The sequence below is a fragment of the Streptomonospora sp. PA3 genome (assembly GCF_009728995.1).
Lineage (GTDB): Bacteria > Actinomycetota > Actinomycetes > Streptosporangiales > Streptosporangiaceae > Streptomonospora.
In genome coordinates this window covers 518,729-572,676 of sequence record NZ_VTZW01000010.1, presented here as the reverse complement: position 1 = coordinate 572,676, position 53,948 = coordinate 518,729, and the positions used below count along the sequence as shown (strand labels likewise).

Annotated in this window: 59 protein-coding genes and 1 pseudogene (1 of these 60 cut by a window edge); 43 read left to right on the top strand and 17 right to left on the bottom strand. The window is 72.8% G+C overall.

The annotated features are described in order from the left end of the window. From rpsQ to truA, 22 genes are all read left to right on the top strand, one after another. Positions 1 to 128 carry the final stretch of a 30S ribosomal protein S17 gene (gene rpsQ / locus FZ103_RS14750; protein WP_156001694.1) on the top strand. The gene continues 148 nt to the left of window position 1, outside the view, so the window shows 128 of its 276 coding nt (coding positions 149-276); its start codon lies off the left edge, out of view; its stop codon occupies positions 126 to 128. 102 nt (positions 129 to 230) lie between these two features. After that, entirely contained in the window at positions 231 to 599 is a 369-nt protein-coding gene (gene rplN / locus FZ103_RS14745) for a 50S ribosomal protein L14 (RefSeq protein ID WP_186356312.1), read from the top strand. Between the two features lie 3 nt (positions 600 to 602). Next, a complete protein-coding gene (rplX, locus tag FZ103_RS14740) occupies positions 603 to 908 on the top strand; it encodes a 50S ribosomal protein L24 (RefSeq protein WP_156001693.1) in 306 nt (101 codons plus the stop codon). Further along, a complete protein-coding gene (rplE, locus tag FZ103_RS14735) occupies positions 908 to 1,492 on the top strand; it encodes a 50S ribosomal protein L5 (RefSeq protein ID WP_156001692.1) in 585 nt (194 codons plus the stop codon). Before rplX ends, rplE begins: the two co-directional genes overlap by 1 nt. Before the next feature lie 8 nt (positions 1,493 to 1,500). Beyond that, positions 1,501 to 1,686 (top strand): type Z 30S ribosomal protein S14, encoded by a 186-nt coding sequence (locus FZ103_RS14730; protein WP_156001691.1) that lies wholly within the window; start codon positions 1,501 to 1,503, stop codon positions 1,684 to 1,686. A 291-nt stretch (positions 1,687 to 1,977) separates the two neighbouring features. Continuing rightward, the gene (gene rpsH / locus FZ103_RS14725; RefSeq protein WP_156001690.1) at positions 1,978 to 2,376 is read left to right on the top strand and encodes a 30S ribosomal protein S8; all 399 of its coding nucleotides are present in this window, start codon (positions 1,978 to 1,980) and stop codon (positions 2,374 to 2,376) included. A 16-nt stretch (positions 2,377 to 2,392) separates the two neighbouring features. Continuing rightward, positions 2,393 to 2,938, top strand: coding sequence for a 50S ribosomal protein L6 (gene rplF / locus FZ103_RS14720; protein WP_156001689.1), 546 nt, complete (start codon positions 2,393 to 2,395; stop codon positions 2,936 to 2,938). Positions 2,939 to 2,940: 2 nt separating this feature from the next. After that, positions 2,941 to 3,330 (top strand): 50S ribosomal protein L18, encoded by a 390-nt coding sequence (gene rplR, locus FZ103_RS14715; protein ID WP_156001688.1) that lies wholly within the window; start codon positions 2,941 to 2,943, stop codon positions 3,328 to 3,330. Positions 3,331 to 3,376: 46 nt separating this feature from the next. Further along, entirely contained in the window at positions 3,377 to 3,979 is a 603-nt protein-coding gene (gene rpsE / locus FZ103_RS14710; RefSeq protein ID WP_156001687.1) for a 30S ribosomal protein S5, read from the top strand. A 2-nt stretch (positions 3,980 to 3,981) separates the two neighbouring features. After that, the gene (gene rpmD, locus FZ103_RS14705; RefSeq protein WP_156001686.1) at positions 3,982 to 4,170 is read left to right on the top strand and encodes a 50S ribosomal protein L30; all 189 of its coding nucleotides are present in this window, start codon (positions 3,982 to 3,984) and stop codon (positions 4,168 to 4,170) included. Next, complete coding sequence (gene rplO / locus FZ103_RS14700) at positions 4,167 to 4,631, top strand: 50S ribosomal protein L15 (protein ID WP_156001685.1); 465 nt, start codon at positions 4,167 to 4,169, stop codon at positions 4,629 to 4,631. Before rpmD ends, rplO begins: the two co-directional genes overlap by 4 nt. 321 nt (positions 4,632 to 4,952) lie before the next feature. Then, positions 4,953 to 6,266, top strand: coding sequence for a preprotein translocase subunit SecY (secY, locus tag FZ103_RS14695; RefSeq protein ID WP_186356311.1), 1,314 nt, complete (start codon positions 4,953 to 4,955; stop codon positions 6,264 to 6,266). Further along, complete coding sequence (locus FZ103_RS14690) at positions 6,266 to 6,916, top strand: adenylate kinase (protein ID WP_186356310.1); 651 nt, start codon at positions 6,266 to 6,268, stop codon at positions 6,914 to 6,916. Before secY ends, FZ103_RS14690 begins: the two co-directional genes overlap by 1 nt. After that, complete coding sequence (map, locus tag FZ103_RS14685) at positions 6,916 to 7,740, top strand: type I methionyl aminopeptidase (protein ID WP_156001684.1); 825 nt, start codon at positions 6,916 to 6,918, stop codon at positions 7,738 to 7,740. Before FZ103_RS14690 ends, map begins: the two co-directional genes overlap by 1 nt. Positions 7,741 to 7,839: 99 nt before the next feature. After that, entirely contained in the window at positions 7,840 to 8,304 is a 465-nt protein-coding gene (locus FZ103_RS14680) for a DUF1707 domain-containing protein (RefSeq protein ID WP_156001683.1), read from the top strand. Positions 8,305 to 8,588: 284 nt separating this feature from the next. Next, positions 8,589 to 8,810 carry a translation initiation factor IF-1 gene (gene infA / locus FZ103_RS14675; protein WP_017593374.1) on the top strand — a complete coding sequence of 74 codons (222 nt, stop codon included), beginning with the start codon at positions 8,589 to 8,591 and terminating at the stop codon, positions 8,808 to 8,810. 67 nt (positions 8,811 to 8,877) lie between these two features. After that, the gene (gene rpmJ, locus FZ103_RS14670) at positions 8,878 to 8,991 is read left to right on the top strand and encodes a 50S ribosomal protein L36 (RefSeq protein ID WP_040274893.1); all 114 of its coding nucleotides are present in this window, start codon (positions 8,878 to 8,880) and stop codon (positions 8,989 to 8,991) included. Positions 8,992 to 9,210: 219 nt separating this feature from the next. Further along, positions 9,211 to 9,591, top strand: coding sequence for a 30S ribosomal protein S13 (rpsM, locus tag FZ103_RS14665; protein ID WP_156001681.1), 381 nt, complete (start codon positions 9,211 to 9,213; stop codon positions 9,589 to 9,591). Between the two features lie 85 nt (positions 9,592 to 9,676). Beyond that, the gene (gene rpsK, locus FZ103_RS14660; RefSeq protein WP_156001680.1) at positions 9,677 to 10,081 is read left to right on the top strand and encodes a 30S ribosomal protein S11; all 405 of its coding nucleotides are present in this window, start codon (positions 9,677 to 9,679) and stop codon (positions 10,079 to 10,081) included. A 130-nt stretch (positions 10,082 to 10,211) separates the two neighbouring features. Beyond that, positions 10,212 to 11,231, top strand: coding sequence for a DNA-directed RNA polymerase subunit alpha (locus tag FZ103_RS14655; RefSeq protein WP_156001679.1), 1,020 nt, complete (start codon positions 10,212 to 10,214; stop codon positions 11,229 to 11,231). Positions 11,232 to 11,377: 146 nt separating this feature from the next. Then, positions 11,378 to 11,926: a 50S ribosomal protein L17 gene (rplQ, locus tag FZ103_RS14650; protein ID WP_156001678.1), complete on the top strand. Its 549-nt coding sequence runs from the start codon at positions 11,378 to 11,380 to the stop codon at positions 11,924 to 11,926. A gap of 106 nt (positions 11,927 to 12,032) precedes the next feature. After that, positions 12,033 to 12,887 (top strand): tRNA pseudouridine(38-40) synthase TruA, encoded by an 855-nt coding sequence (gene truA / locus FZ103_RS14645; protein ID WP_186356309.1) that lies wholly within the window; start codon positions 12,033 to 12,035, stop codon positions 12,885 to 12,887. A gap of 79 nt (positions 12,888 to 12,966) precedes the next feature. On the opposite strand, the gene FZ103_RS14640 is transcribed toward truA, so the two are convergent. Continuing rightward, positions 12,967 to 13,137, bottom strand: a complete 171-nt coding sequence (locus FZ103_RS14640) for a hypothetical protein (protein WP_156001676.1) — start codon at positions 13,135 to 13,137, stop codon at positions 12,967 to 12,969. Between the two features lie 25 nt (positions 13,138 to 13,162). Between FZ103_RS14640 and FZ103_RS14635 the strand changes: the two are divergent. Then, positions 13,163 to 13,387 (top strand): annotated as a pseudogene (locus tag FZ103_RS14635) (tRNA pseudouridine(38-40) synthase TruA); the annotation flags it as partial. Between the two features lie 122 nt (positions 13,388 to 13,509). On the opposite strand, the gene FZ103_RS14630 reads toward FZ103_RS14635, so the two are convergent. Together FZ103_RS14630 and FZ103_RS14625 are read right to left on the bottom strand one after the other, a co-directional pair. Beyond that, positions 13,510 to 13,791, bottom strand: coding sequence for a hypothetical protein (locus FZ103_RS14630; protein ID WP_156001675.1), 282 nt, complete (start codon positions 13,789 to 13,791; stop codon positions 13,510 to 13,512). 18 nt (positions 13,792 to 13,809) lie between these two features. Next, entirely contained in the window at positions 13,810 to 14,805 is a 996-nt protein-coding gene (locus tag FZ103_RS14625; RefSeq protein ID WP_255429978.1) for a hypothetical protein, read from the bottom strand. Positions 14,806 to 16,866: 2,061 nt separating this feature from the next. Here FZ103_RS14625 and rplM point away from each other — a divergent pair. The 3 genes from rplM (at position 16,867) to glmM (ending at position 19,467) form a co-directional block, all read left to right on the top strand. Then, positions 16,867 to 17,316: a 50S ribosomal protein L13 gene (gene rplM, locus FZ103_RS14620; protein WP_186356308.1), complete on the top strand. Its 450-nt coding sequence runs from the start codon at positions 16,867 to 16,869 to the stop codon at positions 17,314 to 17,316. Between the two features lie 35 nt (positions 17,317 to 17,351). Then, positions 17,352 to 17,867 carry a 30S ribosomal protein S9 gene (gene rpsI, locus FZ103_RS14615; protein ID WP_186356307.1) on the top strand — a complete coding sequence of 172 codons (516 nt, stop codon included), beginning with the start codon at positions 17,352 to 17,354 and terminating at the stop codon, positions 17,865 to 17,867. Between the two features lie 253 nt (positions 17,868 to 18,120). Beyond that, the gene (gene glmM, locus FZ103_RS14610; RefSeq protein ID WP_186356306.1) at positions 18,121 to 19,467 is read left to right on the top strand and encodes a phosphoglucosamine mutase; all 1,347 of its coding nucleotides are present in this window, start codon (positions 18,121 to 18,123) and stop codon (positions 19,465 to 19,467) included. A gap of 113 nt (positions 19,468 to 19,580) precedes the next feature. Here the strand turns inward: glmM and FZ103_RS14605 are convergent, their stop codons facing one another. From FZ103_RS14605 to FZ103_RS14595, 3 genes are read right to left on the bottom strand one after another with little or no spacing between them, the layout of a single operon-like run. Beyond that, the gene (locus FZ103_RS14605; protein WP_156001672.1) at positions 19,581 to 20,441 is read right to left on the bottom strand and encodes an ABC transporter ATP-binding protein; all 861 of its coding nucleotides are present in this window, start codon (positions 20,439 to 20,441) and stop codon (positions 19,581 to 19,583) included. After that, the gene (locus tag FZ103_RS14600) at positions 20,438 to 21,556 is read right to left on the bottom strand and encodes an iron chelate uptake ABC transporter family permease subunit (protein WP_343233535.1); all 1,119 of its coding nucleotides are present in this window, start codon (positions 21,554 to 21,556) and stop codon (positions 20,438 to 20,440) included. The genes FZ103_RS14605 and FZ103_RS14600 overlap by 4 nt, the downstream gene beginning before the upstream one ends. Next, the gene (locus FZ103_RS14595; RefSeq protein WP_186356305.1) at positions 21,553 to 22,617 is read right to left on the bottom strand and encodes an iron ABC transporter permease; all 1,065 of its coding nucleotides are present in this window, start codon (positions 22,615 to 22,617) and stop codon (positions 21,553 to 21,555) included. The genes FZ103_RS14600 and FZ103_RS14595 overlap by 4 nt, the downstream gene beginning before the upstream one ends. A gap of 166 nt (positions 22,618 to 22,783) precedes the next feature. On the opposite strand from FZ103_RS14595, the gene FZ103_RS14590 reads away from it, so the two are divergent. Further along, the gene (locus FZ103_RS14590) at positions 22,784 to 23,803 is read left to right on the top strand and encodes an ABC transporter substrate-binding protein (RefSeq protein ID WP_156001670.1); all 1,020 of its coding nucleotides are present in this window, start codon (positions 22,784 to 22,786) and stop codon (positions 23,801 to 23,803) included. A gap of 76 nt (positions 23,804 to 23,879) precedes the next feature. Here the strand turns inward: FZ103_RS14590 and glmS are convergent, their stop codons facing one another. After that, on the bottom strand, positions 23,880 to 25,730 hold the full coding sequence (gene glmS, locus FZ103_RS14585; RefSeq protein ID WP_156001669.1) for a glutamine--fructose-6-phosphate transaminase (isomerizing): 1,851 nt from the start codon (positions 25,728 to 25,730) through the stop codon (positions 23,880 to 23,882). A gap of 565 nt (positions 25,731 to 26,295) precedes the next feature. Between glmS and coaA the strand changes: the two genes are divergently transcribed. Next, complete coding sequence (gene coaA / locus FZ103_RS14580) at positions 26,296 to 27,201, top strand: type I pantothenate kinase (protein ID WP_343233540.1); 906 nt, start codon at positions 26,296 to 26,298, stop codon at positions 27,199 to 27,201. Positions 27,202 to 27,321: 120 nt separating this feature from the next. Here coaA and FZ103_RS14575 read toward each other — a convergent pair whose 3' ends face one another. Next, a complete protein-coding gene (locus FZ103_RS14575; protein WP_156001668.1) occupies positions 27,322 to 27,879 on the bottom strand; it encodes a DUF4913 domain-containing protein in 558 nt (185 codons plus the stop codon). Positions 27,880 to 28,241: 362 nt separating this feature from the next. On the opposite strand from FZ103_RS14575, the gene FZ103_RS14570 reads away from it, so the two are divergent. The 3 genes from FZ103_RS14570 to FZ103_RS14560 all read left to right on the top strand — a co-directional run bounded on the left by FZ103_RS14570 (position 28,242) and on the right by FZ103_RS14560 (position 31,444). Further along, on the top strand, positions 28,242 to 28,961 hold the full coding sequence (locus tag FZ103_RS14570) for an alpha/beta hydrolase (protein WP_156001667.1): 720 nt from the start codon (positions 28,242 to 28,244) through the stop codon (positions 28,959 to 28,961). 145 nt (positions 28,962 to 29,106) lie between these two features. Beyond that, positions 29,107 to 29,790 (top strand): Uma2 family endonuclease, encoded by a 684-nt coding sequence (locus tag FZ103_RS14565; RefSeq protein WP_156001666.1) that lies wholly within the window; start codon positions 29,107 to 29,109, stop codon positions 29,788 to 29,790. A gap of 163 nt (positions 29,791 to 29,953) precedes the next feature. Continuing rightward, complete coding sequence (locus tag FZ103_RS14560) at positions 29,954 to 31,444, top strand: NAD(P)H-hydrate dehydratase (protein ID WP_186356303.1); 1,491 nt, start codon at positions 29,954 to 29,956, stop codon at positions 31,442 to 31,444. A 130-nt stretch (positions 31,445 to 31,574) separates the two neighbouring features. Here FZ103_RS14560 and FZ103_RS14555 read toward each other — a convergent pair whose 3' ends face one another. Together FZ103_RS14555 and FZ103_RS14550 are read right to left on the bottom strand one after the other, a co-directional pair. After that, on the bottom strand, positions 31,575 to 31,826 hold the full coding sequence (locus FZ103_RS14555) for a type II toxin-antitoxin system Phd/YefM family antitoxin (RefSeq protein WP_156001665.1): 252 nt from the start codon (positions 31,824 to 31,826) through the stop codon (positions 31,575 to 31,577). A gap of 75 nt (positions 31,827 to 31,901) precedes the next feature. Further along, the gene (locus tag FZ103_RS14550) at positions 31,902 to 32,375 is read right to left on the bottom strand and encodes an NUDIX domain-containing protein (protein WP_343233534.1); all 474 of its coding nucleotides are present in this window, start codon (positions 32,373 to 32,375) and stop codon (positions 31,902 to 31,904) included. 167 nt (positions 32,376 to 32,542) lie between these two features. Between FZ103_RS14550 and FZ103_RS14545 the strand changes: the two genes are divergently transcribed. Together FZ103_RS14545 and FZ103_RS14540 are read left to right on the top strand one after the other, a co-directional pair. After that, positions 32,543 to 33,610, top strand: a complete 1,068-nt coding sequence (locus FZ103_RS14545) for an endonuclease/exonuclease/phosphatase family protein (protein ID WP_222936761.1) — start codon at positions 32,543 to 32,545, stop codon at positions 33,608 to 33,610. A gap of 171 nt (positions 33,611 to 33,781) precedes the next feature. Then, complete coding sequence (locus FZ103_RS14540; RefSeq protein ID WP_156001664.1) at positions 33,782 to 35,950, top strand: PrsW family glutamic-type intramembrane protease; 2,169 nt, start codon at positions 33,782 to 33,784, stop codon at positions 35,948 to 35,950. Between the two features lie 31 nt (positions 35,951 to 35,981). Here the strand turns inward: FZ103_RS14540 and FZ103_RS14535 are convergent, their stop codons facing one another. From FZ103_RS14535 to FZ103_RS14520, 4 genes are read right to left on the bottom strand one after another with little or no spacing between them, the layout of a single operon-like run. Continuing rightward, positions 35,982 to 37,082, bottom strand: coding sequence for an ABC transporter ATP-binding protein (locus FZ103_RS14535; protein ID WP_156001663.1), 1,101 nt, complete (start codon positions 37,080 to 37,082; stop codon positions 35,982 to 35,984). Beyond that, the gene (locus FZ103_RS14530; RefSeq protein WP_156001662.1) at positions 37,079 to 37,912 is read right to left on the bottom strand and encodes an ABC transporter permease; all 834 of its coding nucleotides are present in this window, start codon (positions 37,910 to 37,912) and stop codon (positions 37,079 to 37,081) included. Before FZ103_RS14530 ends, FZ103_RS14535 begins: the two co-directional genes overlap by 4 nt. Further along, entirely contained in the window at positions 37,887 to 38,681 is a 795-nt protein-coding gene (modA, locus tag FZ103_RS14525; protein ID WP_156001661.1) for a molybdate ABC transporter substrate-binding protein, read from the bottom strand. The genes FZ103_RS14530 and modA overlap by 26 nt, the downstream gene beginning before the upstream one ends. Then, a complete protein-coding gene (locus FZ103_RS14520; RefSeq protein WP_186356301.1) occupies positions 38,674 to 39,084 on the bottom strand; it encodes a helix-turn-helix transcriptional regulator in 411 nt (136 codons plus the stop codon). Before FZ103_RS14520 ends, modA begins: the two co-directional genes overlap by 8 nt. Before the next feature lie 234 nt (positions 39,085 to 39,318). Here FZ103_RS14520 and FZ103_RS25885 point away from each other — a divergent pair, with 234 nt between their 5' ends. From FZ103_RS25885 to FZ103_RS14500, 4 genes are all read left to right on the top strand, one after another. Further along, positions 39,319 to 40,689 carry a histidine kinase gene (locus FZ103_RS25885; protein ID WP_343233533.1) on the top strand — a complete coding sequence of 457 codons (1,371 nt, stop codon included), beginning with the start codon at positions 39,319 to 39,321 and terminating at the stop codon, positions 40,687 to 40,689. 3 nt (positions 40,690 to 40,692) lie between these two features. After that, entirely contained in the window at positions 40,693 to 41,361 is a 669-nt protein-coding gene (locus tag FZ103_RS14510) for a response regulator transcription factor (protein WP_186356300.1), read from the top strand. Between the two features lie 67 nt (positions 41,362 to 41,428). Then, complete coding sequence (locus FZ103_RS14505) at positions 41,429 to 42,403, top strand: DUF4097 family beta strand repeat-containing protein (protein WP_156001658.1); 975 nt, start codon at positions 41,429 to 41,431, stop codon at positions 42,401 to 42,403. Positions 42,404 to 42,527: 124 nt separating this feature from the next. Next, a complete protein-coding gene (locus tag FZ103_RS14500; protein ID WP_156001657.1) occupies positions 42,528 to 43,238 on the top strand; it encodes a M50 family metallopeptidase in 711 nt (236 codons plus the stop codon). A gap of 94 nt (positions 43,239 to 43,332) precedes the next feature. Here FZ103_RS14500 and FZ103_RS14495 read toward each other — a convergent pair whose 3' ends face one another. Continuing rightward, positions 43,333 to 43,698, bottom strand: a complete 366-nt coding sequence (locus tag FZ103_RS14495; RefSeq protein ID WP_156001656.1) for an STAS domain-containing protein — start codon at positions 43,696 to 43,698, stop codon at positions 43,333 to 43,335. A gap of 682 nt (positions 43,699 to 44,380) precedes the next feature. Here FZ103_RS14495 and paaC point away from each other — a divergent pair. After that, complete coding sequence (gene paaC / locus FZ103_RS14490) at positions 44,381 to 45,193, top strand: 1,2-phenylacetyl-CoA epoxidase subunit PaaC (RefSeq protein WP_156001655.1); 813 nt, start codon at positions 44,381 to 44,383, stop codon at positions 45,191 to 45,193. Positions 45,194 to 45,312: 119 nt separating this feature from the next. On the opposite strand, the gene FZ103_RS14485 is transcribed toward paaC, so the two are convergent. Together FZ103_RS14485 and FZ103_RS14480 are read right to left on the bottom strand one after the other, a co-directional pair. Further along, positions 45,313 to 45,948 carry a DUF6069 family protein gene (locus FZ103_RS14485; protein ID WP_222936760.1) on the bottom strand — a complete coding sequence of 212 codons (636 nt, stop codon included), beginning with the start codon at positions 45,946 to 45,948 and terminating at the stop codon, positions 45,313 to 45,315. Positions 45,949 to 46,035: 87 nt separating this feature from the next. Continuing rightward, positions 46,036 to 47,349: an aminotransferase class I/II-fold pyridoxal phosphate-dependent enzyme gene (locus tag FZ103_RS14480; RefSeq protein WP_156001654.1), complete on the bottom strand. Its 1,314-nt coding sequence runs from the start codon at positions 47,347 to 47,349 to the stop codon at positions 46,036 to 46,038. A 415-nt stretch (positions 47,350 to 47,764) separates the two neighbouring features. On the opposite strand from FZ103_RS14480, the gene FZ103_RS14475 reads away from it, so the two are divergent. From FZ103_RS14475 to FZ103_RS14455, 5 genes are all read left to right on the top strand, one after another. Beyond that, positions 47,765 to 49,420, top strand: a complete 1,656-nt coding sequence (locus FZ103_RS14475; protein WP_186356299.1) for a methyltransferase domain-containing protein — start codon at positions 47,765 to 47,767, stop codon at positions 49,418 to 49,420. Positions 49,421 to 49,679: 259 nt separating this feature from the next. Continuing rightward, positions 49,680 to 50,588: a universal stress protein gene (locus FZ103_RS14470; protein WP_156001653.1), complete on the top strand. Its 909-nt coding sequence runs from the start codon at positions 49,680 to 49,682 to the stop codon at positions 50,586 to 50,588. A 178-nt stretch (positions 50,589 to 50,766) separates the two neighbouring features. Then, positions 50,767 to 51,750, top strand: a complete 984-nt coding sequence (locus FZ103_RS14465) for an NADPH:quinone oxidoreductase family protein (RefSeq protein ID WP_186356298.1) — start codon at positions 50,767 to 50,769, stop codon at positions 51,748 to 51,750. Between the two features lie 123 nt (positions 51,751 to 51,873). Next, positions 51,874 to 52,680 carry an SDR family oxidoreductase gene (locus FZ103_RS14460; RefSeq protein ID WP_156001651.1) on the top strand — a complete coding sequence of 269 codons (807 nt, stop codon included), beginning with the start codon at positions 51,874 to 51,876 and terminating at the stop codon, positions 52,678 to 52,680. An 11-nt stretch (positions 52,681 to 52,691) separates the two neighbouring features. After that, positions 52,692 to 53,927, top strand: coding sequence for an acyl-CoA dehydrogenase family protein (locus tag FZ103_RS14455; RefSeq protein ID WP_156001650.1), 1,236 nt, complete (start codon positions 52,692 to 52,694; stop codon positions 53,925 to 53,927). Positions 53,928 to 53,948: the final 21 nt, after the last annotated feature.

The window sequence follows — 53,948 nt, the reverse complement described above, 5'->3', positions numbered from 1 at the left end:
CCAAGTACAAGGCCCACGACGAGGGCGAGATCTGCGGCGTCGGCGACCGGGTGCGCATGATGGAGACCCGTCCGATGTCCGCGACCAAGCGCTGGCGCGTCGTGGAGATCCTGGAGAAGGCCAAGTAACCCCTGAACCTGGCGGCGGATTCGTGGAGATCGGCCGCTCCAGGGGTGTGACCACCTAGCAGCGCGAGCCCGGCGGGCCGCGCGCATATATCAGGAGAAGACGTGATTCAGCAGGAGTCGCGACTCAAGGTCGCCGACAACACGGGGGCCAAGGAGATCTTGACCATCCGTGTCCTCGGCGGCTCGGGTCGGCGCTACGCGGGCATCGGCGACACCATCGTGGCGACGGTGAAGGACGCCCTTCCCGCCGCGGGCGTGAAGAAGGGCGATGTCGTCAAGGCCGTTATCGTGCGCACCTCCAAGGAGCGCCGCCGGCCCGACGGCTCCTACATCCGCTTCGATGAGAACGCCGCCGTGCTCATCAAGGACGGTGGGGACCCCCGCGGCACCCGTATCTTCGGCCCGGTCGGGCGCGAGCTGCGGGACAAGAGGTACATGCGCATCATCTCGCTAGCGCCGGAGGTGCTCTAGGCGATGAAGATCAAGAAGGACGACGAGGTCGTCGTCATCGCCGGCAAGGACAAGGGTGCCACCGGGAAGGTCATCAGGGCCCTTCCCCGGGAGCAGCGTGTCGTCGTCGAGGGCGTCAACCTCATCAAGAAGCACAAGCGGGCGAACCCGGCGGGCGGCCAGCAGGGCGAGGTCGTCACCAAGGAGGCGCCGATCCACGTGAGCAACGTCGCGATCGTGGAGGACGGCAAGCCCACCCGCGTCGGCTACCGCTTCGAGGAAGACGGAACCAAGGTTCGGATCTCCCGCCGTACCGGTAAGGACATCTGATGACGGTCGACACTGAGACCTCCGCTCCCCAGGCCCCGGCCATGCCGCGGCTGAAGGAGAAGTACCGCTCGGAGATCATCCCGGCCCTCCGCGAGGAGTTCGGGATCGGCAACATCATGCAGATCCCCGGTCTGACCAAGATCGTGGTGAACATGGGTGTGGGCGACGCCGCGCGCGACGCCAAGCTGATCCAGGGCGCGGTGAACGACCTCTCGGCGATCACCGGCCAGAAGCCGCGCATCAACCGCGCGAAGAACTCCATCGCGCAGTTCAAGCTGCGCGAGGGCATGCCGATCGGCGCCAGCGTCACGCTGCGCGGCGACCGGATGTGGGAGTTCCTCGACCGGCTGCTCTCGCTGGCCCTGCCCCGCATCCGCGACTTCCGGGGGCTCTCGCCCAAGCAGTTCGACGGGCGGGGGAACTACACCTTCGGGCTGACCGAGCAGGTCATGTTCCACGAGATCGACCCCGACCGGGTCGACCGCCAGCGGGGCATGGACATCACGGTCGTCACCTCGGCGACCACCGACGACGAGGGGCGCAGCCTGCTGAAGCGGCTCGGCTTCCCCTTCAAGGAGTCCTAGGGGAGACCATGGCTAAGAAGGCACTGATCGCCAAGGCGAACCGCAAGCAGAAGTTCGGCGTCCGCGCATATACTCGGTGCTCGCGGTGCGGTCGGCCGCGCGCCGTCTTCAGGAAGTTCGGCCTCTGCCGCATCTGCTTCCGCGAGATGGCCCACCGCGGCGAACTCCCCGGCATCTCCAAGGCGAGCTGGTAGTCCTCCTGCGCCTGTGCCCGGGGATCGGCACCGCCGAAGGTGCGTGCCCCGCCCCGGGCACAGGCGCGGCCGCCGGCCCGCGAAGCGGACCGTAGGAACCGCGGCCCCGGCACGTCCGGTGGCCGCACCACGCGAGAAACGACAACGAACCGACAGGGCACGGTGCCGACCCGGCACGGTGCCCACGACCACGCCGTAGGTCCTAGAGGACCCGCGCCCGGCGCGGGAACAGGCCCGCAAAGGGAAGGGCCTGTCCTTGGGGAAACCGCGGCGAGGAAGGGCCTATCGGCCATGACGATGACCGACCCGATCGCAGACATGCTTACTCGTCTGCGCAACGCGAATTCGGCGTACCACGACACCGTGGTCATGCCGTATTCCAAGATCAAGGCGCACATCGCCGAGATCCTCCAGCAGGAGGGCTTCGTGCAGGGCTGGCGCACCGAGGACGCGGCCGTGGGCAAGAGCCTGGTGGTCGACCTCAAGTACGGGCCCACGCGCGAGCGCTCCATCGCCGGCGTGCGCCGGGTCTCCAAGCCCGGACTGCGCGTCTACGCGAAGAAGGACAACCTTCCGCGTGTGCTGGGCGGCCTCGGTGTCGCCATCATTTCGACGTCCGGTGGCCTGATGACCGACAAGCAGGCCAAAAAGCGCGGCGTGGGCGGCGAAGTCCTCGCCTACGTCTGGTAGAGGGAGGGATTTCGCCATGTCGCGTATTGGTCGACGGCCTATCTCGGTTCCCAAGGGCGTCGAGGTCTCCATCGACGGGCAGGACGTCAAGGTCAAGGGGCCGAAGGGCGAGCTGAGCCACCGGGTGGCCGAGCCGATCACCATCGGCTGGGACGAGGAGGACGACAGCCTCCTGCGCGTGTACCGGCCCGACGACAAGCCGGACAACCGCTCGCTGCACGGGCTCACCCGTGCGCTCATCGCCAACCTCATCGAAGGCGTCTCCAACGGCTACACCAAGACGCTGGAGATCCACGGTGTCGGTTACCGCGTCCAGGCCCGGGGCTCCAACCTGGAGTTCTCGCTGGGCTACAGCCACCCGGTCGTGGTGGAGCCGCCCGAAGGCATCAGCTTCCGCGTCGAGAAGCCGACCCTGCTGCACGTCGAGGGCATCGACAAGCAGCTCGTGGGCCAGGTCGCCTCGAACATCCGCAATCTGCGCAGGCCCGACCCTTACAAGGCCAAGGGTGTGCGCTACCAGGGTGAGCGCATCCGCCGCAAGGCCGGAAAGGCTGGTAAGTAGTCATGGGTAAGACCACGACGCTGACCCGCAACAAGGGGATGGCCAAGCGCGCAAGCTCCCGTGCGCGGCGCCACCTGCGGGTCCGCAAGAAGATCTCGGGCACTCCGGCGCGTCCGCGCCTGGTGGTGTTCCGCTCCTCCAAGCACATCGTCGCGCAGATCGTGGACGACACCCGGCACCACACGCTGGTGGCGGCCTCCACGCTCGACCGCGACATCCGCGACGGCGAGGGCACCAAGACGGAGAAGTCGCGCAAGGTCGGCGAGCTGCTCGCGCAGCGCGCCCAGGCCGCCGACATCTCGTCGGTGGTCTTCGACCGCGGCGGCTACCGCTACCACGGCCGCGTCGCAGCGCTGGCCGACGGCGCGCGGTCCGGCGGGCTGGAGTTCTGATGAACCCGGTCGCAAGCATTTTCACCAACGGGAAGAGGAACCACTGATGGCTGCAGCTCCGCGGCGCGGCGCCGGTGGCGAGCGGCGTGACCGCCGTGACGATCGCCGCGGCGGCGCCGCAGACAAGGGTGTCTCCTACATCGAGAAAGTCGTGACCATCAACCGGGTCGCCAAGGTGGTCAAGGGCGGTCGGCGCTTCAGCTTCACCGCTCTGGTCGTCGTGGGCGACGGCAACGGGATGGTCGGCGTCGGCTACGGGAAGGCCAAAGAGGTCCCCGCGGCCATCGCCAAGGGCGTCGAGACGGCTAAGAAGAACTTCTTCCGCGTCCCGCGCGTCCAGGGCACGATCACGCACCGGGTCCAGGGCGAGGACGCCGCCGGCGTCGTGCTCCTGCGCCCGGCCGCGCCCGGTACCGGTGTTATCGCCGGCGGTCCGGTCCGCGCGGTGCTGGAGTGCGCCGGGATCCACGACGTGCTGAGCAAGTCGCTGGGCTCGTCGAACCCGCTGAACATCGTGCACGCCACCGTTGCGGCGCTCAAGGACCTCAACCAGCCCGAGGAGATCGCCGCCCGGCGGGGCCTGCCGCTTGAGGACGTGGCTCCGGCCGCCATGCTGCGCGCCCGTGCTGAGGCGAAGGCGGGTGCCTGACCATGGCCAACAAGCTGAAGATCACCCAGGTCCGGTCCAAGATCGGCGGCAATCAGAAGCAGCGCGACAGCCTGCGGTCGCTCGGACTGCGCAAGATCGGCTCGTCGGTGGTGCGTGAGGACAACCCCTCCGTCCGCGGGCAGATCACCGTCGTCGCGCACCTCGTGAGTGTCGAGGAGGTCGACGCATGAGCGACTACACGCCCGACGAGCCGCTGAAGCTGCATCACCTGCGGCCCGCTCCGGGCTCCAACAAGGCCAAGATCCGCAAGGGCCGCGGCGAGGCGTCCAAGGGCAAGACCGCGGGCCGCGGCACCAAGGGCACCAAGGCCCGCTCGACCGTCCCGGTCGGGTTCGAGGGCGGCCAGATGCCGCTGATCCGGCGGGTGCCCAAGCTAAAGGGCTTCAGCAACGCCCGGTTCAAGACCACCTACCAGGTGGTCAACCTGGACAAGCTGACCGAGCTGTACCCGCAGGGCGGCGAGGTCACCGTCGAGGACCTGGTCGCCAAGGGCGCGGTTCGCAAGAACCAGCCCGTCAAGGTGCTGGGCGAAGGCGAGATCTCGGTCGCCGTGCAGGTGACGGCGGACGCGTTCTCCGCCTCGGCCCGGGACAAGATCACCGCGGCCGGTGGCAGTGCCACCGAGCGGTAGGAATGACCGTCGCTTCGCGCCAGGGGCGCCCGCCGGCCGATCCCACGCAGTGGGAACCGGCGGGCGCCCCTGCGCGTTCAGCGGTGGGTTGAGGTAGGTTCGGGGGCACTGCCCGCGTGCCATGCTCCGGGCACAGGGCGTGACTTGACACTGTGCCTCGGCGCTCCTAATCCCCCCGCGATTGGCTGTTACAGTGCGATACTGCTTGACCGATGACCTCAGGGTTCCGGGAGCACTCCCGGTGCCGACGTGCAACGACGATTCAGGATCGGCCGCGATGTCTGGAACCGGTTCCGCCGCCGAAACCTCGCAGGAGGAGACGTGCTAGGTGCGTTCATCCGTGCGTTCCGCACGCCTGACCTGCGCAACAAGCTGCTGTTCACGCTCTTCATCCTGACCGTCTTCCGGTTGGGAGCGGTGATCCCGGCGCCGGGCATCAACTCGGCGGCCATCCGCGAGCAGCTCGAAGCGGTCCAGGCGCAGGACTCCACCGGAGTCTTCACGCTGCTGAACCTCTTCAGCGGCGGCGCACTGTTCCAGCTGGCGGTGTTCGCGCTGGGCATCATGCCCTACATCACCGCGAGCATCATCATCAACCTGCTGACGGTGGTCGTGCCGCGCCTGGAGGCCCTCAAGAAGGAGGGGCAGGCCGGCCAGGGCAAGATCACCCAGTACACGCGGTATCTGACCCTGCTGCTGGCCGTCCTGCAGTCGTCGAGCATCGTGGCGATGGCGCGCACCGGGCAGCTGTTCCAGGGCCAGATCCCGGTGAGCAGCTACATGCCCAACCAGGACCCGCTGACGCTGGTGACCATCGTCGTCACGATGACCGCCGGCACCGGCGTGATCATGTGGTTCGGCGAGCTGATCACCGAGCGCGGCGTCGGCAACGGCATGTCGCTGCTGATCTTCACCACCGTCGTGGCGGGCTTCCCCTCGGCGATGACCACCATGTTCCAGGAGCAGGAGACCTGGGTCTTCGCGATCATCTGCGTCGCGGGCGTCGTGCTCATCACCGGTGTGGTCTTCATCGAGCAGGCGCAGCGCCGCATCCCGGTGCAGTACGCCAAGCGCATGGTGGGCCGGCGGATGTACGGCGGCAGCTCCACCTACATCCCGCTGAAGGTCAACCAGGCCGGCATCATCCCGGTGATCTTCGCCTCGTCGCTGCTCTACCTCCCGCAGCTGGCCATCGGACTGATGGGGCAGGACGCCGACAACCCGGTCGCCGACTTCATCAACACCTACTTCATCACGGGCACGCATCCGGTCTACATGGCCACCTTCTTCCTGATGATCATCGGCTTCGCGTTCTTCTACGTGGCGATCACGTTCAACCCCGCTGAAGTCGCCGACAACATGAAGAAGTACGGTGGGTTCATCCCGGGTATCCGTCCGGGGCGTCCGACCGCCGAGTACCTCGACTACGTGCTGACCCGGCTGACGACTCCCGGTTCGCTTTACCTCGGGCTGATCGCTCTGCTGCCGATGGTTGCGCTGGGAGCCTCCGGTGCTTCGCAGAACTTCCCGTTCGGCGGCACGAGCATCCTGATCATGGTCGGTGTCGGGCTGGACACGGTGAAGCAGATCGAGAGTCACCTCCAGCAGCGGAACTACGAAGGTTTCTTGCGATAGTGCGTGCCGTATTGGTGGGACCCCCGGGAGCCGGAAAAGGCACCCAGGCCCAGATCTTGGCGTCCGAATTGTCGATTCCGAAGGTGTCCACAGGCGACATCTTCCGTGCCAACGTCAGCGGTGGCACCGAGCTGGGAAAGCAGGCCAAGGCCTACATGGACCGGGGTGACCTCGTCCCCGACGAGGTCACCAACGCGATGGTGCGCGACCGGCTCAAGGAGCAGGACGCCAAGCAGGGCTTCCTGCTCGACGGCTTCCCGCGCAACGTCGCCCAGGCCGAGGCGCTGAACAAGATCCTCGACGACCTGGGCGAGCGGCTGGACGCCGTGCTGGAGCTCAAGGTCGACGAGGAGGAGGTCGTCAGGCGGCTCTCGGGGCGGCGGCAGTGCCGCAACTGCAACCACGTCCACCACGTCGAGTTCGACCCTCCGCGGAGCGAGGGCGTCTGCGACAACTGCGGCGGCGAGCTGTTCCAGCGCGAGGACGACAGCGAGCACGTCGTCCGGCACCGCCTGGAGGTCTACCGCGAGCAGACCGAGCCGCTGGTGTCGTTCTACGCGAACGAGGGCATCCTGGTCGCCATCGAGGCCACCGGAAGCGTCGACGAGGTCACTGAGCGGGCGAAGTCCGCGTTGCGAAGCAGAGCCTGATGTTCCGCAAGGCAGACCCGGCGGTGCAGCTGAAGACGGCCGCCGAGATCGCCATGATGCGCGAGGCGGGCAAGGTGGTGGCGCGCACGCTCGATCGGCTGCGCGCCGCCGTCGAGCCCGGCATGAGCACCCTGGACCTCGACGAGATCGCCGAGCGCAGCATCCGCGAGGCGGGGGCGGTGCCCTCCTTCAAGGGCTACTACGGGTTCACCGGCTCCATCTGCGCATCGGTGAACGAGGAGGTCGTCCACGGCATCCCGCGCGCCGACAAGGTGCTGCGCCGGGGCGACCTCATCTCCATCGACTGCGGCGCCATCCTGGACGGCTGGCACGGCGACTCCGCGATCACCGTCGCGGTAGGCGAGACCCGCGCGCAGGACGCTCGGCTGATGGAGGTCTGCGAGGAGGCCATGTGGCGCGGGATCGCCGAGCTGCGACCCGGTAACCGGCTGGGCGACATCGGCGCGGCCATCGACGGCTACATGCGCACCCAGGGGCGCTTCGGCAACGTCCAGGAGTACGGCGGGCACGGCATCGGCACCGAGATGCACATGGACCCGCACGTGCTCAACTACGGCAGGCGGGGCAAGGGGCAGCAGCTTGTCGAGGGCATGTGCCTGGCGATCGAGCCCATGGCCAACGCCGGCACCCGCCACGTGGAGCAGCTGGACGACGGCTGGACCGTCGTCACCCGCGACGGAGAGCGCTCGGCGCACTTCGAGCACTCTGTGGCGATCACCGCGGACGGGCCGCTGGTGCTGACCGCGCGCGAGGACAACCGCGAGTACATCGCCCGGCTGGGCTTTCCCGACCCGGGCTTCTAGGCACGCTCCTTCGCCGCTGCCGGGGGAGTGGACGCCGTCGCCTAGGATGGGCGCTGCGGGCGCGCGGTTCCGCGGTCGACACTGAAAGGGAGTGGCGCGATGTCGGAGTCCTCGCCGGAGGTCCGGGCTTCCGACGCCGACCGCGACCGGGTCGCCAAGCTGCTGCAGCGGCACTTCGCCGACGGCCGCCTGGACGGCGACGAGTTCAACTCCCGGCTGGAGACCGCCTACAGCGCCCGCACCCGCGGCGAGCTGGAGCCGCTCACCGCCGACCTGCCCGAGCGCGACCTCGCCGAGCTGGCGGCCGAGTCGGTCAAGCCGCCCCCGCCGCTGGGCGCCGAGGGCGGATTGCTGCGCGACCCCGTGCTGGCGATCCCGTGGGCGCTGTGGGGCGGGGTGAACCTGCTCTGCTTCACCATCTGGCTGATCCTCTTCCTCACCGGGGTCGGCGACGGCTATCCGTGGTTCCTGTGGGTCGCGGTCCCGTGGGGTATGGTGATGGCGTTCATCACCCTGGCACTGGCGGCGATGAACCGCGCCGGATCGCAGAACGGCGGCCGGTAGCCGCCCGCCGCCGCGGGCGCGCGCCGGGCCGCTCGCCGCCGCCGCGCAGGACGCGTCGGCCTGGTCGGCAGCACCCGCGCAGACGGGGTAGAATGGTCATGCCCACACTCGGGCTGTTGGGTCGGGCTGCCCGCCACGGCGCGCGTCCGCCGGCCGCACGTGCGTTGCTGTCGCAGTCGACCTGATTTCTCAGTGTTCGCTATCGCTTCAGCAGTGCCCGGGCGAAGTGCTCGGGTCATTCCGTATGTTCCCCGTTTCCGACGGGGATGGTCCCGGTGGAGGATATGGCTAAGAAAGACGGCGCCATCGAAATCGAGGGCTCCGTTATCGAGTCCCTACCCAACGCAATGTTCCGAGTGGAGCTCGACAACGGGCACAAGGTCCTTGCCCACATCAGCGGCAAGATGCGCATGCACTACATCCGCATCCTTCCCGACGACCGCGTCGTCGTGGAGCTGAGCCCGTACGACCTCACGCGCGGGCGCATCGTTTACCGATACAAGTAGTCCGCCACCGTCGCCGGGGTATCCGGCGGTCGCGGTGACGTACGAGTTCCATGAGTTCGGAGCCACCATGAAGGTCAAGCCGAGCGTCAAGAAGATCTGCGCGAAGTGCCGGGTGATCCGCCGCCACGGCACGATCATGGTCATCTGCTCGGACCCGCGCCACAAGCAGCGCCAGGGCTGAGCGGCCGCACCGCTTCGCGCCCGCTCTTGAGCGCAGTGCACTGACGACATAACCGAAGAAGCCCCCGCGGCCAGCCGCGGCGGCCGAACCGCCAGTCCTGTCCCGATCCCCTCGAACGGAGGGGACAACCCCCGGTCGGAGGCCGGGGCCTCGTCGATTGGGCGACGAGAGGGTGGGACGGGAACCACCTCCGCATTTCGAATCGAGGAGTTCGCCCATATGGCACGCATCGCCGGCGTCGACCTCCCCCGCGACAAGCGGGTGGAGATCGCTCTCACCTACGTCTACGGGATCGGGCGCACCCGCGCCGTCGAGACCCTCTCCAACACCGGCGTCAACGCCGACACCCGGGTCCACCAGCTGAGCGACGACGAGCTCGTCAAGCTGCGCGACTGGATCGACGCCAACTACCAGGTCGAGGGCGATCTGCGGCGCGAGGTCCAGGGCGACATCCGCCGCAAGATGGAGATCGGCAGCTACCAGGGCCTCCGCCACCGCCGCGGCCTGCCGGTGCACGGGCAGCGCACGCAGACCAACGCGCGCACCCGCAAGGGCAAGAAGAAGACCGTGGCCGGCAAGAAGAAGGTCGGCAAGAAGTAAGTAGTCCGTCCACGCCGCCGGGCCGCAGCGACGACGAAGCGCCCGGTCTCCGCCAACGGACCGATGATCTTGGGAGTTTTCAGGTATGCCGCCTAAGGGCCGTCAGAGCACTGCACGCAAGGTGCGCCGCAAGGAAAAGAAGAATATTTCCCATGGGCATGCTCACATCAAGAGCACGTTCAACAACACGATCGTGAGCATCACCGACCCCAACGGCGCGGTGATCTCGTGGGCCAGCTCCGGCCAGGTCGGGTTCAAGGGGTCCCGCAAGTCCACCCCCTTCGCCGCGCAGATGGCCGCCGAGGCCGCGGCGCGCCGCGCGCAGGAGCACGGGGTGCGCAAGGTCGACGTCTTCGTCAAGGGTCCCGGCTCCGGCCGCGAGACCGCCATCCGCTCCCTCACGGCCACGGGCCTTGAGGTCGGCTCCATCCAGGACGTCACGCCGGTGCCGCACAACGGCTGCCGTCCGCCCAAGCGCCGCCGGGTCTGACACCGGCGGACAGCCGCACTGCTCCCGCGCCGGCGGGCGCCGAGGGGGCAGGGCAGATCGGGTCCCGCGACCGCGGGGCCGTCCAGTGGCCGTCATATAGCGGGCGGCCCGGGGAAAGGAACCATCCACCATGTTGATCGCTCAGCGTCCGACGCTCTCCGAGGAGTCCCTCGGCGATTTCCGGTCCAAGTTCGTGGTCGAACCGCTGGAGCCGGGCTTCGGTTACACGATCGGCAACTCGCTTCGCCGCACTCTGCTGTCCTCCATTCCGGGGGCGGCGGTCACCAGCATCCGCATCGAGGGGGTCGAGCACGAGTTCACCACCGTGCCCGGCGTCAAGGAGGATGTCACCGAGCTCATCCTCAACCTCAAGGGCCTGGTGATCAGCTCCGAGCACGACGAGCCGGTGCTGATGTACCTGCGCAAGCAGGGCCCCGGTGTGGTCACCGCCGCGGACATCGCGCCGCCGGCGGGGGTCGAGGTGCACAACCCCGACCTGCACATCGCGACCCTCAACGGCAAGGGCAAGCTGGAGATGGAGCTGACGGTCGAGCGCGGCCGCGGCTACGTCTCGGCGACGCAGAACAAGCAGCCGGGCCAGGAGATCGGGCGCATCCCGATCGACTCGATCTACTCGCCGGTGCTGCGCGTCACCTACAAGGTCGAGGCCACCCGCGTCGAGCAGCGCACCGACTTCGACCGGCTGATCGTGGACATCGAGACCAAGCCCAGCATCCGGCCGCGCGACGCCGTGGCCAGCGCGGGCAAGACCCTGGTCGAGCTGTTCGGCCTGGCGCGCGAGCTCAACGTCGACGCCGAGGGCATCGACATGGGCCCTTCGCCCACGGACGCGGCCCTGGCCGCCGACCTGGCCCTGCCCATCGAGGACCTCAACCTCACGGTGCGGTCCTACAACTGCCTCAAGCGCGAGGGCATCCACACGGTGGGGGAGCTGGTGGCCCGCTCCGAGCAGGACCTCCTCGACATAAGGAACTTCGGTGCGAAGTCCATCGAAGAGGTCAAGCAGAAGCTCATCGACATGGGCCTGTCCTTGAAGGACTCCCCGCCCGGGTTCGACCCGAGCAGCGCGGCCGACTCCTACGGCTCGGAGGACGAGGACGAGGCCTTCGTCGAGACCGAGCAGTACTGAGCCCAGCCGTCGGCCACCGCCACCCGCACAGGTGGCGCTGCGCGCCGCAGACCTGGGCGCCGCAGTATCAGCCAAGCCGAGACGCAATGGTCCCCGCCGCACCGCTCGCGGCGCGGCGGGGACCGCACCCCTAGGAGAACGAGACCATGCCCACGCCGACCAAGGGGCCCCGCCTGGGGGCCGGCCCGGCACACGAGCGGCACATGCTGGCGAATCTGGCGACCTCGCTGTTCCAGCACGGCCGGATCAAGACCACCGAGACCAAGGCCAAGCGGCTGCGCCCCTACGCCGAGAAGCTCATCACCCTGGGCAAGCGCGGGGATCTGCACGCCCGGCGCCAGGTGCTGGCCAAGATCACCGACAAGGCCGTCGTGCACGAGCTGTTCACCGAGATCGGCCCGCGCTATGAGAACCGGCCCGGCGGCTACACCCGCATCACCAAGATCGGTCCGCGCAAGGGCGACAACGCCCCCATGGCCGTGATCGAGCTGGTCGAGGCGGGCCCGTCGACCCCGCCGGCGACCCGGCGCTCCCAGCCGGAGCAGGCTGAGAGCGGCACGCAGGTCGAGCAGGCCGAGGGCGCTCCGCAGGAGACCGCCCCCACCTCGGAGCCGGCGCAGTCCGAGCAGGCGGGCCAGGCCGAGCAGGCCGAGGGCGGCCCGGAGGCCGCCGAGGGCGGCTCCGAGCAGAAGTAGCGGCCCGCAGGCGAGCGGCCCCGGCCGTTCGCGGTGCGCAAGGGCGGCGAGGTGCCCGGTCCCCGAGGGGATCGGGCACCTGCGTGTTTCAGGAGGGGCGACCCGGGTGGAGACGAGCGATTCGGCGCACGTCCGGCTGCGGTTGGACATCGCCTACGACGGCACCGACTTCTCCGGCTGGGCCGAGCAGCCGGGGCGGCGGACTGTGCAGGGCGAGCTGCAGGCGGCGCTGAGCCGGGTGCTGCGGCTCCCGCAGGACGCGGCGCGGCTGACCGTCGCCGGGCGCACCGACGCGGGCGTGCACGCCCGCGGCCAGGTCGCCCACCTCGACGTGCCCGGGGAGGTGTGGGCGGCCGAGGGCGCCGAGCGGCTGCTGCGCCGCCTGGCGGGCGTGCTGCCGCCCGACGTCCGCGTGCACGGCGCGGCGCCCGCCCCCGCGGGCTTCGACGCGCGCTTCTCCCCGCTGTTCCGCCGCTACGCCTACCGCGTCAGCGACGCGCCCGGCGGCGTCGACCCGCTGCGGCGCCGCGACGTGCTGTGGAACCGCCGCCCGCTGGATACGGCGGCGATGAACCTGGCCGCCGCCGGGCTGGTGGGCGAGCACGACTTCGCCGCCTTCTGCCGCAAGCGCGAGGGTGCCACCACGGTCCGGGAGCTGCTGCGCCTGGAGTGGCGCACCGAGGGCGAACGCCTCTACGCCGCCACGGTGCAGGCCGACGCGTTCTGCCACAACATGGTGCGCGCGCTGGTCGGGGCCCTGCTGGCGGTAGGCGAGGGCCGCCGGGACACCGGTTGGCCCGCCCGGGTCCTCGCCGCCGGCGTCCGGGACTCCGCCGTCCACGTCGTCGCCCCGCACGGCCTCACCTTGGAGGAGGTCGCCTACCCGCCGCCGGAGGAGCTGGGGGCCAGGGCCGCCGTTACCCGGCGGGTCCGCACGCTGCCCTGCTCGGCGGCCGACTGAGGCGGCGCCCCGGCCGCGGTTCGCCGGGGGCGGCGCCCGGCCCTCTCCGGCTTACCGAGTGCGCTCCCGCATGCCGGTGTCACTCTCCGACGATCTCTCCCAGCGAGTTCAGCGGGAGGTCCAGGAAGCCCTCGCTGATCTCGGCCAGCTCCTCGGTGCGGCTGTCGTTGACGCGGCCGTCGCTGGCCGCGGCCAGCGAGAAGACCAGGTAGGGGCCCCAGCGTGCGCCCGATCCGTGTCCTCCGGCCACATCCATACGCTCTGCGCCGCTGCCGGTGCGCGCGCTGGTCGGGGCCCTGCTGGCGGTAGGCGAGGGCCGCCGGGACACCGGTTGGCCCGCCCGGGTCCTCGCCGCCGGCGTCCGGGACTCCGCCGTCCACGTCGTCGCCCCGCACGGCCTCACCTTGGAGGAGGTCGCCTACCCGCCGCCGGAGGAGCTGGGGGCCAGGGCCGCCGTTACCCGGCGGGTCCGCACGCTGCCCTGCTCGGCGGCCGACTGAGGCGGCGCCCCGGCCGCGGTTCGCCGGGGGCGGCGCCCGGCCCTCTCCGGCTTACCGAGTGCGCTCCCGCATGCGAACGGGCCGGCGGCGGGGCGCCCCCGCCGCCGGCCCGCATGCCGGTGTCACTCTCCGACGATCTCTCCCAGCGAGTTCAGCGGGAGGTCCAGGAAGCCCTCGCTGATCTCGGCCAGCTCCTCGGTGCGGCTGTCGTTGACGCGGCCGTCGCTGGCCGCGGCCAGCGAGAAGACCAGGTAGGGGCCCCAGCGTGCGCCCGATCCGTGTCCTCCGGCCACATCCATACGCTCTGCGCCGCTGCCGTCTTCGCCCTGCAGGCCCGCGAACCACTTCGCGGAGCCGAGGTCCTGGGCCCGCTCGGCGGCCTGGGCCTCCTCGGGACTGCCCATGGCTCCCGCATGCCGGTGTCACTCTCCGACGATCTCTCCCAGCGAGTTCAGCGGGAGGTCCAGGAAGCCCTCGCTGATCTCGGCCAGCTCCTCGGTGCGGCTGTCGTTGACGCGGCCGTCGCTGGCCGCGGCCAGCGAGAAGACCAGGTAGGGGCCCCAGCGTGCGCCCGATCCGTGTCCTCCGGCCACATCCATACGCTCTGCGCCGCTGCCGTCTTCGCCCTGCAGGCCCGCGAACCACTTCGCGGAGCCGAGGTCCTGGGCCCGCTCGGCGGCCTGGGCCTCCTCGGGACTGCCCATGGCCGCGATCCCGACCGTGACCGCGGTGGAGCTCTCCTCGTTGACGTAGGTCGCCCGGACGATCTGCTGGCAGTTGTTCTCGGTCAGCACTCCGCCGTAGCCGCCGTGGGCGGCGGTCTGGCACTCGTCGGTGTCGTCGGTCGTGCTCAGGGTGTAGGAGCGGCCGGCGACGTCGATCGAGTCGGGGAACAGGTCGCCGGTCTCCAGGGCGACGGGGGTCTCGGGCGCCTCTCCGGCGGCCAGGTCGGCGTCTGAGGCGCCGCTGGTCGCGATGAGGAACGCACCGCCGCCGCCGATCAGCAGGATCGCTACGAAACCCGCCACCAGCAGCAGCATCTTGGGGAACGGCCGACCGCCGCCGCCGTAGTCGTCGTCGATCTCGGAGAGGTCGATCTCGGCCGTGGTGGAGCCGGTCGGGCCCGCGGGGGACTCGTCGCGGAACATCGGCCGCCCGCCGAACTCGTTCTCGACCCGGTTGGTGGGCTGGGCGGCACCGTCGTCGGTGACGGCGCGCAGGTTCTGCGTGGAGGCGCCGGCGTCCGGCGGGAACACCGGTTCCTCCTCCACGCCCTCGGGGGTGGGAGTGCCGGGGGCGACGACGCGGCCCTGGAGGGGCTGGTTGGGGTTGAACGGCTGCCCGCCGGGGCCGGGCGGCTGGTGGGGCGGCTGCGGGCCGCCGTGCGGAACCTGGCCGGGGTGGCCGCCGCCGTGCATAGGCGGTTGCTGGCCGCCTGCGGGGCCGCCCATGCCGGGCGGCGGCTGCTGGGCGGCATGCGGGGGCTGCTGCGGGCCTCCCGGTGCCGGAGCCGCCGGAAGGCTCTGCCGCGGCTGCTGCCCCTGCGGCGGAGGCGGGCCGCCGCCGTGGGGCGGCGGGGCCTGAGGCGCGCCGTGGGGCGGCGGGGTTCCGGGAGCACCGGGTCCGCCCGGCTGGTGGGGCGGTGGAGGGCCCTGCTGCGCCGCACCGGGCTGCTGGGGCGGGCCCTGCTGCCAGACCTGCTGAGGACCTGCTCCCGGCGCCGCCGACGGTTGCCGGCCTGTGGCGGGCGGCGCCTGCTGGGGTGCCTGAGGGCCGCCTGCGGGCGCCGGTCCCGCGGGGCCCGGATCGCCTTGCGGAGGACCTGCGGGTCCGGCGGGTCCGCCGGGAGGTGTCGGCGCCGGACCGGCGGCAGGCGGCTGGGGCTGTGCCGGGTGCTGTCCGGCCGGGTATCCGCCGGCGGGGCCCTGCGCGGGGTAGGCCTGTTGGCCGCCGGAGGGCTGGTGGGGTCCGGGCGGCGGCTGCGGCGCCGGTGCGCCTCCCATGGGCGGTTGGCCGCCGGAGGAGTGCTGCGCAGCGTGCGGCTGCTGCGGTCCGGACGTGGGCGTCTGGAGCGGGGCGCCCGGGTGCGGCGGGTGCTGGCCGCCCGAGGAATGCGGTGGGGGCTGCTGCGGCCCCGACGGGGGCGGCTGTCCCGGTGCACCCGGTGCACCCCCCATCGGTTGCTGGCCGCCGGAGGGCTGGTGCGGTCCGGGCTGCGGCTGCTGCCCGGGCGCGGCTCCCATGGGCTGCTGCGGTCCCGGCTGGGGCGCCGCTGGAGCGGTCCCCGGCTGCGGCGGCTGCACCGTCGGCGGCTGCTGCCCGCCCGACTGGGGGTAGTGGGGCGCTTGCGGCCCCGACATGCCGCCGTGCGCAGGGGGCTGCGGTGCGCCGCCGGCGGGCCCGTGCTGCGGCGCCGGCGCAGAGGCCGCGTGCGGGTAGGGGGCGGCGGGTGTGCCGTCGCCGGGTGCGGTCGGCGGCTGCGGCTGTCCGCTGCCGGCCGCCCCTCCAGGAGGGCTCACGGGAGGCTGTCCGCCCGGATCGGGCGCTCCGGCGCTGAGGAGGTCTCCGCCGTCCCCCGGAGCGGCCTGCTGCCATGCCTGCTGGGGACCGGAGGGCGCGGCGGGGTGTTCAGCGGAGTCCGGGTGCGTGGCTGGATGCCGCGGCTCGGGGCGGCCGTCAGGGCCGCCGCGGCCGTCGTTCGGCTCATTGGGGTGCGGTGCGATGGCGGTACTCCGAAGACTGTCCTGGGGGAGGCGGATGGTGTCGAGGGCAGGCGGTCGCCTTCTCGGGTGCCCGGCGGGCCGGCGTGCGCGGCCGCACGCTGCCTGCCGGTCGGCCGATGCGGGGTGGAGGGGCCGGCGGCAGGTCGCCGCCGCTGCGGCGCTGCCGGTGGGGTGCCGCCGCTCCTATCGGCGGATCCGGGGGCTGCCGCGGCGAAGCGGCGCGGCGCGATGCGCTTGGCGCTCGGCCGGTCGTATCGACGGTGCGGCCCCGAGGATAACGCCTCGGGGGCTTTGTGCGCCGCCCTGCCCGCGCGGGTGGGGACGGTACGGAGGTGGTCGGAGAGGCGGGTGGATGGGGGCTTGCGGACCGCGGGCAGTGGTGATCCGCTGCACAACGCGGCGGCGGGGGTGCGGCGCGCGGCGGCGGTGCGGACAAAGCACTCGCCGGGCAAGGCATAATGGAGGTGGAGTATTCACGTGTCGCCGTGGCGCTGCGGGTCTGTGCATGACTCGGCAGTGTATGATCTTCAGCCGCTTTGACCAGCAGTGCGTCCGGTCGATAGTATATTCCGTTGTTGTGCGTTGAGTTGCCGTGGGCTCCCATATGCTCTTTCCGTGGGCGCCGGTCACGCATCCCGCACCCACCCGTCGGCTGGTCGCCCCGCGATTCGGGCGCCGCAGCCGGACCAGTAATACGAGTTCTCCATCTCCGTCCGCGGGGATGGGCCCCGCCGACTGAGACGAAGGCTTACGATCGTGCGCACATACAGCCCTAAGCCCAGCGATGTCCAGCGTCAGTGGCACGTCATCGACGCCAGCGATGTCGTGCTCGGGCGGCTGGCCAGCCACGTCGCCACTCTGCTCCGAGGCAAGCACAAGACCTACTACGCGCCCCACATCGACACCGGCGACTTCGTGATCGTCGTCAACGCCGGCAAGGTGGCGCTGACCGGTAACAAGCTGCAGCAGAAGCGCGCCTACCGGCACTCCGGATACCCCGGCGGTCTGCGTTCGGTCGCCTACAGCGAGCTCCTCGAGAAGCACCCGGAGCGGGCGATCGAGAAGGCGGTCAAGGGCATGCTGCCCAAGGGCTCCCTCGGTCGCAAGATGGCCAAGAAGCTCAAGGTCTACGCCGGGGCGGAGCACCCGCACCAGGCGCAGCAGCCGGTGCCCTACGAGTTGAAGAAGATCGATCAGCCCGCCTAGGCGTTCGCGAGACTGAAGGAAGTACGAGGAGAACCGTGGTCGAGCCGACCGGTATCGAAGACGTCGCACCTGTGGATGTCGAGGGGAATCCCGAGGACTTCCCCGCTGAGTACACCAGCGAGACCCCCGAGGCGGCCGCCGCCGGGTACGTCCCCACCGCCTCCGGGCCCGGGGCCGGGACCGGTCGCCGCAAGAAGGCGATCGCGCGCGTCCGCATCACGCCCGGCTCGGGTGAGTGGAAGGTCAACGGCAAGCCGCTGGAGGACTACTTCCCCGACAAGGTGCACCAGCAGGTCATCAAGGAGCCGCTGGTCGCCCTGGGCTTCGAGGGTGCCTACGACGTCTTCGCGCGGCTCAACGGCGGCGGCCCCAGCGGCCAGGCCGGCGCGCTGCGCCACGGCCTCGCCCGCGCGCTGGCCGGGCTGGACGCCGAGAACAACCGCCCGGTGCTGAAGAAGGGCGGCTTCCTCACCCGCGACGACCGCGAGGTCGAGCGGAAGAAGGCCGGCCTGAAGAAGGCTCGCAAGGCTCCGCAGTACTCCAAGCGCTAAGCGCTCGGCCGCGATGCCGCCGGCTCCGGTCGGCGCATCCGGTCACGGCCCGCCTTTCCCCCGATCTCCGGGTGGTCTGCGCGGGCCGTACGTTTTTCGCCGGTCTCGTCCGGTTCGGTGCATGCGTGCGGGTACCTCGGCCGACGGGCTCCACGCCCCGTTCCGCAGGCGCGGACCGCGACCGCACACGGGTCGCGAACGCCGTGGGATGCGACCGGCTTCGCTACTACGCAGACGAAGGGGCGGTTGGTTCGTGACTCGGCTGTTCGGTACCGACGGAGTCCGGGGGGTCGCGGGTCGCGACCTCACCGCGGCTCTGGCGCTGGAGCTGTCCATCGCCGCCGCGCGGGTGCTGCCCGCGGCGGCCCCGGAGCGGGAGCGTCCCCGGGCGGTCGTGGGCCGCGATACCCGGGCCTCCGGCGAGTTCCTGGAGGCGGCCGTCGTCGCCGGGCTCGCGAGCGCGGGAGTGGACGTCGTGCGGCTGGGTGTGCTGCCCACGCCGGCCGTCGCCTATCTCACGGCCGAGATGGACGCCGACTTCGGCGTGATGCTGTCGGCCAGCCACAACCCGGCCCCCGACAACGGCATCAAGTTCTTCGGGCCCGGCGGGCACAAGCTGCCCGACGCCGTCGAGGACGAGATCGAGGCCGCGCTGCGCGAGCCCGCGCAGGGAGCGGTCGGCGCGGCTGTGGGCAGGGTCACCGACGCCCCCGACAGCGCCGAGCGCTACATCGGCCACGTGGTCGGCACGCTGCCCAACCCGCTCGACGGCCTGCGGGTCGTGGTGGACTGCGCCAAGGGCGCGGCCGCCGCCGTGTCCCCCGAGGCGCTGCGGCGCGCGGGCGCCGACGTCGTGGCGATCCACGACGACCCCGACGGCCTGAACATCAACGACGGCTGCGGCTCGACCCACCTGGACGAGCTGCGCGAGGCCGTGCGCCGGCACGGGGCCGATGCCGGTATCGCCCACGACGGCGACGCCGACCGCTGCCTGGCGGTGGCCGCCGACGGCTCGGTGGTCGACGGCGACCAGATCATGGGCATCCTCGCGCTGGAGCTGCACGAGGCCGGCCGGCTGGCCGAGGACACCCTGGTCATCACGGTGATGTCCAACCTGGGGCTGAAACTGGCCATGCGCGAGGCGGGGATCACCGTGGTCGAGACCCCGGTCGGCGACCGCTACGTGCTGGAGGCGATGCGCGAGGGCGGCTTCTCCCTGGGCGGCGAGCAGTCCGGGCACGTGGTGATCACCAACCACGCCACCACCGGGGACGGCCTGCTGACCGGACTGCACCTGCTGAGCGCGATGTGCCGGCGCGGCCTGGCGCTGGACGAGCTGGCCAAGGTGATGACCCGGCTGCCGCAGGTGCTGATCAACGTGCGCGGTGTCGACAAGACCCGGGCGGGGTCCTCGGCGGCGCTGGCCGAGGCGGTGGCGCAGGCGGAGGCCGAGCTGGGCGAGACCGGCCGGGTGCTGATCCGGCCCAGCGGCACCGAGCCGATGGTCCGCGTCATGGTCGAGGCCGCCGCCGAGCCCCACGCCCAGGAGGTCGCCGAACGCCTGGCGGGCGTGGTGCGCGAGAACCTGGCGATCGGCTAGCACCCGCGGCCCGCGAAAACAGCGCCGATCTTGTACCTATAGCCACTTGTTATCGCTCACAACGACCGCACGTACAAGATCAGCGCCGCTCGCCCACCCGAACCGATCCGCGGTCAGCCCTCGGACGGGGAGGCGGCCGGGGAACCGGCCGTGTCCGGCACGGGGTCGTGGGCGCTGACCGGTACCACCAGCGGTGTGCCCGATACGGGATCGGCGATGACCGCGCACCGCAGCCCGAACACCTCGGCGAGCAGGTCGGGGGTGAGGACCTCCTCGGCCGTGCCCGCGGCCCGCACGGCGCCCCGGGACATTGCGACGAGGCGGTGGGAGTAGCGCGCCGCCAGGTTCAGGTCGTGCAGCACCATGACGACCGTGCGCCCGTGCCGCTCGTTGAGCTCGCGCACCAGGTCCAGCACCTCGATCTGGTGGGCGAGGTCGAGGAAGGTGGTGGGTTCGTCCAGCAGCAGCAGGTCGGTCTCCTGGGCCAGGGCCATGGAGATCCACGCCCGCTGGCGCTGGCCGCCCGACAGCTGCTCCAGCGTGCGCTCGGCGCAGTCGAGCATCCCGGTCAGCTCCAGGGCGCGGGCGACCGCCTCCTGGTCGGTGCCCGACCACTGCCGGTACCAGCTCTGGTGCGGGTGGCGTCCGCGTGCCACGAGGTCGGCGACCGCCAGCCCGGGCGGCGCCTGCGGCGACTGGGGAAGGACGGCCACGGTGCGGGCGGCCTCGCGCGGGGGTACGGACCTGATCGGGCGGCCGTCGAGCACGATCCGGCCGGCGTCGGGCCGCAGCAGCCGGCCCAGCGCCCGCAGCAGAGTCGACTTGCCGCAGCCGTTGGGACCGATGATCGCGGTCACCTCGCGGTCGGCGACGGCGAAGTCCAGCTCGTGCGAGATGACGTTGTCGCCGTAGGCGAGCGTCACCCGCTCCGCGCGCAGCCGCTCGGGCCCGCCGGTTGGGGGTTCGGAGGTCATAGCCGGGCCTCCCGGTGGCGGAGAACGATCAAATACATCAGGTAGGGGGCGCCCAGGACGGCCGTGAACACGCCCACGGGCAGCTGGGTGGGTGCGAACAGGCCGGCCGCCAGCTGGTCGGCGACCAGCGTCAGCGCGCCGCCCAGCAGCATCGAGGCGGCCGGCGGCGGCTGGGCGGCGCGGCACAGCCGCATGGCGATCTGCGGAGCGGCGAGGGCGACGAAGTTGATCGGTCCCGCCGCCGAGGTGGCCACGCACACCAGCAGCGCCGAGACCGCCAGGAGCACGAGCCGGGCGGCGTCGACGCGCACGCCCAGGCCGCGCGCGGCGTCGTCGCCGAGTCCCAGCGCTCCCAGTGCGCGGCCGGCCGCCAGCGCCGCGGGGATCAGCACCGCCAGCGTGACCGCGGCGGCGCCGGCCCGGTCCCAGTCGGCCGCGTGGAGGCTGCCGGTCACCCAGGTCTGGGCGCGCGCCGCACTGTCCAGGTCGGTCCAGGTCATGAGCCAGTAAACGAGGTTCGCGCACGTCAGCGAGACGGCGATGCCCACGAGCAGCAGGCGGTTGCTGTGCACACCCGAGCGCCAGGACAGGCCGAAGACCGCCAACGCCGCGGCGAGCCCTCCGGCGATCGCGCCCGCGGGCACGCCGAACTGGGCGGCGGCGCCGCTGACGCCGCCCGCGCTGCCGCCGAGGACGATCACGGCGACGGCGCCGATCGCGGCGCCCCACCCGATCCCCAGTGTGTCGGGGCTGGCCAGCGGATTGCGGGCCACCGACTGCAGGATGGCGCCGGACAGGCCCAGCGCCGCGCCCACCAGCGCACCGGTGAGCGCGCGCGGCATGCGCAGCTCCCAGACGATGAAGCGCTGGCCGGGGTCGCCCCCGCCCAGCAGCACCGCGGTCACCTCGGCCAGGCCCACGTCGGCGGAGTCGAAGGCCACCAGGGCCCGCAGGAACGCCGCGGCCAGCAGCACGGTCACGGCCAGGCACACCAGCGCGGCGCGGGGGCGCCAGGGCCACGACGCCGGGCCGATGCGCAGTGCCGGCCGGTTCAGCGCATCGGCGGATCGGGGCGGGCGCGCGGGCGAGCGGCGGGTGCGGGCGGGCGCGCTCACAGTTCGACCAGCCTCTTGCGGCGGACGAGGGCGATGAAGAAGGGGCCGCCCAGCACGGCGAGCACGATGCCCACCTCGACCTCGCCGGAGCCGCGCACCACGCGCCCGGCCACATCGGCGGCCAGGACGAGTGCGGCGCCGCACAGCGCGGCATAGGGCACCAACCACCGGTGGTCGGGGCCGGTGACCGCCCGGGCGGCGTGCGGGGCCACCAGGCCGACGAAGCCGATCGGGCCGGTGGCGGCCACCGACGCGCCCGCGAGCAGCGCGATGGCCGCCACTCCCGACGCGCGGATCAGGCGTACCCGGTGGCCCAGCGCGGTGGCCACGTCGTCGCCCAGCGCCAGGGCGTTCATGCCGCGGGCGCCGGCCGCCGCCAGCACCAGGCCGGCGGCGATGAAGGGCAGGATCTGGTCGGTGACCCCGGCGGGCCGGCCGCTGAGCGAACCGACTCGCCAGAACCGGTAGACCTCCAGGCTGCGCTCGTCCAGCAGCACGACTGCCGAGGTGATCGCGCTGAGCAGGGCCGTCATCGCGGCGCCGGCCAGCAGCAGCGTCATCGGGGTGGGTCCGCGCGATCCGCCGGAGGCGATCGCGAACACGGCGACGCTGGCCGCCAGGGCGCCGCCGATGGCGGACCACACGTAGGCGGAGAGGTCGGTCAGGCCCAGCAGGAACACGCTCAGCACCACGGCGCAGGCCGCGCCGTAGGCCACGCCCAGCAGGCTCGGGTCGGCGATGGGGTTGCGGGTGTGGCTTTGCATCAGCACCCCGGCAACGCCCAGCGCCGCACCGACGACGACGCCGAGCAGGGTGCGGGGCAGGCGCAACGCGTGCACGATCGTGCTGGCCTCGCCGCCGTCGGGCGCCAGGAGGGTGCGCCAGACCTCGGCGGGTGCGATGGCGCGCGAGCCCACGGCGACGCTCAGCACCGCGCACAGCGCGAGCACGGCCAGCAGGAGCACCAGGCCGGCCAGGCGCCTGCGCAGCCGCGGGGCGGCGGCCGGTGCGGCCGCGGCGGCGCCGGGTGCGCGCGGCGGGGCGGTCGCGCTCGTCGTCACCGCCGCATCCCCTTCCTCCGTCTCGTCCGCCGGCAGGTCGCCGGCCCTCCGGTGGATACCGACCTACTGGACAAAGCCGGCCAAAACTCCCATACTCCCAATTCCGCACCATCAGCAGTGTTAGGCAAGACGAACCTAATCTACCGTGAACTGCAAAGGGAGCCCCATGGCGCCTCTCGTACGCCTGCGCACCAGTGCGCGAACACTCGCGACCGCATCGGCCGCCGCTGCGCTGATCCTGCTCACCGCCTGCGGTGCGGACCCCGGCTCCGGCGCTTCGGACGCCTCCGGGGACTCCGGAGGCTCCGGCGCGTTCCCCGTCACCGTCGAACACGCCATGGGCGAGACCACGATCGAGTCGCGGCCCGAGCGGGTGGTCGTGCTCGACACCAGCTACCTCGACTCCGCCATCGGCCTGGAGACGCAGGTGGTGGGCCGCACCGCCTACGGCGACGGCGGCGGCCTGCGCGGCTACCTCGGCGAGCAGGGCGAGACCTACGCCGGCGGCGCCGAGGTCGTGGGGACCCTGGAGGCCCCCGACCTGGCCAGGATCGCCGAGCTGCAGCCCGACCTGATCCTGTCGGCCAAGGTGCGCCACGAGGCGATCTACGACCAGCTCGCCAAGATCGCCCCGACGGTCTTCTCCGAGACCACCGGTGCCACCTGGAAGCAGAACCACCTGCTGGTCGGCAAGGCGGTGGGCAAGGAGGACATGGCCAAGAGCCAGATCGCCGACTACGAGGAGCGGGCCGCGAAGCTGGGCGAGGCGATCGCCGAGCAGAACGGCGGCGAGATGCCCACCATGACCCTCGCCCGCTTCGCCGGAGAGCCGACGGTGCGTCTCTACGGGCCGGACTCCTTCCCCGGCATCATCCAGTCCGACGTGGGCCTGCCGCGCCCCGAGGGCGCGCCGATGCCCGAAGAAGGGGGCATCGCGGCGAATCTGAGCCCCGAGGAGATCCTCGACCTCGACGCCGACCACATCATGGTCTCGACTTGGGACGACGGCACCGGCGAGGCCGCGGACAAGGCGGAGAAGTTCACCTCCAACCCGCTGTGGGACCAGTTGGAGGGCGAGAGGCACACCGTCTCCGACGAGGTCTGGCTGACCTCGGTCAGCCTGCAGGGCGCCAACACGGTGCTCGGCGACATGGCCGGCATCTTCGGCGTCCAGGCGCCGGAGTAGCCTTCTCCGCGGATCTTGTGCCTGTGGCCACTGTGCGCGATCACATGTGGCCACAGGTACAGGATCGCTGCGGCTGCTACTCCACTGTCACGCTCTTGGCGAGGTTGCGCGGCTGGTCCACGTCGTTGCCCTTGGCCAGCGCCAGCTCGCAGGCGAACACCTGCAGCGGCACCGTCGCCACGACCGGCTGCAGCAGGGTCGGCACGGCCGGGATCCCGATCAGCTCGTCGGCGAAGGGCCGCACCGTCTCGTCGCCCTCCTCGGCGATGACGATGGTGCGGGCGCCGCGCGCGCGGATCTCCTGGATGTTGGAGACGATCTTGTCGTGCAGCACTCCGCGCCCCTCGCGCGAGGGCACCACCACGACCACCGGGAGGCCGTCCTCGATCAGCGCGATCGGGCCGTGCTTGAGCTCGCCGGCGGCGAAGGCCTCGGCGTGCATGTAGGCCAGCTCCTTGAGCTTGAGCGCGCCCTCCAGCGCCACGGGATAGCCCACGTGGCGGCCGAGGAAGAGCACCGTCTCGGAGTCGGCCAGCGACCGGGCGAGTTCGCGCACCGGGGCCACGGTGCCCAGCACCTTCTCGACCTGCTGGGGCATGTTGGCCAGCTGCTCGATGACGGCGTTGATCTCGTCGCCGAACTTGAGGTTGCGCATCTGGGCGAGGTAGAGCCCGACCAGGTAGCAGGCCACCAGTTGGGTGAGGAAGGTCTTGGTGGCCGCGACCCCCACCTCGGGCCCGGCGTGGGTGTAGAGGACGCCGTCGGACTCGCGCGGGATGGTCGAGCCGTTGACGTTGCAGATGGCCAGCACGCGTGCGCGCTGCTCGCGCGCGTAGCGCACCGCCATCAGGGTGTCCATGCTCTCGCCCGACTGCGAGATCGCGATCACCATGGTCTGGCGGTTCAGGATGGGGTCGCGGTAGCGGAACTCGCTGGCGACCTCGACCTCGCAGGGGATGCGGCACCAGTGCTCGATCGCGTACTTGGCGATCAGCCCGGCGTGGTAGGAGGTGCCGCAGGCGATGATGACGATCTTCTCGATGTCGCGCAGCTCCGAGGGCGCGAGCCGCATCTCGTCCAGGGTGAGGGTGCCGTCGACCCCCACGCGCCCCAGGAGGGTGTCGGCGACCGCCTGCGGCTGCTCGACGATCTCCTTGAGCATGAAGTAGTCGTAGCCGCCCTTCTCGGCGGCGGAGGCGTCCCAGTCGACGTGGTATTCGCGCACCGGGGCGGGGTTGCCGTCGTAGTCGGTGACGGCCACCGAGTCGCGGCGCAGCTCCACGACCTGGTCCTGGCCCAGCTCCACGGCGTCGCGGGTGTGGGCGATGAAGGCGGCCACATCGCTGGCCAGGAAGTTCTCGCCGTCGCCGCGGCCGACCACCAGCGGCGAGTTGCGCCGTGCCGCCACCACGAGGTCGGGGTCTCCCGCGTACATCGCGACCAGGGTGAAGGCGCCCTCCAGCCTGCGGCAGACCGCCCGCATGGCCGCGGCCAGGTCCTCGCCCTGCCGCTTGAGCTCCTCGCCGAGCAGGTGGGCGGCCACCTCGGTGTCGGTCTCGGAGGTGAACTTGCAGCCGCGCTCCTCCAGCTCCAGGCGCAGCGAGGCGAAGTTCTCGATGATGCCGTTGTGGATGACCGCCACCCGGTTGTCGTTGTCGACGTGGGGATGGGCGTTGACGTCGGTGGGCGCGCCGTGGGTGGCCCAGCGGGTGTGCCCGATCCCGATGCCGTCGGCCGAGCGCGGGGTCTCGGCCAGGGCCGCCTTCAGGTTGGCGAGCTTGCCGGCGCGCTTCTCGGTGTCCATCCGGCCGTCGGCCAGGACGGCGACGCCCGCGGAGTCGTACCCGCGGTACTCCAACCTTTTGAGGCCGTCGACGACCACCTCAAGCGCCGGTTGCGGCCCGACGTAGCCAACGATTCCGCACATGAGGGCCAGCGTAGCCAATCAACGGCCGTCAACCGACCACCCGGCTGCCATACCAATGTGTGTTTCCGCAGGTAAGGGTATAGACCATTCGGTGGCCCCGATAAGACCGCGCACGTCAGCAGGCCCGGAGCCGGGCGCGCCGCGGTCCGCGGGGCCGCGAGTGAACGCGAGAAGAATTTCCGGGCTTGTCCGGTGTCGGCCGTGTCGCGGCCCGCACAGCGCACGGCCCGCACGGCGCCGAAGGAGGTCGGGCGGACCAGCTGCGGACAAAGATCTCCCCATCGCTGTACATCGCCGCCGTGTCCGCCACCGCTCGGTCGGGGAGGGAAGCCAGGATCGGTCGTGTCGGTCGAGCCGATCGTCACGGACCCGCGCGGCCCGCAGCCGCCCGGTCGTCCGGTGGTGGTGGGGGGAGACGGCATCCCGCACCACCATCGGACCCCCTGCGCGGGTCCGTCCAGGCCGTTTCCGGGCGCTCCGCAGGGGGAGGACGCGGCGCGGCGGGAGCACTCGTCTAGTGTGGGCAGGCGTGGCTTCGACGAAGAACGGCTTTTCAACGCCGTATGTGGAACTCGACCGGCCGGCGTGGGCGGCGCTGCGCGACACGACGCCGCTCCCGCTGACCGAGGACGATCTCGAAGCCCTGCGGGGCACGACCGATCCCACGTCGCTGGACGACGTGCGCGACATCTACCTGCCGCTGTCCAGGCTGCTCAACCTCTACGTGAGCGCGACCCGGCGGCGGCACTCGGCCGTGCGCGACTTCCTCGGCGAAGGCGACCAGCCGATGCCCTTCATCATCGGCGTGGCCGGCAGCGTGGCCGTGGGCAAGTCCACGACCGCGCGCCTTCTGCGCACGCTCCTGGCCCAGTGGCCCGACCACCCCAACGTGGAACTGGTCAGTACCGACAACTTCCTCTACCCCAATGCGGTCCTGCAGGAGCGGGGCATCATGAACCGCAAGGGGTTCCCGGAGAGCTACGACCGGCGGGCGCTGGTGCGGTTCGTGTCGGAGATGAAGGCCGGCGCGCCGCGGATGGAGATTCCGGTGTACTCCCACCTGGCCTACGACCTGGTCCCCGGCCAGACGCAGACGGTGCAGCGGCCCGACATCCTCATCGTCGAGGGGATCAACGTGCTGCAGCCGCCGCAGCCCGGCCGCCTGGCCGTGGCCGACTTCTTCGACTTCTCCATCTACGTCGACGCCAAGGCCGAGCACATCCGGGCCTGGTACCTCGACCGCTTCCTGGAGCTGCGGCGCACCGCCTTCGCCGATCCGCGCTCCTACTTCCACGCCATGGCCAGCGAGCTGGACGAGAAGCAGGCCGTGGAGTTCGCCTCGGGCGTGTGGCGCAGCATCAACGAGGTCAACCTCATGGAGAACATCCGGCCGACCCGCGGCAGGGCCACGCTGGTGCTGCATAAGGGGGCCGACCACGCGGTGAGTCGCGTGCGGCTGCGCAAGACCTGAGCCGGCGGGCCTTCTCCGGCCGTGCGCCCGGGCGTCTCGCGGCGCTTCGAAAGGCCCTCGGCCCGGAGTCGTCTGGGGCCGCACCCGGTGCGGGGCGCGCCGCCGGTGCGCGGCAGCCGGTCAGGCCGACTCCGAGCGGGTGCGTGCGCGGTGGCCCATGGTCGCCGAGCACGCCGCGAACGGGCCGTTGGGCGAGCGCAGGCGCTCCAGTGCGGGGTCGAGGTGGTCGCGGTGCCACACGGCCGGGCCCGAGGGGCCCGAAAGCCGCGTGTCGGCCAGCTCCTCGTAGGCCAGCCGCAGCGCGTGCAGCCGCCCGACGGCCTCGTGGTGCTCCCACCACATCGGGCACCACGGTGCGCGGCCGCCGCCGCGATCGGCGTGCAGGTCCTCGCCCGAGCCCACGTAGACCGGCACGAGGAAGTCGTTCACCCAGTTCACCAGCTCCGCCAGGGCCCCTTTGTAGGCGTCGCGGGTCATGTTGAAGATGAACGTGGGCGCCTTGCCCTCCTCGTCCTGCTCCGGCTCGGGCGCAGCGGCGAGTTCGGTGAGCTGCGTCTGCAGCCTGATGACGTCCGCGCCGAGCCGGTGCATGGCGTTCTGCAGGTGTGCCACGCGCTCGAACAGGCCGTCCTGGGTCAGTCCGCCGTCGGTGGCGATGCGGTCGTCTGTGGAGGTCATGCGGCAAGTCCCGTGCTGCTGTCCGTGTCCGGGGGCGGCCGCCCCCAAACGAGTGGTCGGAGTGGGTCGGTTGCCGACACCCGGATGCCGCGCGTGCGCAGGCACCCGGTGCGGTGGTGAGGGCTCTCTCAGACCGTATGCCACGCCGGGAGCCCGCCGATCCCCTGGCTCCGGGCGTTGCGGGCCGCGGCCGCCGGGCGCGGAATCCGGCCAATTCCGCGAATCAGGGCGATTTTCGCTGTTGGGGCGGTTCCCTGCACGGCACCGGTGATCATAGGTTTGTCGCGCACGACCTAGTGGGAGGGGTGCCGGGGAGTGCGGGGGACCTCGGGACGCCAGGGCTGCAACGCGAAGGAAGCGCCATGGATTACGTCCTCGTACACGGAACCACGCAGTCGCCCCGGGGATGGGAGCGCCTCGCCGAAGCCCTCGTCCGGCGCGGGCACCGCGCCGTCCCCGTCGACCTGCTGCAGGGCGGAGCCGACCTCGACACCGACGGGTATGCGGATCTCGTCGCCCGGCAGGTCGCGGCCGATGCCGGCGAGCCGCCCGCGCAGGAGGGCGCGGGCGGCGGGTCGGCAAGGGGGCCGGTCGTGGTCGTGCACTCGGGCGCGGGCGCCCTGGCGTCGGCGGTCGCCTCCCGGCTGGGCGCGAGCCGGGTGGTGTGGCTCGCGGCCTTCGTACCCGACACCATCGGCAGGCGCAGCCTCCTCAGCGAGATCCAGATCTCGGCCGCGGAGATGTTCAACCCCGAGTGGACCGGCCTGGCCGCGCCCCCGACCGACGACCCCGTGGCGGCGGGCTACTTCCTCTTCCACGACGGCGACCTGGCGACCCTGCGGTGGGGCCTGGAGACCGTCCGCCTGTTCCAGCCGGCCCGCGTCTACGCCGAGCCGCCCCGCCCGCTGCCCCAGGGCGTCACCTCCACCTACCTGCTCCCGGTGCGCGACCGCACCCTGCGCCCGGAATGGATGCGCGCGGCCGCCGAGATCCGCCTGCACACCAAGGCGATCGAGGTCGACGCCGGCCACTGCCCGCACGTCTCGGCCCCCGAGGAGGTCGCCAGCATCATCGCGGGGTAGGGCGGCGGGGCGGGAGTCCTCGGATGCACACCGCCCGGAACACGCTCCGTGGCAGCACCGGATTCCGGTGAGGGCGGCCGGGTATGGTCTGCCGTGCGACCGAGCGTGCACAGTTTCCGGAAACCACCGTGACGGGGTGACGCGAATGGCTACTCTGGGCGACGAGAACGATCCGACTGCCGGAGGTAGTGAGATGGGCGTGCTCGCCGCGACCGAACCCCGAGCGGACTCCGCCTCCGAAGCCGAGCCGGAGCAACCCTCCTCGGGGCGGAACTGGCCGATCCCTCCTCCCGAGGGCTACACCGCCGAGGACCTCGACCGGATCCCGGATCTCCCCTCGCACACCGAGCTCATCGACGGGAGCCTGGTCTTCGTGAGTCCGCAGAAGCTTTTCCACATGCTGGTGCTGTCCCTGCTCGAGCGCCGTTTGTCCGCGCTCGCGTCCGACCGGCTGCGTGTCCGGCGCGAGATGAGCGTCGTTCTCGGTCCGCGGCAGCGTCCCGAGCCCGATCTCCTCCTCGTGGACACCGAAGCCGAGGAAGACCGGGATCTGGCCGCCTATCATCCGGACTCCGTGGTGCTCGCCGTCGAGGTGGTCTCCCCGGAATCGGAGGTGCGCGACCGGGAGCGCAAGCCGCAGTTGTACGCGCAGGCGGGCATCAAGCACCACTGGCGGGTCGAGAACGAGGACGGGCGTCCCGTCGTGTACGTGTACGAACTGGATCCCGCCACCCGCGCCTATGTGGCCTCGGGAATCCACCGGGAGCGACTGAAACTCGCGGTGCCCTTCGACATCGACATCGATCTCACGGAGATCGACAGGATGTAGCACTCGCGGCGTCTCCTGCCGATCGTGTGAAGGGACCGAAAGCCGGGTGCCCCCGGGAGAACCTGCGGGCCGGGTTCCTCGGTGGGGCGCGGCTGCGGCATGCTCGCAGTAGCGCCGAGTCCGGCGCGGGAACCGGCGACGCGACGAACGACGAGGAGGCCCCGTGCGCAACGCTCACTCCGTGGCCGCGGTCCGCAAGGCCGAGAACGCGCTGATGGACCGGCTTCCGCAAGGGGCGCTGATGCAGCGGGCCGCCGCGGGCCTTGCGGCCGCGTGCTCGCGGATCCTGCCGCGCACCTACGGGGCACGGGTGGTGCTGCTCGTCGGCAGCGGCGACAACGGCGGCGACGCGCTGTACGCCGGAACGCTGCTGGCCCGCCGCGGCGCCTCGGTGCGGGCGGTACTCGCGGGCTCGCGGGTGCATGAGGGCGGGCTCGCGGCACTTCGGGCGGCCGGCGGCCGGACGGTCGATGCGGCCGGCGACGCCGCGGGCATCGGCGACTCGGCGGCCGCGGACGAGATCGCCTCGGCCGACCTCCTCGTCGACGGCCTGGTCGGCATCGGCGGCAGCGGCGGCCTGCGCGAGCCCCACGCCGCGCTCGCGGGTCTGGCCGGCGCCGCCGAGGCGCCGACGGTCGCGGTCGACCTGCCCAGCGGGATCGACGCCGACACCGGAGCCGTGCCCGGCGCGGCCGTGCGCGCCGACGTCACCGTCACCTTCGGCACACACAAGCCCGGCCTGTTCGTCGACCCCGGCGCCGCGCGCGCGGGCGTCGTCGAGCTGGTCGACATCGGTTTGGATCCCGAGCTGCCCGGCGCCGCCCTGGAGTGCCCGCAGAGCGAGGACGTGGCCCGGCTGCTGCCGCACCCCACGATCGAGACCGACAAGTACCGCCGCGGCGTGCTGGCGATGGCGGTGGGCTCGGACCGCTACCGGGGTGCCGCCGTGCTCGCGGTGGGCGGCGCGATGCGCAGCGGGGTGGGCATGGTCCGCTACGCGGGCTCGGAGGGCGTCGTCACCGAGGTGATCAACCGCTGGCCCGAGACCGTGGCCACGGTGCTCGACCCCATGGACCCGATCGGCGCACTCCCGCGCCGGGTGGCCGCGTGGGTCGTCGGCTCCGGGCGCGGGCTGCATCCCATGGCCCGGGCCGAGCTGGAGACCGTCCTGGACTCCCCGCGGCCGGTGCTGGCCGACGCCGACGCGCTCACCCTGGTGGCGAAGAACCCGGCGCTGGTGCGCGACCGCACGGCGCCCACCCTGATGACGCCGCACGCCGGCGAGCTGGCGCGGCTGCTGCCGGGAACCGAGCGCGAGGAGATCGAGGCCGACCGGCTCTCCCAAGCGGCCCGCGCGGCCGAGGAGTACGGGTGCACGGTGCTGCTGAAGGGGTCGACCACGGTCATCGCCGAACCGGGCCACCCCGCCGTCGCCAACCCCACCGGCAGCTCCCTGCTGGCCACGGCCGGCACCGGCGACGTGCTGTCGGGCGTGGTCGGGGCGCTCCTGGCCGCCGGGCTGACTCCGCGGGAGGCGGCGACGAGCGGCGCATACGTACACGGTCTGGCGGCCCGCCTGGCCCACGACGGCGCCCCGATCTCGGCCTCCGACCTCTTCGACGCCCTGCCCGCCGCGCTGGCCGAGGTGGGATAGCGGACCGGCGCTGGAATCGGCTGCGCGAAAGCCTCGATCCTCGGCCGAAAACGGTCGCGCGACGGTCGACATGCACGACGACCAGGCGTCTTCGATCGACTGAGCCCCGGCCTTGCAGGCCACGGCGTACTTACCGATCACGCCCCGGGGTCTCGGCCATCACCGCGGCCATCGACACGGTGGGAGAGTCGCGACGCTCCTCGATGAGTCTCCGCAGCTCCTCCTCGTCACGCTGCCTGGCCTGCTCCAGCACCTCAAGCGGAACGAACGCGCCGACCGCATTGCCGTTGCGGGTGACGACTGTGGAGTCCCCCGCCCTGGCACGGTCGATGACTTCGGCCAGACGGGCGCGGAACTCACGGACGGAGACGGTCTCGGTCATGAAGACGATCCTGCACGATATCCCGTGACGCGATGGACTTCCCGGCGGGTTCGCAGGCGCCCCCGGCGGCACCGCTCAGGTCAGGCGCCTGGCCGCCGCCAGGCCGCGGGCGGCCATGTCGGCGACGAAGGTGTCGCCCGGGTCGCGGCTGTCGTGCAGCAGACCGAGCCCGCCCTCGCCGATCCAGCGGAACTCGGTGTGCTTGCCGGGTTCCAGGCGGGGCGCGGACAGGTCGCCGGCCACGCGTACGAGGTAATCCGCCTCGTGGCGGCGCACGCCGTCGCCGGGCGTCCACACCAGGCGGTCGAGCTCGGCGAGCACGGCGGTCAGCCGCCACCCGGTCTCCTCGGCGATTTCGCGGCCGAGCGCCTCGGGAATCGATTCGCCGGGTTCGACGTGCCCGCCGACGAGGTCCCAGCAGCCGGGGAACAGCCGCCGGTCGGGCGATCGGCGCTGCACGAACACCCGCCCCGCGCCGTCGGTGATCACCGCGCCGGCCACCCAGAGGGCGCCGTCGCCGGTGTCGGGGAAGCGCACGTCTGCGGCCACGCTGACTTCTTCCGCCACGGCTGCCTTCCCTCCCCCGTAGCCGGCCCCGCCCCCTGCGGCGAGTCTCCACGCCGCGAGCTGCGCAGTCGGCCGCTGGCCTCACCACACGTAATGGTGGTACACGTGAACCGTAGGCGATGGGGCCGACGCATGGGACGGGGACTGCCGTGGCTCGATCGATGTGCGCCGCAGCCGCTGCGGGGCTGCGGCCGAACGGGGGACTGCTGCTGCGGTTCGCTCAGGCGCGGCGCGGATCCCACCCGCCGCCGGCGCGCGGGCGGCGCGGCTGGGTGACCGCCGCGGCCGCCGCCTGCGCGCTGCCGTGGGGCGTGTGGGCCGCCGTCCGCGTCACGGGGGTGGAGACCGGATTCCCCGCGGTCGCGCTGATCGCGTTCACGCCCTACGTCGCGGCGACCTCCCTCGTCCCCGTGGTGCTGGCGCTGCTGTCGCGCCGCGGCCGGGTCGCGCTGGCCGCGAGCGCCGCCGCCGTGGCGCTGGTGGCGTGTGTGCTGCCGCGCGGGCTGCCCGGACCCGCGGCGCCGGCCTCCCCGGGCGGTCCGCGGCTCACACTGCTGTCGGCCAACGTCTACTACGGCCTCGCCGACCCCGAGGCGCTGGTGCGGCTGGTGCACGAGCACGGCGTCGACGTACTCAGCCTCCAGGAGCTGACGCCCCAGTCGGACGACGCGCTCACCCGCGCCGGACTGCGCGGCCCGCTGCCCTACGACGTCACCGAGGCCGCGCCCGGCCCCGTCGGCGGGGCGGTCTACTCGGCCCATCCCGTCGAGAAGGTCGGCGGCACGGCGCGCAACGACTACTTCGCGATGCCCCGGGCGCGCGTCGAGGTCCCCGGGGCGCCGTCGGTCGAGGTGGTCTCGGCGCATGCCATACCGCCGAGCGGCCCCGCCGCGATCCCCGCGTGGCAGGACTCGCTGCGGCAGCTGCCCGACGCCCGCCCCGACGGCGCTCTGCGGGTGCTCGCCGGCGACTTCAACGCGACGCTCGACCACGCGGAGTTCCGCGCGCTGCTGGAGACCGGCTACATCGACGCGGCCGACGCCACTGGCGCGGGCTGGGCGCCCACCTGGTCCGCCGAGGGGTCGCTGCCGGGCGTCACCATCGACCACGTCCTGGTCGACCGGCGCGCGCAGGTGCGGCGGACCTCGGTGCACAGCCTCCCCGACACCGACCATCGCGCGGTCCTGACCGAACTCGTGCTGCCCCGCAGCCGGTAGGCACTCCTCCCCGCGCCCGCGGCGCGGGCCCGCCCCCGGAGGCGGCGGCGCGGCAGGGGTCTCCGATAGCGTAGGCGCTCGCCGCGCCGCGCATCCCCGGCGCAGGCGGAGTTCTCGGGACATCCCCGGCTCGGCGCCTCTCACCGGCCGGGACACCGCCGTAGGGGGCTTATGGACGAGCAGGCCATGATCACCCGCGACCTCGTGCTGCGGCTGTGCGCCAACGCCACGGAGTTCGACCAGGGCTGGCTCGCGGCCGACGCCAAGATCGTCGTCCCCTTCGCGGCTCCCCGCGACACCGGCCTGATCGACCGCGTCGTCGCCGCCGTGCGGGCGCTGGGCGTCGATCGGCTGCTGGTGTGCCGCACGCGCGCGGAGTTCGCCTACGAGCCGGTGACCGAGGTGGCCGCCGACGCGCACAGCGTGGTGCACCTCATCCGCTCGTGGGGCGACGAACCCACCGACGTGCTGGTGGCGGTGGAGGACTTCTCCGCGGCCGTGCTCGTGACCTCGACGACGCTTACCGTCGCGGCGGGTCCGCCGGACTTCCTGCGCCCCCTGGTCGGCGCCGACCTGGAGTCGGCCCGCACCGCCTTCGCCGAAGAGGCGCAGGAGAGCCGCGACCCGGACCTGCTGCGCGCCGCCCAGGCCTACGGGTGCCTGGAACCCGGGGCCCGGCATGCCCGGAACCCGCGCGGCCCGGGACCCGACCTCGCCGAGCGGCTGGCGGTGCGCGCGCACGCCCTGCGCGAGAACTCGCCGAGGGCGGCCGCGGCTGCGGGCGCGCTGCGCGGCGTCTGGACGTGGGCGATGCTGGCCGTGCTGCTGGTGGCGCCGCTGTTCGTCCCGGCCACCGCCGCCGCCGTGCCGGTCGCGGCGGGCATGCTGTGGCTGGTGGCGCAGTTGGCGTGGCTGTCGCGGTCCCGCACCGTCGCCTTCGCCGCGCTGGTGCGGGTCCTGCTGCTGGGCGCACTGCTGGTCTGGCCCCTCGCCGCGGCGGAGGAGGCGCTGACCGCCGCGCTGGGTGCGGACCCCTGGATCGCCTACACCTACGTCGCGGTGTGGGTGGAGGAGGCGGGCAAGCTGCTGCCGCTGCTGCTGCTCGGACTGCTCGCCCGGCGCCGGTTCCGCCGCCTGGCGGCCGTGGACTACCTGCTGCTTGCGGCCGCTTCGGGCGCAGGATTCCAACTGGCCGAAACCCTGCTGCGCGCGCTGGCCGGCGGCGGCCCCGGGGCGCTGCCCGTCCCGGAGGCGACCGCCTTCCTCCCCGGTGCGGTGGTCGTCCCGGAAGCGGGCGTGCACTTCTCCGGGCACGCAGTGCTGACCGGCCTCGTCGGTGCGGCCCTGGGGCTGGCCGTCGTCGGCCGCCGGCGCTGGGGAGCGTGGCTGTGGCTGCTGCCGCCGGCGGCGTTCGCGCTGGCGGTCCTGCAGCACACGATGTTCAACGCCGCCGCCGCCGAGGCGGCGCTCGGCTCGGTGCTGGAACCCCACCCCGCCACCGCGTTCCTCCACGGCCTCACCGGCGGCGGCGCCGCCGACCGGTGGCTGCTGCTGGTCCTGCTGGCGTGCGCGGTGCTGCTGGACTACCGCACCGCCCGGTGCGCCGCGAACGTGACACCGCCGCTGCCCGGCCACCCGCCCCTGGCGTGGCTGCGCCGGCGCGCCCACGGCAGGGCCATCCGGTTGGGCGTGCGGGTGCCCGGCGACATCGCCCCGGTGTTCCGCCGCGCGGCGCTGGCGTGGGCGCAGGCGCCGCTGCGCCTGGCGCTGACGCTGTCCGACGCGCTGCACGAGGTCGCGGTGATGCTCGCGGCCGCGCGGCGCGGTCCCGCCGTGCTGGGCGCGGCCTGGCGGCTGCTGCGGGAACGGCGCGCGTACGCCATGGGCGCGGCGCGCGCGGGCGACCGGCCCTGGCGCCGGTTCCCCACCCGGGAGGAGCTGCGTGCGCGCGGGCGGCGCCTCGGTGCGGTCTTCTCCGGCGCCCCCGCGGTCGCCGCGGTCGCGGCAACCGCGGGGGTCCTCGGCGGCGGCCCGGCCGTCGAGGGCGGCGCGGCCTACGCCGCCGAGGCCGTGCGCCAGGCGGCGGGCTGGTACGCGGCGCTGCCGCCGTCGTCGCTGCTGTGGGTGTGGGCGGCGGGAGCGGCCCTGGTCAGCGTGCTCACCGCCGGGTGGTCGGTGCCGCACCGCTATCCCGACGCCGACGCCTTCCTGCGCGAGCCCTCGCGGATGGCGGGCCGGGTGCTGGGCGCGTTCGCTCCCGGCCAGGTCCCCTATGCCGCCGCGGGCCTGGCCGGCCTGCTCCTCCCGCGCAGCGTGGACCGGCTGCTGCGCAGCCGGTGACGGCGACCGGGGCACTGCGCGCGGGCCGGACCTACGCCGGGTAGCAGCGGACCTCGGTGGCCTTGACCGCCGCCCAGACCCGCATGCCGCCACTCAGGCGCATATCGGCCAGCGCCTCCGGGGTGATGTCGGCCAGCAGCGGGAAGTGCCCGTCGAGGTGGACGCGTACCTGGTCGCCGAACCGCTCGACACCGTCGATGCGCAGCCGCCACAGGTTGCGGGGCGTGCCGTCGGGCCGCTCCCGGTACAGGGCCACGGCACGCGGCGGGAACGCGACGAAGACCTCGCCCGCACACTGCTCGGACACGAAGACCTCAGCCTGCGCCGCGCCGCCCACGGCCACGCGGGCGCCCCGGGCCGTGCCCCGGTACAGGTTCAGGCCCACCAGCCGCGCGACGTAGCCGGTCCGGGGATGCTGGGCGACCTCGCCGGGCGGGCCCTCCTGGACCACGCGGCCCGACTCCAGCACGGTGATGCGGTCGGCGAGCACCATCGCGTCCAGCGGGTCGTGGGTGACCAGCACCGTCGCGCAGTCCAGTTCGGCCAGGCGGCGGCGCAGCTCCGAACGCACCGACGCGCGGGCGTGCACGTCGAGCGCTGCCAGCGGCTCGTCGAGCAGCAGCAGGCGCGGGCGCACCGCCAGCGCCCGCGCCAGCGCGACCCGCTGGGCCTGGCCGCCCGACAGCGCGCGCGGACGGGCCGACGCGTGCTCGGCCAGGCCCATGCGCTCCAGCAGTTCGGCGGCCTGCGCGCGCGCCTCCGCGCGCTTGGCACCCGCGCACCGGGGGCCGAATGCGACGTTGTCCAGCGCGCTGAGGTGGCCGAAGAGCAGGTAGTCCTGGAAGACCATGCCGACGGGGCGCCGCTCGGCGGGTACGACGGTGATGTCGCACCCGTCCAGCACGATCCGCCCGGCCGACAGCGACTCCAGCCCTGCCAGCGCCCGCAGCGCCGTCGACTTGCCCGACCCGTTGGGGCCCAGCACCGCGACGACCTCGCCGGGGCGCGCCCGCAGTCCGGCGTCCAGCCGGAAGGCGCCCCGGTCCACCGCCAGGCGCGCGTCCAGCCCCGCATCGGGGCCGGCTCCGCCGTCGCCGCCCGCGCCGCCGTCCCGGCCCGCCCGCACCGTCATAGGGCCCCCACCCACCGGTCGCGCAGCGCCACCAGGATCACCAGGGACACGGCCAGCAGCACCAGGCTGAGCACGATCGCCGACTCCGGGCTCTGCTGCATGGCCAGGTAGACCGCCAGCGGCATGGTCTGGGTCCGCCCGGGGAAGTTGCCGGCGAAGGTGATGGTGGCGCCGAACTCGCCGAGCGCCCGCGCCCAGGCCAGCACCGCGCCCGCGACCACCCCCGGACCCACCATCGGCAGCGTGACGCGCCGGAAGACGACCGCGCGGGAGGCGCCCAGCGTGGCCGCGGCCTCCTCGTAGCGGCGGTCGGCGCCGCGCAGCGCTCCCTCGACGCTGATCACCAGGAACGGCATCGCCACGAACACCTGGGCGATCACCACCGCGGCCGGGGTGAAGGGCAGGGTGAGGCCGAACCACGCGTCCAGGTAGCGCCCCACCAGGCCGCGCCTGCCCAGCGCCAGCAGCAGGGCCACACCGCCCACGACGGGCGGGATCACCAGCGGCACCGTCACCAGCGCGCGCACCAGGCGCCGTCCGGGGAACTCGGTGCGCGCCAGCAGCCAGGCCAGCGGCACCCCCAGCAGCACCGCGACGCCGGTGGCCGCGGTCGCGGTGGTCAGCGACAGCCACAGCGCGCCGCGCACCTCGGGCATCAGCAGGCGGGTGCCGAGGGTGGACCAGGGGGCGCGGGCCAGCAGCCCCGCGAAGGGCAGGACCAGAAACGCCAGCCCGGCCAGCGCGGGCACCAGCAGCGGCCACGGGGACCGCCCCGCGCGCACGCGCAGCCGGCCCGCGGCCGGCTCAGACGGTGGTGAAACCCGCGCCATCGAAGACCTCGTCGCCGTCCTCGGAGCGCACGAACGCCACCCACTCCCGCGCGAGCCCGGGCCGGTCGGCCCCCTTCAGCACGGCGATCGGGTAGTCGTTGGCCGCCTGCTCGGCCTCGGGGAAGGCGATGCCGGCGACCTCGCCGCTCGCTCGGATGTCGGTGCGGTAGACCAGAGCGGCGTCGACCTCGCCCAGTTCGGTCTTCGTCAGCGCCGCCTTGACGTCGCGCTCCCGCGAGACCGGAGTCACCTCCACGCCCGCGGCCTCAAGCGCGCGGGCCGCGGCGGCGCCGCAGGGGACCTCCTCCGCGCACAGGGCGACCTTCACGCCGGGGTCCGCCAGATCGGCCAGGGAGTCGATGCCGGCGGGATTGTCCGCAGGGACGGCGATCCGCAGGGTGTTGCGGACGAAGACGACCGCGTCCCCCGCGGTGCCGCCCTCGTCCTCGACGCGGTCCATGGTGCGGGTGTCGGCCGAGGCGAACACGTCGGCGGGGGCGCCCGCGGCGATGTGGTCGGCCAGCTGCGAGCTGCCCGCGAAGTTGAACCGCACTCGGGTGCCGGGATGCCGCTCTTCGAACCGGCCGCCGAGCTCCTCGAAGGTCCCGGTCAGCGACGCCGCGGCGAACACGGTGAGGGCCCGCCGGGCCGGGTCCGTGCCCGCGGCGCCCTCCTCGACGGGGGCGCAGGCGGCCGCGGCCAGCAGCAGCCCCGCCGCGGCGCCCGCGGCGGCCCGGCGCGTGCGGCCGACCGAACGTCCCTCACCCATGGCGCTGCCCCCTCGCCGGCTCGTTCTCCACGACGACGTTGGTCGACTTCACGATCGCGGCGGCCACCGAGCCCACGTCCAGGCCGAGTTCGTCGGCCGCCTCCCGGCTCATCAGCGACACCACCCGGTGCGGCCCGGCCTGGATCTCCACCTGGGCCATCACCCCGTCGCGGTGCACGGCGGTGACCAGGCCGCGGAACCGGTTGCGCGCCGAGGAGACCTGGCGCGCGGGGTCCTCGGGCACGTCGGCGCGCAGGAAGGCGGCGAGGTCGGCGCCGTCGACGCTGCGGTGCCCGTGGGCGTCGCGCGCGGCGGCGAGCCGCCCGGAGTCGACCCACCGGCGGACCGTGTCGCCGCTGACACCCGCCAGTGCGGCGACCTCGCTGATCCGGAACATCGGCACGGCTCCGAACCTATACCTCGCAGAAGCAAAGGGAAACCCCCTGTTCATTCGCGGACGCAAATGTCGCCTCCGGTTTTCCCTCTCGTTTGCGAGAGACGAGCGGGTCGCGGGGGAGCGGTGGGGCTAGCACTACCCGGCCGCGGTGTGGTGACGTCATGGCGCATTCCGGCCGCGGCCTCCTACTTTTGACAGTGCGAGAGGATGTTCGGGCGGGGCCGGCGGAAGGGGGCGACGGTGCGCGCACTCGCTGCCTTCGGCGCGGCGGACGCGCCCCGGCTCGGCGACGCCGACCCGGGGTCGCCCCAGGGCAGGCTGCTGGGCCTGCTGCACCTGCTGACCTCCTTCGCCCTGTCGGTGGGCTACCTGGTGCCCGCCCTGCTGGTGTTCCTGCCGGCCGTCGCGCTGGTGCTGAGCGTGTTCACCGGATTGATCGACGCCCTGCCGGAGGGCGCACCGCCGTCGCCGGGCGTCCTCGCGGCCTTCTCCGCCGCGATGCTCACCGCCGCGACCCTGACCGCCCGCCTGGCCTGCCGCATCCAGCGCAACCGGCTGGAGGACGTCTTCGGCATCGTCGAGTCCCGCCCCCAGGAGGCGCCGGAGGTCCGCCCTCGCAACCCCGCCCTGATGCTGCTGCGGGCCCTCGACTACCTCTACGGCCGCGACGCCTGGACGGCCGTCATCTGCGCCACGCTGACCGGAGTCCAGGGTGTTGTCTTCGGCGGGATCGCGCTGGGCCTGGTCGTCTACGGCACGGCGCTGGCGCTGGGCTCGCTGGTGGGGCTGGGGTACGCGCTGGTCAGCGGCACCCTTGAGGCCGCGGCAGCGCCGCTTGCGGCGGTGTTCCTGGGCCCGGTGGGCGCGGTCCTGGGCGTGTGGGCGGTGCCGCTGCTGGTGCGGTTCGAGGTCGAGGTGAGCCGCCGACTGCTGCTCGACGCGCCGGAGATGCTGGTCCGCCGCCGCCTGGCGCAGGTGCAGGACAGCCGGCTGCGCATGGTCGACGCCGCGGAGGCCGAGCGCCGCCGCATCGAGCGCGACCTGCACGACGGCGCCCAGCAGCGGCTGCTGGCGGTGACCATGACGCTGAGCCGGGCGCGCGCCGGATACGACCGCGCACCCGGCTCCGCCGAGGTGCGCGACCTCATCGACGAGGCCCGCAGCGAGGCCAAGGCGGTGATGGCCGAACTGCGCGAGGTCGCCCGCGGCCTGCATCCCCGCGCCCTCACCGACCACGGCCTGGAAGCGGCGCTGCCGGTGGCCGCGGGCCGCTGCCCGGTCCCCGTCCAGGTGCGCGTGGACCTGGCCGAGCGGCCCTCGGCGCGCGCCGAGGGCGTCGCCTACTACGTGGTCTGCGAGGCCCTGAACAACGTCGCCAAGCACGCCGGTGCCAGCACGGTCGAGGTGCGCGCCCGGCGCCGCTCCCACGGCTCCGGCGACCTGCTGCGCGTCACCGTCACCGACGACGGCAAGGGTGGCGCCGACCCCGACTCGGGAACCGGGCTCTACGGCCTGTGGGACCGCGTCAACGCCGTCGACGGCGTGCTGGAGATCGACAGCCCGGCCGGCGAGGGGACCGTCCTCTCCGCCGAGATCCCCTGGGAGGCATGAGTCGTGCGCATCATCGTCGCCGAGGACTCCGTGCTGCTGCGCAGCGGCATGGTCAAACTCCTCGAGGACGCGGGGGTCGAGGTGGCGGCGGCCGTCGGCGACGCCGAGGACCTGCTCGCCGCGGTCGACGCCCGGTCCGACCTGGACCTGTGCCTGGTCGACATCCGCATGCCGCCCGGCTACGCCGAGGAGGGGCTGCAGGCCGCCGTGGAGATCCGCCGCCGCCGGCCCGAGGTCGCGGTCCTGCTGCTGTCCCAGCACGTGGTCAGCCGCTACGCCGCCGAGCTGCTGGGCGGCGGCACCGGCGGCGTCGGCTACCTGCTCAAGGACCGCGTGGCCGACATCGACGAGTTCCTGGTGACACTGCGACGGGTCGCCGACGGCGGCACGGCCATCGACCCCGAGGTGGTGTCGCAGCTGCTCAGCCGCCGCGACGACAGCGCGATCGAACGGCTCAGCCCTCGCGAGAGCGAAGTGCTCGGCGCCATGGCCGAAGGGCTGAACAACGCGGGGATCGCAGCCAAGCTGTTCATCACCGAGCGCGCCGTGGAGAAGCACATCCGCGCCATCTTCACCAAGCTCGACCTCGGCCAGGACGACCACGACCACCGGCGGGTGCGCGCGGTGCTGGAGTACCTGCGCGGCAGCGAGCACCGCGGAGCCGCTCAGTGAGGCCGCGGCGTCCCGCACCACACCAGCGATCGAGGGCGGCCCAGGCGGCCCTCAGAGGGAAGAGCACATGACATTCACCGGACGCGGGCTCTATGCCACATCCAGCAAGGTGCCGCGCGGGCGGCGCTCGGGCTGGCTGCTCATCGGGGCCGTCGTGGCGCTGGTCGTGCTGCTCGGCGGCACTCTGGCCGCCTTCGGCAGCGTCCAGCTGGGCGGCGACACCCGCAGCGACCAGTTCGACGGCGCCGAAGCCGTGGAGGTGCACAGCGGATCCAGCGGCGACATCAGCGTCTACCGGGCCGAAGGCGACAGCGTCGTCGTCGAACGCACACTGCGGGGCACGCCGCTGGCCGACCCCCGCGAGCGGGTCGCCATGGACGGGGACACGGTCACCGCCGAGTCCGAGTGCGGCGGCGCGTGGTTCTTCGGCGACTGCGCGGTGGACTACGCGATCGGCGTACCGGACGGTACGGCCGTGACGATCGAGACCGCCTCGGGCGACGTGGAGCTTTCGGAGATCAGCGGAGCCGTCGAGGTCGAGGCGGCCTCCGGTTCCATCGAGGGCCAGGACCTGCGCGGCGACGTCCGCGCCGCCACCACGACCGGGGAGATCACCCTGAACGGGGTCGAGGGCGATCTGGACCTGGAGTCCAACACCGGCTCCATCAGCGCCGAAGGCAGCGGCGGACGCGTCACCGCCGAGACCACCACCGGCGAGATCGACTTCGAGGAGTTCGCGGCGGACCGGTTCGACATCGAGACCACCACCGGGAGCGTCGGACTGGAGGCCGCGTTCTCCACCGCCGAGATCGAGACCACCACCGGCGAGGTCGGCGTCCAGGCGCTGGAGACGTTCCGCAAGCTCGACGTGGAGACCACCACGGGCGAGGTGGACCTGGAGGTCCCGCCGGGCTCCTACCGGCTCAGCGGCGAGTCCGCCACGGGCGAGCGCCACGTCGCCGTCGACACCTCGGCCGGCGCCGGACCGCGGATCGCCGTCACCACCACGACCGGATCGGTGGAGGTCGAGGCCGAGGACTGACAGCCGGGTCCGGCGGCCGGCGCCGACCGGGCGCACAAGGGGGCGTCCGCTCCAGCGGGACGGGCGCCCCCGCGCCATGCCCTAAAGTTTGCGCCTGAGCGGCGATCGATGGGAGAGCTGGCCGATGGAACCGACGACGTTCGGAGACGTGTGGCAGGAGGCGTTCTCCGTGCAGACTCCGCCGCCGACCTGGCTGATCATCGCGGCCGGGGTCGCGGCGCTGCTCGTGGTCGTGCTGCGCGGGCCGTGGCGGATCGCGCGCAACGTGGTCACCATCGCCCACGAGGGCGGGCACGCCGTCGTGGCGCTGCTCAGCGGCCGCCAGCTCACCGGCATCCGGCTGCACTCCGACACCTCGGGGGTCACCGTCTCCCGCGGAAAGCCGCGCGGGCCGGGCATGATCCTCACCGTCGCCGCCGGCTACATCACCCCGTCGATCGTCGGCCTGCTGGCCATCCTGCTGCTGGTGGGCAACCGCATCACCGCGCTGCTGTGGATGAGCGTCCTGGTGCTGGCGGCCATGCTGCTGCTGATCCGCAACGTCTACGGCGTGGTCTCGGTGGTGGGCACGGGAGCGGTGGTCTTCCTGATCTCCTGGTACACACCGGCCGAGGTGCAGGCGGCCTTCGCCTACTTCTTCACCTGGTTCCTGCTGCTGGCGGGGATCCGGCCGGTGTTCGAACTGCAGGCCCAGCGCAGCCGCCAGCCTTCACCGGAGTCCGACGCCGACCAGCTGCACCGGCTGACGGGGCTTCCGGGGACCGTGTGGGTGCTGTTCTTCGGACTGGTCAACATCGCGGTGACCGCTGCCGGAATCTGGCTGCTCATGTTCTGACCGCCGTCCGCGCGGCTCGCGCGGGCGCGGAGACGACGCAGGCGCCGCACGTGCGACGTGGGCGCCTGTCTGCTGCTCGCGCGGCCGGGCCGGGCTAGCTCGGGCTGGAGCTCTCCTGAGGGGCGGCGAGCGCGTCTTCGACCGTGGGGAAGACGGGGATGCGGGTGTCGATCGCCGTGACGCGCAGGATGCGGGCGATCCGCTCGGAGGCCGCCGCGATGGCCAGGCTGCCGCCCGCGGCCTTGGCGGCCTTGTGGGCCTGGATCAGCACCCGCAGCCCGCTGGAGTCGATGAACTCCAGTCGGCCGAGGTCCAGCACCAGGCGGCCCTCGGGGCGCGCATCGACGGCCTCGCGCGCGGCGCGGTGGAACTGGTCCTCGGTGACCATGTCGATTTCGCCGGCGAGCACGAGGACGAGGCCGTCGTCGTGCTCGCGGCGGGTGATCTTCAGCGCGGCCATGTTCGCTCCGAGGTGTTGCGCCGATGCCGTCGCCCCGGGTACCGGTGCGGCGCTTCCGTCACCTCCAGGGCGGGGGTTCTTGCCGAAAGTGCCGGTGCGCACGTTGGGCGGCGCGCCGCATAGGCGAGGCTGGTTGTTCAAGGTCGGTTACCCCCATGCTGACAACCGATGTGTCAGGCATATGTGGATCTACGCTGCCTGCCATGCCGTGGTGCCGCGGGCGCGAGATCGGCAGAAGGCGGTCGGCGGCAGATGGCTCTGGCCTGCTCGGCCTGCTGGGCGGCTCGCGCTGCGCGAGCGCCGCTCCCCCTCATTCCTAAGATGCTTAGAACCAAGCATCCGTGCGGGACACTACCACAGGGCTGTGGCCTTTTCGTGACGTGAGTGACGCCCATGCGTGTCCCGGAACTCCGTGCCGCACGCTTCCACCTGCGGTTTCCCCCCTCGGCTGAACCGGGCCGCGGCCCGGGGGCGACTTCCGCCACAGCGCCTCCGCGGCCCGCGGACCGCCCCGGCCGCCACCGGCGGCGCCGGCGGCCCCGGCAGGTGTCCGCACCCGTGCCGCGGGGGTAGGGGAGTGGTGCGCCGCCCGGTGGCTCGGCCTGCTGCCCGCCGCGAGCGCGGCGCCGCGGGAGCCGGCGCCCGGCGGCGCGCCCCGCGCACCCGTCACAGTGGGGGACCGATGAACGAAAGAGGCGCCGCGGCCGCCGCGGCGGATACCGCGGCCACCGCCTATGTGCTGCGACTGGGCGACGACGCGCTTGTGGCGGGCCACCGGCTGGCCGAGACCGAGGACAGCGGGGTGTGGCCCGAAGCCTCCCACGGCTCCGCCCACGACGGCGGCGCCCAGGCCGGCCGCATCTCGCGCAGCCTGCTGCGCCTGGCCCGCTCGCTGCTGGGCTGCGCCGGACGCATGGAGGAGCAGCTCACCGGCGTCCTGCGCACCGAGGACGACCTGGTCCTGGGCCGCGACGCCGACCAGTTCCTCAACCTGCGGCTGGTCGAGCTGCCCAACACCGACCTCGCGCACACCGTCGTGCGCCAGCTGCTGTTCTCCGTCTACGCGCTGGAGCTCTACACGGCGCTCGCCGACTCGTCCGATGAGGCGCTGGCCGAGATCGCCCGCACAGCGGTGGGCGAACTGCCCTTCCACCGCGACCACGCCGTGCGCTGGACGCTGCGGCTGGGGGCCGGCGACGACGACCGGCGGCGCCTGGACGAGGCCCTGCGCGAGGTGTGGCCGTGCATCGGTGAGCTGTTCCTCTCCGACGAGGTGTCGCGGACCGCCGAGGAAGCCGGGTTCGCCGTCGATCCCGCACGGCTGCGCCCCGCCTGGGAGGCGGTCGTCGACGGGGTGCTGCGCGACGTGCGCCTGGCCCGCCCCGATCCGGTGCCGCCGGTGGGCTCGATGGAGATGTGCGGCCGCGCCGGCGTGCACTCCGAGCCCTTCCACCGCACGCTGGTCGACATCCGCCGGGGGACCGCCTACCACTGAGCGGCCGCGGGTGCCGGGCGCCGCGGGCGGCGCCACGCCCGCGCAGCAGTAGAGCCCGGCCCCCGCGGGGACCGGGCTCGGATCGGGCGGTTCACCGCCCGGCGCAGGCGGGGGGATGCTCACTCGCGGGGCAGGCGCGTCGGGTCGTCGGGGTCGTACGGGTCGTAGGAGACATCGGAGACGTCGGGCGTGGCGCCGGCGCGGCGGCCGGCGGGGCGGCGCGCGGGCGCCTCGCCGAGGGCGTCGCGGTAGCCGGCGGAGTAGCCCGAGCCGTCGGGCCCGGCGTTCTCGGCCGCGCCGAGGCCCGGCTGTGCGCGCCCGCGGCGGCCCACCGCCGTGGCGCCCACGCTGCTCAGCAGCGAGACGATCGCGATACCGGTGACGGCGTTGACGACGGCGGTGGCCAGCTGGCTCGGCAGCGGCGCCGCCTGGGTGAACGGGCTCGCGGCCGCGACCACGACGGCCAGGCCCACGATCCAGCCGAAGAAGGTCCGCGCCCGCGGCGCGCTGACCAGGAGCAGGTGCAGCAGGGCGGCCGCCACCAGCGCGGCCAGGCCCGCGGTGACGGCGTAGGCGGCGGTGCCGACGCCGCCCATGGAGCCGGCGTCCTCGGGAGCGAGGATCGCGATGCCCAGCACTCCGCGCACCACCAGTGCGCCGACCAGGATGATCAGGGCTGCTACGACGGCGGTCGCGAGACCGCCGGTCCATAACCTGACGGCGTTCACACGCCGCTCGTTGCCATATTCGCTCATGCCGTTTCCCCCCGATACGGCGTGAATACGGTCGATGTCCACATACCCGGCCGCGAACGGCGAAAACCACGGTGCGCGAGCACTCCACTACACAGGGGGTCCGCCGGCGCGCACCGACGACGCGATGTCGGCGGCCAGCCGGTCGGTCTCGGCGGCGTCCACCGCCGAGACCGTGACCCGGATGCCCGGGGCCGAGTTCACCCGGAAGCGCCGTCCGGGCGCCACCGCCCAGCCGCGCGCGTGCAGGGCGGTGACCGCGGCGGCCTCGTCGGCGACCGGGACCCACACGTTGACACCGCTGCGTCCGCGGGCCGCGACACCGCGCTCGGCCAGCCGGGAGACGAGCGCGTCGCGCCGCTCGTCGTAGGAGCGGGAGACGCGCTCGGGGTCGACCGCGCGCGAACGCCACAGTTCGGCGAAGGCCTCCTGCAGCACCGTGCTGACCCAGCCCGGGCCCGCCTGCTGGAGGGCGCGCACCCGCTCGGCCGTCACCGCGTCGCCGGCGAGCAGGGCCAGGCGCAGGTCGGGCCCGTAGGCCTTGGCGACCGAGCGCACCAGCGCCCACCGCCGGGTCGCGCCGGCCAGGCTGTGGAAGGGGACGCCGGCGAAACCGAAGCCGTGGTCGTCGTCGACGGTGAGCACGTCGGGGTGGTCGGCCAGGACCGCCCGCAGCGCGGTCTCCCGCTGCGGGCTCAGCGCCGCCCCGATGGGGTTCTGCGCGCGGTCGGTGACGACCAGCGCGCGGGCGCCGCCGCGCAGGGCCGCACGCAGCGCATCGGGCAGCATCCCCTCGTCGTCCACCCCGACGGGCGCCGGGCGCATGCCCAGCGCGGTCAGCAGCCGCAGTGTGCTGGACCACCCGGGGTCCTCCACCACCACGGCGTCGCCGGGCCGCAGCGAGGACCGCAGCACCCTGTCGATGCCGTCCAGAGCGCCGGACGTGGCCGCCAGCTGATCGGCGGGTACGCCGTCGGCGGCGAAGATCTCGCGGGCGATCTCGGCGGTCCGGGGGAGCAGCGGCGGATCGCCGTAGAGGGCGTGGTGCCCCGGGCGGCGCCGGGCCGCGGCGGCCAGGGCGGGGGCGAGGTCGGGCAGCAGCCGGGGATCGGGGTTGCCGGTGGCGGCGTCGCGGATCCCCGGCGGCACGGTGCCGGCCTCGGTCTCGCGCGGGGCGCCGAGGGGGTGCGGGCGCACGCGCGTGCCCCGGCGGCCGGCGGTCTCGACCAGGCCGCGCTCGCGCAGCATGCGGTAGGCCGCCGCCACCGTGTTCGGATTCACACCCAGGTCGCCGGCCAGGTCGCGGATGGGCGGCAGGGCGGCCCCGGCCCCGAGACGGCCGTCGGCGATCGCGCTCTCCACGCTGTCGGCGATCTCGTTGGATCCGCGTCCGGTGATGGCCATGCCCGCATTATCCAGCAGGAAGGCGGGCAGAGGGGGCGCACCGCAGGCCCGCCGCCCGCGCGGAAGCGGCGCCGCGTCCGCCCCTGCGATGAGCCCGAAACGCCGCCGATCCGGGCGATGGAGAGAGAATTATAGCCTGTCGAGAATTCGGCTTTGTTTCCCGGGCGGCTTTTTTGATTTCTGGGTGCGTCTTGCGCAATGCGTTGCGTCATGCGGTTCGTCGGGAGGGTGAATCGGGGGTGCAGCCACTGTGTCACCATGATGACCCGGGGTGAATTTTTCCGCTATGACCTGGGGTTATGCCCTGAAAATGACTCTCGCCACTTGAACTATGGTGGGGGTCATGGCTTTCAATGTATATGCGCGAAGTTTGACCCTCGGCGTCGTGTGTGTCTGGTGAGAGGGTTTTTCGAGTGTGAGGAGTCGAACAATTAAAGGACAGGATCAGCAGCAGTTTGGTGACGACCCGCTGGCCGTTCGCGACACCGATCACTACAAAGACGAGTACGTGACGGGGTTCGTCGACAAGTGGGACGAGCTGATCGACTGGAAGAAGCGCTGGGCCAGCGAGGGCAACTTCTTCATCGAGCAGCTCAAGGCCCGCGGAGTCCAGAAGGTGCTCGATGTGGCCACCGGCACCGGGTTCCACTCCGTCCGGCTCCTCGAGGAGGGGTTCGAGACCGTCAGCGCCGACGGCAGCGCGGAGATGCTGGCCCAGGCCTTCGCCAACGGGCAGACCTACGGCGGGCACATCCTGCGGATCGTCCAGGCGGACTGGCGGTACCTGAACCGCGACGTGCACGGGACCTATGACGCGATCATCTGCCTGGGCAACTCGTTCACCCATCTGTTCTCCGAGCGCGACCGCCGCAAGGCGCTTGCCGAGTTCTACGCGATGCTCAAGCACGACGGTGTGCTCATCCTGGACCAGCGCAACTACGACGCACTGCTCGACGGCAAGTACGGCAACAGCCACACCTACTACTACTGCGGCGACGAGGTCTCGGCCGAGCCCGAGCACGTCGACGAGGGCCTGGCCCGCTTCTGCTACCGGTTCCCCGACTCGTCGGAGTACCACCTGAACATGTTCCCGCTGCGCAAGGACTACGTGCGGCGGCTCATGCGCGAGGTGGGCTTCCAGCGGATCGACACCTACGGCGACTTCCAGGAGACCTACCAGGCCGACGAGCCGGACTTCTTCATCCACATCGCGGAGAAGGCCTACCACACCGACGACGAGCTGGCCGAGGCCTACTCCGCCGCGGTGCAGACGGCGCGCGAGTACTACAACTCCACCGACGCCGACACCTTCTACCACACGATCTGGGGCGGCACCGACATCCACGTCGGCCTGTATGAGTCCGACCAGGACGACATCGGCGAAGCCAGCGTCCGCACCGTCGAGCGGATGGCCGGCAAGGTCGGGATCACCCCCGACACCAAGGTGATCGACATCGGCGCCGGCTACGGCGGCTCGGCCCGGTACCTGGCCCGCACCTACGGCTGCCACGTCACCTGCCTCAACCTCAGCGAGGTCGAGAACGAGCGCAACCGCGAGAAGAACCGCGAAGAGGGCCTGGACCACCTCATCGACGTCATCGACGGCTCCTTCGAGGACATCCCGGTCCAGGACAACGGGTTCGACCTCGTGTGGTCCCAGGACGCCTTCCTGCACAGCGGGGACCGCACGCGCGTCATGGAGGAGGCCGCCCGCGTCCTGCGCCGCGGCGGCGACTTCGTGTTCACCGACCCCATGGCAACCGACGACGCCTCCTTCGAGGAGCTCAAGCCGATCCTCAAGCGGCTGCACCTGGACACCATGGGCACGCCCGGGTTCTACGACCGCGAGACCGCTCGGCTGGGCCTGCGCAAGGCCGAGTTCGACGACCTCAGCGAGCAGCTGCCCAACCACTACGGCCGCGTGCTGGCCGAGACCGAGCGCCGGGAGTCGGAGCTGAAGGGCAAGATCAGCGACGAGTACCTGGAGCACATGAAGACCGGGCTGCGCAACTGGGTCAACGGTGGCCGGTCCGGATCCCTCGCCTGGGGCATCCTGCACTACCGCGCCTGACGGCGCCTCGCCCTGCGGCGACGACTCACCAGCGGCCCCGCGGCCATCCGCGGGGCCGCTGGTGTCTCGGCGGTGTGGGCGGCGGCGGCCCGGGGTAGGCGGGAGCCGAGCACCGCTGCATCCGGGAGCGGTTGGCCCGCGGCCGGCGCCGGGTATCACCACGGCGGAGAGCCGCGCCGCGGGTGCCCGGCCGCGGTCGCGGTATCGCGTGCCCGCCGGCGGCCGGGGCGGCACCGCGCCGGTAGACAAGGAGCGCGACATGAACGACACGTCCGAGAAGCGCTGGGTGGTCGTGGGCGTCGACGGCTCCGACTCCAGCCGGTTCGCGCTGGAGTGGTCGGCCAACCAGGCGGCCCTGCGCGGGCGCGGACTGACCATCGTCACCGCGGTCGGCCCGCCCGACGCCGCGGGCGCCTTCCGCGAGATCGTGCCGCGCGGCGGCGAGCAGGAGACCTCCGACCGGCTCCGCGACGCCCAGGCCCTGCTGGACTACGCCAAGGACTGGATCCAGCGGCTGTTCCCCGAGCTCTCGGTGCGCACCCGCATGCCCGCCGCGCGCGCCGCCGACGCGCTGCTGGACGAGGCCGAACAGCCCGACACCACGGCCGTGGTCGTCGGCTCGCGCGGCCTCGGCGGGCTGGCGTCGGCGTTCGTGGGCTCGGTGGGCATCGAACTGGCCGCGCACTCCCCGGTTCCGGTGGTGGTGCTGCCCAAGAAGCACGAGGCCGCGCGCCAGACCAAGGGGCGCATCGTCGCCGGCGTGGACGGCTCGGAGTCCAGCCGGCGCGCCGTGGAGTTCGCCTTCGCCCAGGCGTGGTGGACCGAGAGCGAGCTGGTGGCCGTCTGCGCCTGGCAGCCCATGGCGGCGTTCGTGTCGGCGATGGGGCCCGTGCCCCCCGAGGCCTTCGACGACGAGGCCGTGGAGGCCACGGCCCGGCGCACCGCCGAGGCCGAGCTGGAGGACATGCGCGCCGCCTATCCCGACGTCGCGGTGGAGCTGCGCACGGTGCGCGCCCACCCGGTGGTGGCGCTGCTGGACGAGGCCACGCCCGCGGACCTGATCGTGGTGGGCACCCGCGGCCGCGGGGGGTTCGGCGGCCTGCTGCTGGGCTCGGTCAGCCAGTCGGTACTGCACGGCGCGCACGGTCCGGTCGCGGTGGTGCGCTGAGCCGTTCGGCCGCCTTCGGCCGAGCCGCCGCGGCGCGGTCGCGCCGAGTCCGGCCTCCCCCTCCGATCGGCGGCGGGCGTGCCGGTGCCCGGAGGCCCCGCACTTGACGGGCGGGCGCGGACCGCGATTGACTCGCACCAACCGACCAGTTGGTATCCAGATGTCCGGGAGGCTGCGAGTGAAAGCGCTGCGGGTGCACGAGACCGGTGAACCCAGGGACGTCCTGCGGCTGGAGGAGGTCGAGCAGCCGCGCCCGGGGCCCGGCCAGGTGCTCGTCCGCGTCCGCGGCGCCGCCGTGAACTTCCCCGACGCGCTGCTGTGCCGCGGCATGTATCAGGTCAAGCCGCCGCTGCCTTTCACCCCCGGTGTGGAGCTGTGCGGCGAGGTCGTCGAGGCGGGCGAGGGCGTCGCCGCCATCGAGGCCGGCGCCCGCGTGCTCGGCAGCGCGGAGCTGCCCGCCGGAGCCTTCGCCGACTACGCGCTGATGAGCGCCGACGCCGTCTTCCCCGCACCGGAGTCGCTGACCGACGACGAGGCGGCCTGCCTGTTCATCGGCTACCAGACCGGCTGGTTCGCCCTGCACCGCCGCGCGCACCTGCGCGAAGGCGAGACCGTGCTTGTGCACGCCGCCGCCGGAGGCGTGGGCAGCGCCGCCGTGCAGCTCGCCAAGGCCGCAGGAGCCCGGGTCGTGGGCGTCGTCGGCGGGCCGGAAAAGGCGAATACGGCAGCCGCGCTGGGCGCGGACGTGGTGGTGGACCGCCGCAGCGAGGACTTCGTCGGCGCGGTCAAGGAGTACACCGGCGGCCGCGGCGCCGACGTCGTCTTCGACCCGGTCGGCGGCGACGCCTACGAGCGCTCCACCAAGTGCATCGCCTTCGAGGGCCGCATCGTGGTCGTGGGCTTCGCCGGCGGGACAATCCCCACGCCCGGGCTGAACCACGCGCTGATCAAGAACTACTCCATCCTCGGCCTGCACTGGGGCCTCTACCGCCAGCGGGCGCCCGAGACCATCCCCGAGGCCCACGAGCGCCTCACCGAGCTCGCCGACCAGGGGCTCGTCAAGCCGCTGGTGAGCGAGCGCCTCAGCGCCGCGGACCTGCCCGCCGGCGTCCAGCGGCTCGCCGGCGGAGAGACGGTCGGCCGCCTGGTCTTCACCCCCTGAACCCCGCGGAGCCCGCGGCCCCCGCTCCGCCGGGCGCGGATCCCGGTGCCCGGCGGGCCGCCGCCCTGCAGCGGATCCGGCCACGCGCCCCTCACCCCCGACCTCCCAGCGAAGGAGCCCCGCATGCCCGAACCCTTCTCCATCCCGGGGACGACGGCGGTCGTCACCGGCGCCGCCGGCGGCATCGGGCTGGCCCTCGCCCGGCGGCTGCTGCGCGAGGGCGCGGCGCGGGTCGTGGTCACCGACCGCGACGCCGACCGCATCGCGGCGGCGGCCGAGGCGCTGGGCGAACGCGCCCACGCCATGGCCTTCGACGTCGCCGACGAGAACGCCGTCGCCGACGCCGTCGCCCGCATCGAGCGCGACCACGGGCCCATCGACCTGTGGTGCTCCAACGCCGGCGTCGCGGCCGGGCGGGGGCTGGGCGACGACGCCGACTGGGACCTCTCCTGGCGGGTGCACGTCATGGCGCACGTCTACGTCGCGCGCGCCCTGTTCCCGCGCATGGCCCGACGCGGCAGCGGCCACCTTCTCGTAACCGCGTCGGCGGCCGGACTGCTCACCCAGCTGGACTCCGCGCCGTACTCGGCCACCAAGCACGGCGCCGTCGCCCTGGCCGAGTGGCTGGCCATCCGCCACGCCGACGAGGGAATCTCGGTCTCGTGCCTGTGCCCGCAGGGCGTCAACACGGCCATGACGGCCGGCGACGGCGGCGCGTCCGCCACCCGGCTCGGCGGCGACTACATCGAACCCGACGACGTCGCCGAATCGGTCGTGGCCGCCCTGCACACCGGCCGGTTCCTCGTCCTCCCGCACCCCGAGGCCGCCGGGTTCGAGCAGCGCCGCGCCGCCGACCGCGACCGCTGGCTCGACGGCATGCGCCGGGCCTGGGCCAAGATCCGCGCCGGCGCGGCCGGCCGGGCCGACTGAGAGGGACGAGCATGGACTTCGGCCACGACGCCACCACCCGCGACTACGCCGAGCGCCTGCGGGCGTTCATGGACGAGCGGATCCTTCCGGCCGAGCCCGTCTACGCCGAGCAGGCCGCTCAGCGCAGCGACCCGTGGTCGGCGCCTCCCGTCATCAAGGAGCTGCAGGCCCAGGCGCGCGAGCGCGGCCTGTGGAACCTCTTCCTGCCCGACTCCGCCTACGGCGCCGGGCTGACCAACCTCCAGTACGCCCCGCTGGCCGAAATGACGGGCCGCTCGCCCGCACTTGCGCCCAGCGCCCTCAACTGCGCCGCGCCCGACACCGGGAACATGGAGATCCTGGCCATGTTCGGCACCGAGGAGCAGCGAAAGCGATGGCTGCAGCCGCTGCTCGACGCCGAGATCCGCTCCGCGTTCTGCATGACCGAACCCGACGTGGCCTCCTCCGACGCCTCCAACATCCGGCTGTCCATCACCGCCGACGGCGACGACTACGTGCTCAACGGACGCAAGTGGTGGAGTTCCGGCGCGCTCAGCCCCGACTGCGCGCTGCTCATCGTCATGGGCGTGACCGACCCCGGCGCCGAGCCCTACCGCAGGCAGAGCATGGTGCTGGTGCCCCGGGACACCCCCGGCGTGGAGATCGGCCGCGGGCTGCCCGTCTTCGGCTACACCGACGGCACCAAGGGCGGCCACGCCGAGGTCTCCTTCACCGACGTGCGGGTGCCCAAGGGCAACATCCTGCTCGGCGAGGGGGAGGGCTTCCGCATCGCCCAGGAGCGGTTGGGGCCCGGCCGCATCCACCATTGCATGCGCTCCATCGGCGTGGCCGAGCGCGCGCTGGAGCTGATGTGCTCCCGCGCCGCCGACCGCGTCGCCTTCGGCCGGCCGCTGGCCGAGCAGGGCGTCGTGCGCGAGACGATCGCGCGGGCGCGGGTGCGCATCGAGCAGGCCCGGCTGCTGGTCCTCAAGACCGCCTGGCTGATGGACACGGTCGGCAACAAGGGCGCGCGCACGGAGATCTCGGCGATCAAGGCCGAGGTGCCGCGGATGACCCAGCAGGTGCTCGACGACGCGATCCAGGTGCACGGCGGGGCGGGAGTCTCCGACGACTTCCCGCTGGCGCAGCTGTGGGCGGCCAACCGCACGCTGCGGCTCGCCGACGGTCCCGACGAGGTGCACCTGCGCTCCATCGCCCGCCGTGAACTGCGCCCCTACCTGCGGGAAAGCGGAGCGTCGGCCTCCTAGCGCGCCACCCCGGCGTCCGCC

Bases quoted from the DNA above. Each gene is read 5' to 3' on its own strand.
- rplX (WP_156001693.1), top strand. From the start codon at position 603: ATGAAGATCAAGAAGGACGACGAGGTCGTCGTCATCGCCGGCAAGGAC.
- rplE (WP_156001692.1), top strand. From the start codon at position 908: ATGACGGTCGACACTGAGACCTCCGCTCCCCAGGCCCCGGCCATGCCG.
- FZ103_RS14730 (WP_156001691.1), top strand. From the start codon at position 1,501: ATGGCTAAGAAGGCACTGATCGCCAAGGCGAACCGCAAGCAGAAGTTC.
- rpsH (WP_156001690.1), top strand. From the start codon at position 1,978: ATGACGATGACCGACCCGATCGCAGACATGCTTACTCGTCTGCGCAAC.
- rplF (WP_156001689.1), top strand. From the start codon at position 2,393: ATGTCGCGTATTGGTCGACGGCCTATCTCGGTTCCCAAGGGCGTCGAG.
- rplR (WP_156001688.1), top strand. From the start codon at position 2,941: ATGGGTAAGACCACGACGCTGACCCGCAACAAGGGGATGGCCAAGCGC.
- rpsE (WP_156001687.1), top strand. From the start codon at position 3,377: ATGGCTGCAGCTCCGCGGCGCGGCGCCGGTGGCGAGCGGCGTGACCGC.
- rpmD (WP_156001686.1), top strand. From the start codon at position 3,982: ATGGCCAACAAGCTGAAGATCACCCAGGTCCGGTCCAAGATCGGCGGC.
- rplO (WP_156001685.1), top strand. From the start codon at position 4,167: ATGAGCGACTACACGCCCGACGAGCCGCTGAAGCTGCATCACCTGCGG.
- map (WP_156001684.1), top strand. From the start codon at position 6,916: ATGTTCCGCAAGGCAGACCCGGCGGTGCAGCTGAAGACGGCCGCCGAG.
- FZ103_RS14680 (WP_156001683.1), top strand. From the start codon at position 7,840: ATGTCGGAGTCCTCGCCGGAGGTCCGGGCTTCCGACGCCGACCGCGAC.
- infA (WP_017593374.1), top strand. From the start codon at position 8,589: ATGGCTAAGAAAGACGGCGCCATCGAAATCGAGGGCTCCGTTATCGAG.
- rpmJ (WP_040274893.1), top strand. From the start codon at position 8,878: ATGAAGGTCAAGCCGAGCGTCAAGAAGATCTGCGCGAAGTGCCGGGTG.
- rpsM (WP_156001681.1), top strand. From the start codon at position 9,211: ATGGCACGCATCGCCGGCGTCGACCTCCCCCGCGACAAGCGGGTGGAG.
- rpsK (WP_156001680.1), top strand. From the start codon at position 9,677: ATGCCGCCTAAGGGCCGTCAGAGCACTGCACGCAAGGTGCGCCGCAAG.
- FZ103_RS14655 (WP_156001679.1), top strand. From the start codon at position 10,212: ATGTTGATCGCTCAGCGTCCGACGCTCTCCGAGGAGTCCCTCGGCGAT.
- rplQ (WP_156001678.1), top strand. From the start codon at position 11,378: ATGCCCACGCCGACCAAGGGGCCCCGCCTGGGGGCCGGCCCGGCACAC.
- FZ103_RS14630 (WP_156001675.1), bottom strand. From the start codon at position 13,791: ATGGGCAGTCCCGAGGAGGCCCAGGCCGCCGAGCGGGCCCAGGACCTC.
- FZ103_RS14625 (WP_255429978.1), bottom strand. From the start codon at position 14,805: ATGCACGGCGGCGGCCACCCCGGCCAGGTTCCGCACGGCGGCCCGCAG.
- FZ103_RS14605 (WP_156001672.1), bottom strand. From the start codon at position 20,441: ATGACCTCCGAACCCCCAACCGGCGGGCCCGAGCGGCTGCGCGCGGAG.
- FZ103_RS14590 (WP_156001670.1), top strand. From the start codon at position 22,784: ATGGCGCCTCTCGTACGCCTGCGCACCAGTGCGCGAACACTCGCGACC.
- glmS (WP_156001669.1), bottom strand. From the start codon at position 25,730: ATGTGCGGAATCGTTGGCTACGTCGGGCCGCAACCGGCGCTTGAGGTG.
- FZ103_RS14575 (WP_156001668.1), bottom strand. From the start codon at position 27,879: ATGACCTCCACAGACGACCGCATCGCCACCGACGGCGGACTGACCCAG.
- FZ103_RS14570 (WP_156001667.1), top strand. From the start codon at position 28,242: ATGGATTACGTCCTCGTACACGGAACCACGCAGTCGCCCCGGGGATGG.
- FZ103_RS14565 (WP_156001666.1), top strand. From the start codon at position 29,107: ATGGCTACTCTGGGCGACGAGAACGATCCGACTGCCGGAGGTAGTGAG.
- FZ103_RS14555 (WP_156001665.1), bottom strand. From the start codon at position 31,826: ATGACCGAGACCGTCTCCGTCCGTGAGTTCCGCGCCCGTCTGGCCGAA.
- FZ103_RS14540 (WP_156001664.1), top strand. From the start codon at position 33,782: ATGGACGAGCAGGCCATGATCACCCGCGACCTCGTGCTGCGGCTGTGC.
- FZ103_RS14535 (WP_156001663.1), bottom strand. From the start codon at position 37,082: ATGACGGTGCGGGCGGGCCGGGACGGCGGCGCGGGCGGCGACGGCGGA.
- FZ103_RS14530 (WP_156001662.1), bottom strand. From the start codon at position 37,912: ATGGCGCGGGTTTCACCACCGTCTGAGCCGGCCGCGGGCCGGCTGCGC.
- modA (WP_156001661.1), bottom strand. From the start codon at position 38,681: ATGGGTGAGGGACGTTCGGTCGGCCGCACGCGCCGGGCCGCCGCGGGC.
- FZ103_RS14505 (WP_156001658.1), top strand. From the start codon at position 41,429: ATGACATTCACCGGACGCGGGCTCTATGCCACATCCAGCAAGGTGCCG.
- FZ103_RS14500 (WP_156001657.1), top strand. From the start codon at position 42,528: ATGGAACCGACGACGTTCGGAGACGTGTGGCAGGAGGCGTTCTCCGTG.
- FZ103_RS14495 (WP_156001656.1), bottom strand. From the start codon at position 43,698: ATGGCCGCGCTGAAGATCACCCGCCGCGAGCACGACGACGGCCTCGTC.
- paaC (WP_156001655.1), top strand. From the start codon at position 44,381: ATGAACGAAAGAGGCGCCGCGGCCGCCGCGGCGGATACCGCGGCCACC.
- FZ103_RS14485 (WP_222936760.1), bottom strand. From the start codon at position 45,948: ATGAGCGAATATGGCAACGAGCGGCGTGTGAACGCCGTCAGGTTATGG.
- FZ103_RS14480 (WP_156001654.1), bottom strand. From the start codon at position 47,349: ATGGCCATCACCGGACGCGGATCCAACGAGATCGCCGACAGCGTGGAG.
- FZ103_RS14470 (WP_156001653.1), top strand. From the start codon at position 49,680: ATGAACGACACGTCCGAGAAGCGCTGGGTGGTCGTGGGCGTCGACGGC.
- FZ103_RS14460 (WP_156001651.1), top strand. From the start codon at position 51,874: ATGCCCGAACCCTTCTCCATCCCGGGGACGACGGCGGTCGTCACCGGC.
- FZ103_RS14455 (WP_156001650.1), top strand. From the start codon at position 52,692: ATGGACTTCGGCCACGACGCCACCACCCGCGACTACGCCGAGCGCCTG.